Annotated in this window: 60 protein-coding genes and 2 pseudogenes (1 of these 62 cut by a window edge); 30 read left to right on the plus strand and 32 right to left on the minus strand. The window is 60.7% G+C overall.

Annotated features, from left to right (window positions below; all coding sequences use genetic code 11):
* The first annotated feature begins 62 nt into the window (after window positions 1-62).
* The 4 genes from K7B09_RS05325 to K7B09_RS05340 all read left to right on the plus strand — a co-directional run bounded on the left by K7B09_RS05325 (window position 63) and on the right by K7B09_RS05340 (window position 2,887).
* Window positions 63-740, plus strand: a complete 678-nt coding sequence (locus K7B09_RS05325) for a YiaD family glycine zipper/OmpA-like lipoprotein (RefSeq protein WP_223627491.1) — start codon at window positions 63-65, stop codon at window positions 738-740.
* A 49-nt stretch (window positions 741-789) separates the two neighbouring features.
* Window positions 790-1,713 (plus strand): M14 family metallopeptidase, encoded by a 924-nt coding sequence (locus tag K7B09_RS05330; protein ID WP_223627493.1) that lies wholly within the window; start codon window positions 790-792, stop codon window positions 1,711-1,713.
* 216 nt (window positions 1,714-1,929) lie between these two features.
* Window positions 1,930-2,367, plus strand: a complete 438-nt coding sequence (locus tag K7B09_RS05335) for a hypothetical protein (RefSeq protein WP_223627495.1) — start codon at window positions 1,930-1,932, stop codon at window positions 2,365-2,367.
* Between the two features lie 175 nt (window positions 2,368-2,542).
* Window positions 2,543-2,887 (plus strand): RidA family protein, encoded by a 345-nt coding sequence (locus tag K7B09_RS05340; RefSeq protein WP_223627497.1) that lies wholly within the window; start codon window positions 2,543-2,545, stop codon window positions 2,885-2,887.
* Between the two features lie 120 nt (window positions 2,888-3,007).
* Here K7B09_RS05340 and K7B09_RS05345 read toward each other — a convergent pair whose 3' ends face one another.
* On the minus strand, window positions 3,008-4,813 hold the full coding sequence (locus tag K7B09_RS05345; protein WP_223627499.1) for a DUF885 domain-containing protein: 1,806 nt from the start codon (window positions 4,811-4,813) through the stop codon (window positions 3,008-3,010).
* A 139-nt stretch (window positions 4,814-4,952) separates the two neighbouring features.
* Between K7B09_RS05345 and K7B09_RS05350 the strand changes: the two genes are divergently transcribed.
* Together K7B09_RS05350 and K7B09_RS05355 are read left to right on the plus strand one after the other, a co-directional pair.
* Window positions 4,953-7,013, plus strand: a complete 2,061-nt coding sequence (locus K7B09_RS05350; protein ID WP_223627501.1) for a M13 family metallopeptidase — start codon at window positions 4,953-4,955, stop codon at window positions 7,011-7,013.
* Window positions 7,014-7,098: 85 nt separating this feature from the next.
* Window positions 7,099-7,680 carry a DUF6151 family protein gene (locus K7B09_RS05355; RefSeq protein ID WP_223627503.1) on the plus strand — a complete coding sequence of 194 codons (582 nt, stop codon included), beginning with the start codon at window positions 7,099-7,101 and terminating at the stop codon, window positions 7,678-7,680.
* 38 nt (window positions 7,681-7,718) lie between these two features.
* Here the strand turns inward: K7B09_RS05355 and K7B09_RS05360 are convergent, their stop codons facing one another.
* The 5 genes from K7B09_RS05360 to K7B09_RS05375 all read right to left on the minus strand — a co-directional run bounded on the left by K7B09_RS05360 (window position 7,719) and on the right by K7B09_RS05375 (window position 11,300).
* Window positions 7,719-8,267 (minus strand): peroxiredoxin, encoded by a 549-nt coding sequence (locus K7B09_RS05360; RefSeq protein WP_223627505.1) that lies wholly within the window; start codon window positions 8,265-8,267, stop codon window positions 7,719-7,721.
* A 104-nt stretch (window positions 8,268-8,371) separates the two neighbouring features.
* Window positions 8,372-10,288 (minus strand): M56 family metallopeptidase, encoded by a 1,917-nt coding sequence (locus tag K7B09_RS05365; RefSeq protein WP_223627507.1) that lies wholly within the window; start codon window positions 10,286-10,288, stop codon window positions 8,372-8,374.
* Window positions 10,281-10,667 carry a BlaI/MecI/CopY family transcriptional regulator gene (locus K7B09_RS05370; RefSeq protein ID WP_223627509.1) on the minus strand — a complete coding sequence of 129 codons (387 nt, stop codon included), beginning with the start codon at window positions 10,665-10,667 and terminating at the stop codon, window positions 10,281-10,283. Before K7B09_RS05370 ends, K7B09_RS05365 begins: the two co-directional genes overlap by 8 nt.
* A gap of 100 nt (window positions 10,668-10,767) precedes the next feature.
* Window positions 10,768-10,893 carry a hypothetical protein gene (locus K7B09_RS13175; RefSeq protein ID WP_263296630.1) on the minus strand — a complete coding sequence of 42 codons (126 nt, stop codon included), beginning with the start codon at window positions 10,891-10,893 and terminating at the stop codon, window positions 10,768-10,770.
* Between the two features lie 29 nt (window positions 10,894-10,922).
* Complete coding sequence (locus K7B09_RS05375; protein WP_223627755.1) at window positions 10,923-11,300, minus strand: GGDEF domain-containing protein; 378 nt, start codon at window positions 11,298-11,300, stop codon at window positions 10,923-10,925.
* 25 nt (window positions 11,301-11,325) lie between these two features.
* On the opposite strand from K7B09_RS05375, the gene K7B09_RS05380 reads away from it, so the two are divergent.
* Entirely contained in the window at window positions 11,326-11,487 is a 162-nt protein-coding gene (locus K7B09_RS05380; protein ID WP_223627511.1) for a hypothetical protein, read from the plus strand.
* 186 nt (window positions 11,488-11,673) lie between these two features.
* Here K7B09_RS05380 and K7B09_RS13280 read toward each other — a convergent pair.
* Window positions 11,674-11,892: pseudogene (locus tag K7B09_RS13280) on the minus strand (MASE2 domain-containing protein); the annotation flags it as partial.
* A 211-nt stretch (window positions 11,893-12,103) separates the two neighbouring features.
* On the opposite strand from K7B09_RS13280, the gene K7B09_RS05390 reads away from it, so the two are divergent.
* Window positions 12,104-12,370 (plus strand): DksA/TraR family C4-type zinc finger protein, encoded by a 267-nt coding sequence (locus K7B09_RS05390; RefSeq protein WP_223627513.1) that lies wholly within the window; start codon window positions 12,104-12,106, stop codon window positions 12,368-12,370.
* A 51-nt stretch (window positions 12,371-12,421) separates the two neighbouring features.
* Here the strand turns inward: K7B09_RS05390 and K7B09_RS05395 are convergent, their stop codons facing one another.
* On the minus strand, window positions 12,422-12,907 hold the full coding sequence (locus K7B09_RS05395) for a hypothetical protein (RefSeq protein WP_223627515.1): 486 nt from the start codon (window positions 12,905-12,907) through the stop codon (window positions 12,422-12,424).
* Between the two features lie 9 nt (window positions 12,908-12,916).
* Here K7B09_RS05395 and K7B09_RS05400 point away from each other — a divergent pair, with 9 nt between their 5' ends.
* A complete protein-coding gene (locus K7B09_RS05400) occupies window positions 12,917-13,789 on the plus strand; it encodes a hypothetical protein (RefSeq protein ID WP_223627517.1) in 873 nt (290 codons plus the stop codon).
* 233 nt (window positions 13,790-14,022) lie between these two features.
* Window positions 14,023-15,732: a M1 family metallopeptidase gene (locus tag K7B09_RS05405; RefSeq protein ID WP_223627519.1), complete on the plus strand. Its 1,710-nt coding sequence runs from the start codon at window positions 14,023-14,025 to the stop codon at window positions 15,730-15,732.
* Window positions 15,733-15,747: 15 nt separating this feature from the next.
* Here the strand turns inward: K7B09_RS05405 and K7B09_RS05410 are convergent, their stop codons facing one another.
* The 3 genes from K7B09_RS05410 to K7B09_RS05420 all read right to left on the minus strand — a co-directional run bounded on the left by K7B09_RS05410 (window position 15,748) and on the right by K7B09_RS05420 (window position 18,661).
* Window positions 15,748-17,520, minus strand: a complete 1,773-nt coding sequence (locus K7B09_RS05410; RefSeq protein WP_223627521.1) for a DUF885 domain-containing protein — start codon at window positions 17,518-17,520, stop codon at window positions 15,748-15,750.
* Between the two features lie 68 nt (window positions 17,521-17,588).
* Entirely contained in the window at window positions 17,589-17,999 is a 411-nt protein-coding gene (locus K7B09_RS05415) for an HIT domain-containing protein (protein WP_223627523.1), read from the minus strand.
* Window positions 17,996-18,661 (minus strand): dienelactone hydrolase family protein, encoded by a 666-nt coding sequence (locus tag K7B09_RS05420; protein WP_223627525.1) that lies wholly within the window; start codon window positions 18,659-18,661, stop codon window positions 17,996-17,998. The genes K7B09_RS05415 and K7B09_RS05420 overlap by 4 nt, the downstream gene beginning before the upstream one ends.
* A gap of 182 nt (window positions 18,662-18,843) precedes the next feature.
* Between K7B09_RS05420 and rimO the strand changes: the two genes are divergently transcribed.
* Window positions 18,844-20,175, plus strand: coding sequence for a 30S ribosomal protein S12 methylthiotransferase RimO (rimO, locus tag K7B09_RS05425; RefSeq protein WP_223627527.1), 1,332 nt, complete (start codon window positions 18,844-18,846; stop codon window positions 20,173-20,175).
* A gap of 25 nt (window positions 20,176-20,200) precedes the next feature.
* Here rimO and K7B09_RS05430 read toward each other — a convergent pair whose 3' ends face one another.
* From K7B09_RS05430 to K7B09_RS13285, 3 genes are read right to left on the minus strand one after another with little or no spacing between them, the layout of a single operon-like run.
* Window positions 20,201-20,494: a HigA family addiction module antitoxin gene (locus tag K7B09_RS05430; RefSeq protein ID WP_223627529.1), complete on the minus strand. Its 294-nt coding sequence runs from the start codon at window positions 20,492-20,494 to the stop codon at window positions 20,201-20,203.
* Window positions 20,494-20,772: a type II toxin-antitoxin system RelE/ParE family toxin gene (locus tag K7B09_RS05435; RefSeq protein ID WP_223627531.1), complete on the minus strand. Its 279-nt coding sequence runs from the start codon at window positions 20,770-20,772 to the stop codon at window positions 20,494-20,496. Before K7B09_RS05435 ends, K7B09_RS05430 begins: the two co-directional genes overlap by 1 nt.
* Window positions 20,773-20,826: 54 nt before the next feature.
* Window positions 20,827-21,150 (minus strand): PIN domain-containing protein, encoded by a 324-nt coding sequence (locus K7B09_RS13285; RefSeq protein WP_223627533.1) that lies wholly within the window; start codon window positions 21,148-21,150, stop codon window positions 20,827-20,829.
* Between the two features lie 88 nt (window positions 21,151-21,238).
* On the opposite strand from K7B09_RS13285, the gene K7B09_RS05445 reads away from it, so the two are divergent.
* The 4 genes from K7B09_RS05445 (at window position 21,239) to K7B09_RS05460 (ending at window position 23,674) form a co-directional block, all read left to right on the plus strand.
* Window positions 21,239-21,775, plus strand: coding sequence for a GspH/FimT family pseudopilin (locus K7B09_RS05445; protein WP_223627535.1), 537 nt, complete (start codon window positions 21,239-21,241; stop codon window positions 21,773-21,775).
* A 74-nt stretch (window positions 21,776-21,849) separates the two neighbouring features.
* The gene (gene pilV / locus K7B09_RS05450; RefSeq protein WP_263296633.1) at window positions 21,850-22,275 is read left to right on the plus strand and encodes a type IV pilus modification protein PilV; all 426 of its coding nucleotides are present in this window, start codon (window positions 21,850-21,852) and stop codon (window positions 22,273-22,275) included.
* A complete protein-coding gene (locus K7B09_RS05455; protein WP_223627537.1) occupies window positions 22,272-23,144 on the plus strand; it encodes a prepilin-type N-terminal cleavage/methylation domain-containing protein in 873 nt (290 codons plus the stop codon). The genes pilV and K7B09_RS05455 overlap by 4 nt, the downstream gene beginning before the upstream one ends.
* A gap of 35 nt (window positions 23,145-23,179) precedes the next feature.
* Window positions 23,180-23,674 carry a pilus assembly PilX family protein gene (locus tag K7B09_RS05460; protein ID WP_223627539.1) on the plus strand — a complete coding sequence of 165 codons (495 nt, stop codon included), beginning with the start codon at window positions 23,180-23,182 and terminating at the stop codon, window positions 23,672-23,674.
* 142 nt (window positions 23,675-23,816) lie between these two features.
* Here the strand turns inward: K7B09_RS05460 and K7B09_RS05465 are convergent, their stop codons facing one another.
* Entirely contained in the window at window positions 23,817-24,023 is a 207-nt protein-coding gene (locus K7B09_RS05465; protein WP_223627765.1) for a hypothetical protein, read from the minus strand.
* Between K7B09_RS05465 and K7B09_RS13290 the strand changes: the two are divergent.
* The 6 genes and pseudogenes from K7B09_RS13290 to K7B09_RS05500 form a co-directional block, all read left to right on the plus strand.
* Window positions 24,022-24,600 (plus strand): annotated as a pseudogene (locus K7B09_RS13290) (PPC domain-containing protein); the annotation flags it as partial. The gene K7B09_RS05465 and the pseudogene K7B09_RS13290 sit on opposite strands and share 2 nt — an antisense overlap.
* 33 nt (window positions 24,601-24,633) lie before the next feature.
* Window positions 24,634-27,438, plus strand: coding sequence for a pilus assembly protein (locus tag K7B09_RS05475; RefSeq protein WP_223627759.1), 2,805 nt, complete (start codon window positions 24,634-24,636; stop codon window positions 27,436-27,438).
* A gap of 5 nt (window positions 27,439-27,443) precedes the next feature.
* Window positions 27,444-27,878: a type IV pilin protein gene (locus tag K7B09_RS05485; protein ID WP_317851749.1), complete on the plus strand. Its 435-nt coding sequence runs from the start codon at window positions 27,444-27,446 to the stop codon at window positions 27,876-27,878.
* Window positions 27,879-28,108: 230 nt separating this feature from the next.
* Entirely contained in the window at window positions 28,109-30,751 is a 2,643-nt protein-coding gene (locus K7B09_RS05490; protein ID WP_223627541.1) for a TonB-dependent receptor, read from the plus strand.
* 66 nt (window positions 30,752-30,817) lie between these two features.
* Complete coding sequence (locus K7B09_RS05495) at window positions 30,818-31,318, plus strand: CinA family protein (RefSeq protein ID WP_223627543.1); 501 nt, start codon at window positions 30,818-30,820, stop codon at window positions 31,316-31,318.
* Window positions 31,319-31,469: 151 nt separating this feature from the next.
* Complete coding sequence (locus K7B09_RS05500; protein ID WP_223627767.1) at window positions 31,470-31,835, plus strand: hypothetical protein; 366 nt, start codon at window positions 31,470-31,472, stop codon at window positions 31,833-31,835.
* A 68-nt stretch (window positions 31,836-31,903) separates the two neighbouring features.
* Here K7B09_RS05500 and K7B09_RS05505 read toward each other — a convergent pair whose 3' ends face one another.
* From K7B09_RS05505 to ccoN, 12 genes are all read right to left on the minus strand, one after another.
* Entirely contained in the window at window positions 31,904-32,563 is a 660-nt protein-coding gene (locus K7B09_RS05505; RefSeq protein WP_223627545.1) for a response regulator, read from the minus strand.
* Window positions 32,560-33,267 carry a sensor histidine kinase gene (locus tag K7B09_RS05510; RefSeq protein WP_223627547.1) on the minus strand — a complete coding sequence of 236 codons (708 nt, stop codon included), beginning with the start codon at window positions 33,265-33,267 and terminating at the stop codon, window positions 32,560-32,562. Before K7B09_RS05510 ends, K7B09_RS05505 begins: the two co-directional genes overlap by 4 nt.
* Window positions 33,268-33,335: 68 nt before the next feature.
* Complete coding sequence (locus tag K7B09_RS05515) at window positions 33,336-34,058, minus strand: sulfite exporter TauE/SafE family protein (protein WP_223627549.1); 723 nt, start codon at window positions 34,056-34,058, stop codon at window positions 33,336-33,338.
* The gene (gene ccoS / locus K7B09_RS05520; protein WP_223627551.1) at window positions 34,048-34,248 is read right to left on the minus strand and encodes a cbb3-type cytochrome oxidase assembly protein CcoS; all 201 of its coding nucleotides are present in this window, start codon (window positions 34,246-34,248) and stop codon (window positions 34,048-34,050) included. Before ccoS ends, K7B09_RS05515 begins: the two co-directional genes overlap by 11 nt.
* A complete protein-coding gene (locus K7B09_RS05525) occupies window positions 34,245-36,614 on the minus strand; it encodes a heavy metal translocating P-type ATPase (protein ID WP_223627553.1) in 2,370 nt (789 codons plus the stop codon). Before K7B09_RS05525 ends, ccoS begins: the two co-directional genes overlap by 4 nt.
* A 4-nt stretch (window positions 36,615-36,618) precedes the next feature.
* Window positions 36,619-37,149, minus strand: a complete 531-nt coding sequence (locus K7B09_RS05530) for a FixH family protein (RefSeq protein WP_223627556.1) — start codon at window positions 37,147-37,149, stop codon at window positions 36,619-36,621.
* A gap of 64 nt (window positions 37,150-37,213) precedes the next feature.
* Window positions 37,214-38,761 carry a 4Fe-4S dicluster domain-containing protein gene (locus K7B09_RS05535; RefSeq protein WP_223627559.1) on the minus strand — a complete coding sequence of 516 codons (1,548 nt, stop codon included), beginning with the start codon at window positions 38,759-38,761 and terminating at the stop codon, window positions 37,214-37,216.
* A gap of 7 nt (window positions 38,762-38,768) precedes the next feature.
* Entirely contained in the window at window positions 38,769-39,062 is a 294-nt protein-coding gene (locus K7B09_RS05540; protein WP_223627561.1) for a hypothetical protein, read from the minus strand.
* Window positions 39,059-39,994 (minus strand): cytochrome-c oxidase, cbb3-type subunit III, encoded by a 936-nt coding sequence (gene ccoP / locus K7B09_RS05545; RefSeq protein ID WP_223627565.1) that lies wholly within the window; start codon window positions 39,992-39,994, stop codon window positions 39,059-39,061. The genes K7B09_RS05540 and ccoP overlap by 4 nt, the downstream gene beginning before the upstream one ends.
* A complete protein-coding gene (locus K7B09_RS05550; RefSeq protein WP_223627568.1) occupies window positions 39,991-40,149 on the minus strand; it encodes a cbb3-type cytochrome oxidase subunit 3 in 159 nt (52 codons plus the stop codon). Before K7B09_RS05550 ends, ccoP begins: the two co-directional genes overlap by 4 nt.
* A 19-nt stretch (window positions 40,150-40,168) precedes the next feature.
* Window positions 40,169-40,783, minus strand: a complete 615-nt coding sequence (gene ccoO, locus K7B09_RS05555) for a cytochrome-c oxidase, cbb3-type subunit II (protein ID WP_223627570.1) — start codon at window positions 40,781-40,783, stop codon at window positions 40,169-40,171.
* A 10-nt stretch (window positions 40,784-40,793) separates the two neighbouring features.
* Complete coding sequence (ccoN, locus tag K7B09_RS05560) at window positions 40,794-42,233, minus strand: cytochrome-c oxidase, cbb3-type subunit I (RefSeq protein ID WP_223627573.1); 1,440 nt, start codon at window positions 42,231-42,233, stop codon at window positions 40,794-40,796.
* 177 nt (window positions 42,234-42,410) lie between these two features.
* On the opposite strand from ccoN, the gene K7B09_RS05565 reads away from it, so the two are divergent.
* Window positions 42,411-43,178 (plus strand): helix-turn-helix domain-containing protein, encoded by a 768-nt coding sequence (locus tag K7B09_RS05565; RefSeq protein ID WP_223627575.1) that lies wholly within the window; start codon window positions 42,411-42,413, stop codon window positions 43,176-43,178.
* Window positions 43,179-43,184: 6 nt separating this feature from the next.
* Window positions 43,185-44,042 (plus strand): DUF4010 domain-containing protein, encoded by an 858-nt coding sequence (locus K7B09_RS05570; protein WP_223627577.1) that lies wholly within the window; start codon window positions 43,185-43,187, stop codon window positions 44,040-44,042.
* A gap of 7 nt (window positions 44,043-44,049) precedes the next feature.
* Here the strand turns inward: K7B09_RS05570 and K7B09_RS05575 are convergent, their stop codons facing one another.
* From K7B09_RS05575 to nirK, 3 genes are read right to left on the minus strand one after another with little or no spacing between them, the layout of a single operon-like run.
* Window positions 44,050-44,637 carry an SCO family protein gene (locus K7B09_RS05575; RefSeq protein WP_223627579.1) on the minus strand — a complete coding sequence of 196 codons (588 nt, stop codon included), beginning with the start codon at window positions 44,635-44,637 and terminating at the stop codon, window positions 44,050-44,052.
* A complete protein-coding gene (locus tag K7B09_RS05580; protein WP_223627581.1) occupies window positions 44,634-45,416 on the minus strand; it encodes a formylglycine-generating enzyme family protein in 783 nt (260 codons plus the stop codon). The genes K7B09_RS05575 and K7B09_RS05580 overlap by 4 nt, the downstream gene beginning before the upstream one ends.
* 4 nt (window positions 45,417-45,420) lie before the next feature.
* Complete coding sequence (gene nirK, locus K7B09_RS05585) at window positions 45,421-46,947, minus strand: copper-containing nitrite reductase (RefSeq protein WP_223627583.1); 1,527 nt, start codon at window positions 46,945-46,947, stop codon at window positions 45,421-45,423.
* A gap of 227 nt (window positions 46,948-47,174) precedes the next feature.
* Here nirK and K7B09_RS05590 point away from each other — a divergent pair, with 227 nt between their 5' ends.
* From K7B09_RS05590 to K7B09_RS05620, 7 genes are all read left to right on the plus strand, one after another.
* Complete coding sequence (locus tag K7B09_RS05590) at window positions 47,175-48,392, plus strand: alginate export family protein (protein ID WP_223627585.1); 1,218 nt, start codon at window positions 47,175-47,177, stop codon at window positions 48,390-48,392.
* Entirely contained in the window at window positions 48,389-48,607 is a 219-nt protein-coding gene (locus tag K7B09_RS05595) for a DUF2249 domain-containing protein (RefSeq protein WP_223627587.1), read from the plus strand. The genes K7B09_RS05590 and K7B09_RS05595 overlap by 4 nt, the downstream gene beginning before the upstream one ends.
* Before the next feature lie 39 nt (window positions 48,608-48,646).
* Window positions 48,647-49,897, plus strand: coding sequence for a hypothetical protein (locus K7B09_RS05600; RefSeq protein WP_223627589.1), 1,251 nt, complete (start codon window positions 48,647-48,649; stop codon window positions 49,895-49,897).
* Window positions 49,894-50,277, plus strand: coding sequence for a putative zinc-binding protein (locus K7B09_RS05605; RefSeq protein WP_223627591.1), 384 nt, complete (start codon window positions 49,894-49,896; stop codon window positions 50,275-50,277). The genes K7B09_RS05600 and K7B09_RS05605 overlap by 4 nt, the downstream gene beginning before the upstream one ends.
* Window positions 50,270-51,121: a ubiquinone anaerobic biosynthesis accessory factor UbiT gene (ubiT, locus tag K7B09_RS05610; protein WP_223627594.1), complete on the plus strand. Its 852-nt coding sequence runs from the start codon at window positions 50,270-50,272 to the stop codon at window positions 51,119-51,121. The genes K7B09_RS05605 and ubiT overlap by 8 nt, the downstream gene beginning before the upstream one ends.
* A gap of 72 nt (window positions 51,122-51,193) precedes the next feature.
* The gene (gene nadA / locus K7B09_RS05615; protein WP_223627596.1) at window positions 51,194-52,222 is read left to right on the plus strand and encodes a quinolinate synthase NadA; all 1,029 of its coding nucleotides are present in this window, start codon (window positions 51,194-51,196) and stop codon (window positions 52,220-52,222) included.
* The gene (locus tag K7B09_RS05620) at window positions 52,219-53,643 is read left to right on the plus strand and encodes an L-aspartate oxidase (RefSeq protein WP_223627599.1); all 1,425 of its coding nucleotides are present in this window, start codon (window positions 52,219-52,221) and stop codon (window positions 53,641-53,643) included. The genes nadA and K7B09_RS05620 overlap by 4 nt, the downstream gene beginning before the upstream one ends.
* Window positions 53,644-53,712: 69 nt before the next feature.
* Here K7B09_RS05620 and K7B09_RS05625 read toward each other — a convergent pair whose 3' ends face one another.
* Both K7B09_RS05625 and ubiU read right to left on the minus strand, forming a co-directional pair.
* Complete coding sequence (locus tag K7B09_RS05625) at window positions 53,713-54,585, minus strand: U32 family peptidase (protein WP_223627602.1); 873 nt, start codon at window positions 54,583-54,585, stop codon at window positions 53,713-53,715.
* A 9-nt stretch (window positions 54,586-54,594) separates the two neighbouring features.
* Window positions 54,595-55,243: the 3' portion of a ubiquinone anaerobic biosynthesis protein UbiU gene (ubiU, locus tag K7B09_RS05630; protein WP_223627605.1), read on the minus strand. The gene runs 350 nt beyond the window's last position; 649 of the gene's 999 nt are visible here — the last part of the coding sequence; the start codon falls outside the window, past its right edge; the stop codon is at window positions 54,595-54,597.

Below are 55,243 nucleotides of genomic sequence, written 5' to 3' on the forward strand. Positions count from 1 at the left end.
TCACTTTCGGGCCAGATGAATACCACTAGCCTAGCAACGGATATTTCCCTCAGGAGCGTCGCATGTTGCACACCACATCCTTCAAATACGCCGTGTTGGCCAGCTGTTTGATTGCCTTCACCAGTGGTTGCGCCAGCTACGATGGCGGCAATGCCAATGACGATCATGCCCGTGCGAAGAAGGGTGCCCTGATTGGCGCTGCGATTGGTGTGGCGGCCGGCTTGCTCAGTGGCGACAGTGCGGTGGAACGCCGGCAACATGCGATGGTCGGTGCGGGCATCGGCGCACTGGCTGGTGGCGCCATTGGCAATTATCAAGACAAGCAGGAAGCCGAGTTGCGGCGCGAGACCGCAGGCACGGGCATTGATGTCAGCCGTGATGGCGATGTGATCAAGCTCAATCTGCCCGATGGCGTGACGTTTGATTTCAACAAGACCGACATCAAGCCGCAGTTCTATCCCTCACTCAATACCATTGCCGGCACCTTGCGTGAGTACAACCAGACCATCGTTGAGGTCAGCGGGCATACCGACAATATCGGTAGTGATGCGGTCAACCAGCGCATCTCCGAACAGCGTGCCAATTCAGTGGCCAGCTATTTGATGGCGCAAGGGTTGCAGCGCGAACGGTTTGAAATCGTCGGCCTTGGCAAGCGTTTCCCGATTGCCGACAACGCCACCGAGCAAGGGCGTTCACTCAACCGTCGCGTGGAAATCCGCTTGTTGCCGATCCGCTCGTAAGCCACTTCGGCGGTGCTAGAGTGATGGCAACTGTTGCTACGGACTTGCCATGATTGCGCAGACCTTTCAGCCCCTTGGCACCCCCGGTGTGCCTTGGGGCGATGCCGAAAAAAGCCAGTGGCGCGCGCGTCAACGCAAGCAGCGTAGCTATGCCGATGAGGTAGTGAACAGGCTCAACACCATGCTGGAAAGTTTCAAGGTGTTGCAGTACGGCGAGCTGGATTACGGCGATGATGGCCGCTACCCACTGTATGCCTTGCGCGGCAAATATTGGGACGATGCGCTGCCGGTCGCTTTGGTGACGGGCGGTGTGCATGGCTATGAAACCAGTGGCGTGCATGGCGCGCTGTTATTCGCGCAGGACTATGCCGGCGGATTTGAAGGCCGCTTGAACCTGCTGATTGCACCCTGCGTGTCGCCATGGGCGTACGAGCGCATCCACCGCTGGAACCCGCAGGCGCTGGACCCAAATCGCAACTTCGTGGCCAACAGCCCATGCGGGGAATCCAAGGCGCTGTGGGATTTGATCCAACCCTTGCGCGGCAAGTGCATCGTGCATATTGATTTGCACGAAACCACTGACTCCGATGAAGCGGAGTTCCGCCCGGCACTGGCCGCACGCGACGGTAAACCGTATGAACCTGGCACGATTCCGGATGGCTTCTATCTGGTCGATGACAGCGCCAACCCGCAGCCGGCATTTCAAGATGCCATCAACCTGGCGGTGGCCAAGGTGACGCATATTGCGATGTCGGATATGGACGGCACCATCATTGGCTCCCCAGTGGTCGCCGAAGGCGTGATTCGCTACCCGTTGGTGGAATTGGGCCTGTGCGCCGGGATCACCGGCGCACGCTACACCACCACGACCGAGGTCTACCCCGACAGCCCGCGCGCCTCTCCTGCGCAATGCAACCTGGCGCAGGCGGTGGCGGTAAATGCAGCGCTGACGTTTGCGTTGGCAATGGAGTGATGTGGTTTCTGGCGTGCGCCAGATCCGCATTGCAAAGCGTGTTGGGGGGGTTGAAGCAGTTCGAGCAGTGCAGTTTGAGGAACCTGAATAGGCGATTGGCCGGCCTGCGGCTGGGCCCGCGTTGGCCCTGTCACGCACGGCACTTCAGGACGTGTGTGGGGTGTACGGCGTGCCGGCAGGATTACCCGCCGGTTCTGCGAATGGAGACCTATTGCTATGAACATGCTCCGTAATTGGACAGCTGTTGTGCTGTTGCTATGCGCCAGTTGGGCCGGCGCGCAGGAGAGGGCATACAAGGAAGGGACGGTCACCGTGGTGACATCGGTGAAAGTCGTGGATGGCCAGTTCGAGAACTACATGCGTTATTTGGCGGCCAATTGGCGGCCAGTCAACGAAGAGGCTAGGAAGGCGGGTGAAATCGTGGATTACCACGTCTATGGGGCGAACCCGCGCAGCCCGCAAGAACCTGACATGTATCTAGTTGTCACCTATCCCAACATGGCCGCATTCGATGGTATGGATGCGCGGATGGAGCCGATTCTGGCCAAGCTCACCAAGCAAACGATGCAGCAGCGCGAAGATGCTGCCGGCAAACGCGTGGTGATGCGCACGATTCTTGGCTCGGAAATGCTCCGTGAGTTGGTATTCAAATAAGGGATCGGCCGTTGCTGGAAGCAACGCCTGACCGGCATGTCGAGCAGGCAGGTCGTTCCTTGCGGCCTGCCTGACGGTTCTTCTGCTTCACATGCGTCTGGCGTCATAACGTATCGTGCTGGCCGGGCGTGGGTTGCGTACGTAAAGTGCAGGTTTTCCCCAAGAGCCTTTGACCATGATCCAACGCTTAGACCCCGGCCCGCGCATGTCCGAGGCCAGTATCCATCACGGCATCGTGTATCTGGCCGGACAAATCCCGGAAACGCTGGATGCCGATATTGAGGTGCAAACTGCTGAAGTGCTGGCGGCGATCGATGATCTGCTGGCGCGTGCGGGCAGCGATAAATCCAAAATTTTGCGCGCGCAGATTTTTTTGGCCGATATCAATGATTTTGCCGGCATGAACCGTGCATGGGACGCGTGGGTGGTGGCGGGCAATGCGCCGGCCCGCGCCACGGTGGAGGCGAAGTTGGCCAACCCGGCGTGGAAGGTGGAAATTGTGGTAACTGCGGTGGTGTAGAGCACATCACCACGCCTCCATGAATGGCATCCTTCCCGCGCCCGCGATGATGAGTGGGTTTGGACCTTGATTTTCCCTCTCCCGCTTGCGGGAGAGAGTGCCTGCAGGGTGGGAGAGGTGTCAGCGAATCGGCTCGTCCAGCATCAACTCGCGCACATAGCGCACCGGCGGTGCGCCGTAGGACAGCACTTGGTCGTGGTAGGCCTTCAGGTTGAAGGCTGCGCCTTGTTTTTTCTGCATCGCTGCACGCAGGTCAAGGTGTTCTTGTGCGCCCACGAAATAGGTGGGTAGCTGCGCCGAGGTCAATTGCGCGCGTACCCATTTGCCGGCGGCTTCGCTTTCTTGCTGGAAGGCGTCGTGGGTCATCAAGTGCATGGCTTGTTCGCGGCTCCAACCATCCACCTGTACGCCTTGGTCCAGCAGGGCGTTGGCAATGGTGCGCAGGTAGAACTTGAGCTGCACCAGATGAAATAGCGGATCGTTATCCAGATAGCCTTGTTCCTGCATCATGCGCTCGGTATAGACCGCCCAACCTTCGGCAAACAAGCCCGAGCGCAACACGCCGCGCAGGGTGGAAGGGAATTTGCCCGAATGCCAGCCTTCCAGATAATGGCCGGGAATGCCCTCGTGGATCGACAGCAGGTGGATCATCTTGCCGTTGTATTCGCGCAGGAACGAATCCGACTGCGCCTTGCTCCACTCATCCGGGATCGGCGAAATGGCGTAGAAGGTCTTGAGGTTCTTGTCCAGCGGGCCGGGCGAGTCGCAATAGGCCACCGCCACGCCGCGTTGGAACTCCGGCATGAGGATCACATCCACCGCCGAATCAGGCAGTGTGACGAGATCTTTTGCGCGCACGAAATCGGTGGCGGATTGCAGTGAAGCTTTCGCGTCTTCCACCACCTTGTCGCGTGCCGGGTGGTCGGCGTAGGCCAGCTCCAGTGCGGCTTCGATGGCGGTCTGCTGTTGCGCATCGGTGGGCTTGTCGGGTAGGGCAGGCGCACCCGGCTTGTCTTTGAGCACGCTCAGCGCGATGCCGTACATCACTTCGCGCACGCGCCTCATTTCACTTTCGGCGCGTTGTTTGATGTCGGCACGTGACAGCGAAGAGGACAGTGCGAACTTCAATTTCTGGTCGTATTTTTCCGCACCAATGCGGAAGTCGCCCTTGGCATTGGGTACCAGGGTTTTATCCAGCCAGGTTTGTTGCTGGGCAACGGCTTTTTTCAGACCTTCAATCGCGGCGCGGGTGCGGTCAGCCTGGGCTTTTGGCAATTCACCCAGATGCGGGGTGATGAAGGTGTCGACAATGGAAAGGATGCCGGCGTTTTGTTTGGCCACGGTCTGCGCATGGATGAGGGGCACCCGTGCCAGGTCCAGATTGTCCCGCGCCTGCGCAAAGAGCGCAGGCAGTTTTTCCATGCGTTCTGTGGCTGCAGCAATGCGCTCGGGTAGGGGTGCAAATTCGCGGGACATCAAGCCATAGATGGCGCTACCTGCCAGCCCGCCATACACCTGCGGGTCCCACGCCCAGCTTTGCAGCACATCGATGTCCCAGATATCCGATTGCAATTGGTTGCGCAAGATCGCGGCATCGACCTGGTGTTCACGCGAGAGTTTGCTGGCATCGATGGCTTCCAGCTCGGCCAGCAATTTTTTGCTGGTGGCCACGCGCTTGAGCCGGCCGGCGGCACTGAGATCATCCAGCTGGCCATCAAAACGGTGATCCCCGATTTGGGTGGCACTCACCGGCGACAGCGCCATCCATTCGGCCAGTGTGCGCTTGGACAGATCCGCAAATTTTGCGTCCATCGGCGCATCGCTTGCCGCGGCGGTGGCCGGTGTTGCCGCAGTGGGCGGTGATTGCTGGCCGGTGCACGCTGCCAGCACGGTGGTGATGGACAGGGCAAGCAGGGTGGTGCGCATGGGGCGGGCTCCGCAAAATGGGTAATGGCACACAATACGGTCTGCCAATCGCTTGGCAACAGTGCCGGAAGGACGAACGGCACAGGCACGGCATGGTGAAGATCAGTAGGCTGTCGGCTTCCACACACGGGTAGGTGTCATGAAGCGTTCACTGTTGAGTTTCGGCATTGCCGCCACGTTGTCCATCACCAGCATGGCCGCTCTGGCCACAGGGCCGGCGACCACGCCGCAGCTGGGCAGTTTCGGGGTGGATTTGACTTCGCGTGACACTTCGGTGAAACCGGGCGATGACTTCAATCGCTATGCCAGCGGGCATTGGATCGATACCTATCAGTTGAAGGATTACGAGTCTTCGTACGGCGCGTTCAACGAACTGCGCGACCGTTCGGAAGATCAGGTGCATGCCTTGATCGACGGGTTATTGGCGCGCAAGGATTTGCTGCCGGGCAGCAATGGCCAGAAGCTGCGCGACTACTACACCAGCTACATGAATCGCACTGCGCGTGATGCCGCCGGGATCAAACCATTGCAGCCGGTGCTGACCCGCATCGCCGCGATTGATTCGAAAGCCGCGTTGATTGCAGCGTTTGCCAATGCCGCCATCGACGGCAGTGACGCGCCGCTGGGACTGTATGTTGGCACCGACCGCAAAGACCCCGACAGTTATCTGGTGGGTTTGGGTGTGGGTGGGTTGGGCCTGCCGGATCGCGATTACTACCTTAATCCGGATGCCCGTTTCGTCAAGATTCGCGAAGCCTATGTGGCGCATATCCAGCGCATGCTGGGTTTTGCGGGTGTCAGCGAAGCAGACGCCAAGCCGCGTGCCGAGGCGATTCTGGCGCTGGAAACGGCGCTGGCCAAACCGCAGTGGGACCGCGTCAAGCTGCGCGACCGCGACAAGACCTACAACGTGGTGACGTTTGCACAGTTGCAGCAGCAGTACCCCGGCTATGACTGGGCGGCACAATTGCGTGCGCAGCAGATGCCGCAGCCGGTGCGCCTGAACATCAGTACGCCGGATGTCATTGGGCCGGTGATCGATGTCATCAATGCCACGCCGCTGGCGGCATGGCGTGATTACCTGACCTTCCACGCCATCGACGGCAATGCCAGTCTGTTGAGCACGCAGATCGATGAGGCATCGTTTGCCTTCAACGGCAAAGTGTTGAATGGCCAAAAAGCGCAGCGCGAAGACTGGAAGCGTGCAGTGGCCTTGGTTGGCTCCGGCAATGGGTTGGGCGAAGCACTGGGTGAGCTGTACGTGGCGCGCTATTTCAAGCCGCAAGCCAAGGCGGCCATGGATACTCTGGTTGAAAACCTGCGCGCCGCATTGCGGCAGAACATCGAACACATTGATTGGATGAGCGATGCCACCAAGGTCGAGGCGTATCGCAAGCTGTCCACGTTCCGCCCGAAGATCGGCTACCCGTCGAAGTGGAAAGACTATTCCAGCGTCACCATCCAGCCCGATGATTTGTTGGGCAATGCCATTGCACTGCGCCAGTACAACCGTGCGGATCAGAACCGTCGCATCGGCCAGAAAACCGACCGCGAAGAGTGGGGCATGACCCCGCAGACGGTGAATGCGTATTACAACTCGACCTTCAACGAAATCGTGTTCCCGGCCGCCATTCTGCAGCCCCCGTTCTTCGATGTGAATGCCGACCCTGCGGTGAACTACGGTGGCATCGGTGCAGTCATCGGTCACGAAATGGGCCATGGTTTCGATGACCAAGGTAGCAAATCCGATGCCGATGGCATCCAGCGTAATTGGTGGACAGACGCAGACCGCGCCCGTTTCGACGCACGCACCAAGGCACTGGGTGCACAGTACAACAGCTATTGCCCGCTACCCGGCCAGTGCGTCAACGGCGGCCTGACCATGGGTGAAAATCTGGGCGATTTGGGTGGCTTGTCGATGGCCTACACTGCCTATCAACTGAGTTTGAAGGGCAAGCCCGCGCCGGTGATCGACGGCCTCACTGGCGACCAACGCTTCTACTTGTCATGGGCGCAGGTGTGGCGCGGCAAGTACCGCGATGAGGCCCTGCTCAACCTGATCAAAACCAACCCGCACTCGCCGTCGATGTATCGTGCCAATGGCCCGCTGCGCAATATCGATGCGTGGTACAAGGCCTTCAACGTCAAGCCGGGCGATGCCATGTACCTGCCACCCGAGCAGCGTGTGCGGATTTGGTGAGTCTTGATGTGATGCGGGCGCGACTTTTTTGTCCGCCCGCATCGAGTATCGTGGGTCAACACCACTGGCGATACCGGAGTGCCAAATGAAACTGTCATGCCGTTGCGGACAGGTGCAGGGTGAATTCAATCCTGCCCGCAGCTACACCCGCGCCACTTGCTATTGCGCCGATTGCCGGGCGTTTGCGCGCTGGTTGGGTGGGGATGGGTTGTTGGATGCCGCGGGCGGCAGTGACATCGTGGCGATGGCGCCGGATGGCCTGCGCTTCACCCAGGGGCTGGATCAATTGGCCTGCATGTCGCTGGGCCCGCGTGGCTTGCTGCGTTGGTATGCGCGCTGCTGCCGCACACCGCTGGGTAATGTGCCGCGCAACCCCAAGCTGTATTACCTCGGCCTGCCGGTCGCCGCCATCGCCGAATCCGAGGCTGCCGTGACGGCCTGTTGCGGCGCACAGGGCCACACCACCATCAGCCCCGAATCGGCCACCGCTGCAGTCAATCCCACTCGCGGGGCACTGTTGGCCGGCACCTTGCGCATCGTCAGCAGGCTCGCAAGCGCACGTCTGCGCGGCCGACGCAATGCCCTGTTGTTTGCTGCCGATGGCCAGCCTATCCGTGCGCCACAGGTGTTGTCGCTGGAGCAACGTCGGGCCCTGGCTGACGGGTGAGCTGCGCAGGGCTTCGGCAAAGGCTCGCTTGAATAGCGCTATTTTTTCTGCGCCGGCTTTCCTTGCAGCGCCGCCACCGCCTCCAGCATTTGCTTGACGTGCTGGTTGGGGTTCATCGAATCAAACTCTGCGGCGATGCGGCTATTCTTGCCGATCAAGTAGGACGTGCGGCTGGCGAGATCCGGCTTCAGCAGCATGGTGGCATCGAAGGTCTTGGCGATTTTCGCACCGGGGTCGGCGGCAACGGGGAATTTGCCGGCGCATTTTTCGGTGTCTTTCGAAAATTCAGCCAAGCGTTCCACATTGCCGGCGGTGACCCCAATCACGCTGACACCCCGTGCCTTGAATTTGTCGATGGCCTGCGAGAACGCGGCGGCCTCGGCGTTGCAGCCGGGGGTGAACGCGGCAGGAAAGAAGTACACCACCACCGGGCCCTGTTTCAGCGTGGCGGCAAGATCGAAGGTAAACGGCTGGCCAGCCAAAAACGCCGGTGCAGTGAATGTAGGGGCGGGGGTGCCGGGCTTCAGTGCGGCAAGGGCGGGCGTGGCAAGGGCAAGCGCGATGGCGAACGTGGCAATGCGGCGCATGGGGGGCTCCGAGAGAAAGATGGGCTTGGCCACTGTATCGCTGTTGCGTCGGGTTTGGGTGAGCAACGCGTCCCTGCAGGGCAGGGGCGCGTGCATGCACACGCTCAGACCACCGGCTGTGCCAGCCTGCGTGCGAATGCATGTTCGATCAACTGCCGGGTCTTGCTGTCGGCTGTGTGGGCGGCGTGTTCGATTTGCGTTCCAACGGCTTGCATCTCCTTGCCGATGGCTTGCATCGGTTGACTGGCCGCTTGCATGCGGTTGCCGACGGCTTGCATGCGCTGGCTTTGCTGCTGCACGGCACTGGATCGGGATTCGATGATGGCGCTTTGCGCTTGCATCTGTACAGCGATGGCGTCGATTTGTGCCGAGAGGTGATCCATTTGCCGTGCCAGACCGTCACGTTCGGCTTCACTGGCTTTGCGTGCGCGCTGGGCGAGTGCGGCTTGTTGTGTCGCCAGTGCGCCCTGGCGCGAGGCCAACGCATCCAACTGGGCGCTGGCTTGGTTCACTTCAGGGGTGGGCAGAGAGGCGGCCTGACGATCCATGTCCGCTTGCAGTTCGTGCATGTGCTGTTGGTGGGGCTGCATGCTTGCCTGCAGGGCTTCCATCTTGCTGTTCAATGGATCCAGCGGTGCCCATACGGTTTCGATTTGTGCCAGCAGGGCAGCATCACGCAGTACGAAATGTTGCTTGCCCCTGCGCACCAACAGGAAGTCGCCATCGATGGTGCTGCGTAATTTTTTCACCATGCGCATATCGTCCTGATCGCCGGCGAGGAGATAGTGGGTCTCGCCCTTGCGCACCATGGCATAGCCGTCATCACCGCGCTGGAAGCCAATATTCACGGCATTTTTCAGCGGAGGTGGTGCGGGTGGCGCAGGGGGTGCAGGTGGTGCGGGCGGTGCAGGTGGCTCCGGTGGCGCGGGCGGTGGCGGCGGCATCGGGTGTGTGCTGTGCGATGGGTGTGCTGCGGGCGCGGCGTGTGGGCTGTTGGCGTGTGCGTACAAGCCGGCACCGGCGAGTGCCAATCCAATCACGGGCAGGCCAAGCAGGGGCAGCAGGCGACTGCTGATATCAGCGGTTGTACGCGGGCGGAGCAGGTGCTGGATGCGGGACATGAGCTGGCCTCCTTGGGCGGCGGGTGCAAAGCAGGGGGGGGGCGTGGGGGTATCGAAGCTGCGGTCGAGTTCTGCCAAAGCGAGTGCCAAACGGCGGCCGTCACCCAGCGCGTTGGCGGCCAGTGCATCGGCAATCAGCTCGCGTTCGTTGCGGATGCGGCGGGACAGCCACCACACCACCGGGTGATAGAACAGCAAGGTTTCGGCTACGCCTTGCAGCAGGTTGACCAGATAATCGTGGCGGCGGATATGTGCCAATTCGTGCGCAATCAGGGCTTCCAGCAAAGGCGCAGGCATGTGCAGTACCAGCGATACGGGCAACAGCACCATCGGCTGCCACCAGCCCACTGCCAGCGGCGTGGCGGTGTCATTGCTCAATCGCACTGGCACTGCGCTACGCAAGCCCAAGCGCACGGCCATCCGGTGGGCACTGGCTTGCCAGACGCCAGTTGATTCGGCCCATGCGCGTTGGCGCAGGCGCGCCACCCAATACAGACCCGCGAACATGCGCAGCGCTAGGGCCCCCGCACCAGTCGCCCAGCAGGCAACCAGCCACGGTAGGGTGTCGGCAATTCGCGCAGGGGTGCTTGCGGCCAGTGACAGCCACGCTGCCGGCTGCTGCGCCGGTGCGATGGCCGATGTCGTGGTGCCCAATGCGAGTCCCAACACTGGTGCGCTGGCGGTTGCCGGCAGCAGGATCTGCCATGCCAAGGTGAGGATGGGCAGCAGCAGTGCGACCAGCAACGCCACACACGTCACGGCGTAGCGTGTGTGCGGGCGGGCATTGTCCAGCCGCGCCAATGCCAGCGCGGCCAACAGGCCCAGCAAGCTGCCTTGCCAAACAAAGTGCAGCAGCGCTGCGCCCAGTGCCGGCACAAGCTGGATAAGCGCGTCATGCATCGTGGTTCTCCCGCAGGAATCGCTGGATTTCGGCGCGCTCGTCTGCACTGACCTGGCCACCACGCAATGCGGCCATCACCAATGCCTTGCCAGAGCCGGCGAAGGCTTTATGGATGAAGTCATCCAGCAATTTGTTCTGCAATGAGCCTTGCGCTTGGGTGGGTGCATAGATGTGCGCACGTTGGCGTTCGTCACGCTTGAGCAGGCCCTTGCCGTGCATGATCTGCAGCAGCCGCAACACGTTGGCGTAGGGCAGCTCGGGGCGTTCACGCTGCTGTGCCTCATGTACCTGTTTGGCCGTACACGGGCCCAGTTGCCAGAGCGTGCGCAGCAATTCGAGTTCAGCGGGGGTAGGTTTGGGCAAACGGGGCGTGGGCATGCGATGGCCGAGGCTGTGCAGTGGTGGATGAGATGCAGCGCTGGGGCGGGGGGTGAATCTAGAAGATCATGTCTAGAAAAGCACGGCTAGAAAAAAATGTCTAGAAAATAATTTCTATTTCCGATGAACGGTTGGCGCTGTGCAAATGGGCTTCAAGCCAAGCCATCCGGTCATCGCAAAAACCCAATGCCATCCGGCTGCGCAGCACATTGCCCTTGGCGGGCATGGCATCACCACCAACTGCCGCAGAGGCGATCAGATAGCGCTTTCAGCGACCTGCGTGCGGTTGCGGCCATCGGCTTTGGCTTGGTACAGAGCACGATCTGCCAGCTCCATCCATGCCCGCAAGTTGTGGCAGCCCTGCGTCGGTGCCGCCAGGCCAATGCTGACCGACCCGCTCAGCTTGGGATCAGCAGGAAAATGCAGTGCCGCAATGCCGGCGCGGATGCGTTCGGCAATATCCTGGGCTGCGCTGACGGGCAGCGGCAGGGTCACTGCGAACTCGTCGCCCCCCAGTCGCCCGGCATGGCTGCCGGGCGGCAGAGTATCCAGTATGACCTGTGCGATGCCACGCAGGAGATCGTCGCCACCAATATGACCAAAGGTGTCGTTGATGTGCTTGAAGCTGTCCACATCGATCAATAACTAAGGTGGACGCGTGGCCAGCCACATGCCGCTGCAATTGCTGGTCAGCCATCTCCTGCCAGTGGCTGCGGCTTTGCAGCCCGGTCAGGCTGTCGCGGCGGCGGAGTTCGTCCAGCGCCTGATTGTTTTTTTGCACTTTTCGAACCAGCTGGTAGCTGCTGGCACTGACCACTAAGGTGTGGATCATCGTCAAGGGCAAGCAGGCCAGCAGTACGGGGGTGCTGGTGTGAATGTCGAAATGCAGGCCGGAAATGCCAATCGCAATGACCAGGGCAGCAAGTGCCCCGAGCAATGACCGCCACCATAGGCCGCGAATGCCGGTATTGAGCTTGTCGGCGGTGGTGACCGTCAGCAGCAACGCGGACGGCAGCAGGTTGAAGTGCATGATCGGTAGCAAGGTGGCTGCCAAGGCCGAGTCGATAACGAAATTGTGCAGCTCCGATGTGCTTGGGTCAGGGCTGTGGTGCGATTTCAGGAATGCCAAGTGCGGCCACAGCAGGCCACACACCGCAATCCACGCCCATGATGGCCAGCTGGCATGTAGTTCATGCAAGACCAGTGCCGCTGGAAGGATCCCCAGCCCATGCCCAGTGTGCGCAAGCGATAGGTGCGCAAGTACAGGCGTTGCATGCGCTGCGACGGTGGCAGTTGCTCTTGCATCGCGGGTGCGCGTTCCGTCATTGCCTGATCTGAGTCATCAACGATGGCCAAGTGTGCGCAAAGCGTGCCCGCAATGCCAGCGGGTGCGAACTGATAGCCTTGGCAAACGGCGGTGCAATTGCGAGGGCGTCATGGCGACCGGTTGGGCAGGTGATGGGGCGGTACAAGATCAGATCGATGCAACCGTCAAAGACGGCATCGCGCGGGCTCGCAGCCGCCTGCCCAGTGGGCCAAGCCTTGCGCATTGCGAAAATTGCGATGCCTCCATTCCGGAGGCGCGTCGCAAAGCCATTGCCGGCGTACGCCTGTGCGTGGCCTGCCAGGAGCTGCAGGATCGGGATGCCGCAGCGAATGGCGGCTACAACCGGCGCGGCAGCAAGGATAGCCAACTGCGCTGACAAAAAACGCCCGGCTTGCGGCCGGGCGTTGCAGGGTAAGCAGGGGATGTCTCAGTGGATGCTGAAGGCCAGGATCATGCCGAGGATGGCGGGCAGGATCATTGACTCGCCATTGCGATAGCTGCCGTATTGGTAGCGTCCGTAATAACCATCCCGATAGCCGCGTTCAAAGCCTTGGCGAAAGTAGTAGCGGTAGTCGTTGTAGCTCACGTACTGACCATAGTAGCCATAGCTGCCATCGATATAGCTGTAGTTGTTGCTGTAGTCGAAGCGCCAGCGGTCGGCACGGTCGGCTTGCCCTGCGTACCAGCCTTCCCGGTAGCCATCGCGAATGGCTTGCTCCAACATCTGCGCGCCATAACTATTGGTGCTATACCAGCTGCCGCCGTAGCTGTAGCGATAGTTGTACGGCGTGTAATAGAACGGGTCGTTGTAATAGTTGTAGCGGCGTGCGTTCCAGCGTGCTTGCTCGGCTTGCCAACGGCGCCAGTAGTCTTGCTGGTAGCGGTATTGGGCATTGCGGCGGCTGCGTTCCAATTCGCGATTATGGCGGTCGTAGTCACTGCGTCGACGATATTCGTCGCGCTGCCATTGCGCTTGCTGGCGGCGTTGTTCTTCAATCCGGCGTTGCTGCTCGTTGTCGGGGATGCGGTCGTGGCGGTTGTCGCGATCATTGCGATCATTACGATCATTGCCGCGATTGCCCTGCCAATCGGGGCGATTATCCTGCCCATTGCCGGGGCGATTGCCGGGGCGATTGCCGGGGCGGCGATTTTCCTGGTCTTCGCGATTCATCGCCTGCTGCATTACCCACGCCGGGTTGCTGCGGGGCTCGTTTGCGTGTTGCTCGGCAGTGCGGCGCTGCTGGTCTTGAATACGCCGGTCTTGGTCTCGTTGCGCTTGCTCCCGCTGATCTTGTTGAACGCGTTGCTCCTGGGCACGCTGATCGGCAAACCGCTGCTGGGCGTCCATGCGGCGCTGTTCCACGCGCTGCTGGTCTTGTGCACGTGCTTCATCGCGCTGTTGCTGCTGTTGCGCTTGCCATTGCTGGCGTTGTTGCTGGGCATCGCGTTGAGTTTCACGCTGGCGCTCCTGTTGCTGGCGCGCCTGCTCACCCCAGTTCTCACGGCGCTCGCTGTCGCTGCTGCGCGGAAGGTTATTGCGCGGCATTTCGACATTGCTGTCGCGGCGCGAGATCGCCGGCGGGTCGCGGCGCGCTTCATTGTCGTTGTTGCGTGCCGGTGTGGGGGCTTCGCGGCGAACTTCGTTGCGCACCTCCTCGCGCGCTGCGCGGCGTTGCTCGCGAAGTTCTCTACGGTTGTCCTGCGATTGTTCTTGATCTTGCGGATGGGCGAATGCTGGAGTCAATACAGTAAAGCCAAGCATCGCCATGAGTATGGCGGCAGACACTTTGGATAAGGCGGGTTGGCGGTTCATGGTCTCGTCCCCCAGGCGCGAACCATTCGCGCCGTTGCGTGCAGTAAGCGGTTTTCCGGATGAATCGTTGCTGATATTTTGCCTGCATGCAAAGACCCGCAAGCGGCCATTCATTTTTTGTGAAGCGGGGCTTCAGCCTGCGTGCATGACCTAAGGCAGTGATGAGTTGCTGCCCGTTCGTGCCAAGGTAACGGCCTTTCCATTGGAACGCCCTCATGTCCCAGTTTCCATCTGTTGCAGTGCTTGCCATTGTCATGGCCGCGCTTCCTGCCGCGCATGCCCAGCAATCCGAGCTGGCCGCGATCACGCGGGCCACCGGCTTGCCGCGCGCACCGGAGCAGCTGGCCACCACGATTGCTTTGGCTGATCTTTCGTTCAAGGTGGATCCGGCACGCCAATGGCTGGATGCCGATGCCCGTTTGCAGTTGCAACTGACCGGCAGTGTCAATGCGTTGGTGTTGGATCTGGATCGCAATTACAGCGTGGATGTGGTGGACGTGGACGGCAAGCCCGCACGCTGGAGCAACCCGGAAGGGCGGATGACGATTGCACTGGCCAAGCCCTTGGCTGCTGGCGCGAAAGTGAGTGTCCGTATTCGTTATGCCGGTCACCCGCACGCGGCCAGCAAGGCGCCGTGGGATGGCGGCATCGTTTGGGCCAAGGCTCCCACCGGTGAGCCGTGGGTGGGTACGGCGGTACAGGGCGAGGGCTGCGATTTGTTGTGGCCGTGCATTGACCACCCGATGGGCAAGCCGCAAGTCGTGGTGCAGCACATCAGCGTACCTGCTCCCTTGGTGGCGGCCAGCAATGGCGTGGCCGAGGGGATGCAGGAAAAGAACGGCTGGCGCACCTATCAATGGCGCGCCAAGCTGCCGGATACCTACGCCATCGCCTTGAATATCGGCCCGTACGAGTTATTGCAGGCGGACTACACATCGCGCTTTGGCAATACCATCCCGCTGCGTTTCTGGTATCTGAAAGGCAACAAGAGCAAGGCTGAGGGCTTGTTTGCGGAATTTGCGCCGATGCTGGATTTCTTCGAGGAAACCATCGGCCCATATCCGTTTGCCGATGAAAAAATGGGCGTGGTGGAAACCCCCTATCTGGGCATGGAACACCAAACCATCAACGCGTATGGCAATGACTACAAAAAGTCGGAAACCGGCTACGACTGGCTGCTGCAACACGAATTCGCACACGAGTGGTTTGGCAATCAATTGACCAATGTGGATTGGGATGATTTCTGGTTGCACGAAGGCTTTGGCACCTACATGCAGCCGTTGTATTTGCAATGGCTGCGCGGTGACATGGAATACATGGCCGCATTGATGAAGATGCGGCAAGTACTCATGTTGCGCCATCCGGTGGTGGCCGGACACACGATGACGGAAAAAGATGTCTCCGACGCCAGCCGTGGGCCCGGCAATGATGTGTATTACAAAGGCGCATTGATGTTGCACACCTTGCGCGGATTGATTGGCGATGCCGATTTTTTGCGTGCCACGCGTGAACTGGTGTATGGCACCGACACCCCGCGCCCGGGTAATTTCAAGCCTCGGTATGCCGCAACCCGAGACTTTGTAGCCATCGTCAATCGCATTACTGGCAAGGACTATGGCTGGTTTTTCGATGTCTATCTGCGCTCGGTGAAATTGCCGGCGCTACAGGCCAGCCGCAGCGGCAACACGTTGCAATTGCGCTGGGTGACCGAAGGCGACAAGCCTTTCCCCATGCCGGTGCAAGTGCGCGTGGGGCAACGTGTGCTGGAGGTGCCGATGACGGGCGGGCAGGGGCAAGTGGCGATGACTGGCGATGAAAGCTACACGCTGGATCCGCACTCCAAAGTGCTGCGTGATCTGCCGTATATGGCGGACTATCAAAAAGACATGGCTGAGCGCGCCAAAGTGATGGCGCGCAAACCTTGATGCCCTGCGGCCGAATTAATTCGGCACAGCCGGCATGGCGGCTGACCACAGCTTGGCTTCGGCTTTGCCGCCCAGCATCTGCGCGCGCACCAGCGGAATCGGTGGGCCGCCAAAGCCCAGGAATGCGTCGTGGAATTGCTTCCATGCGGTGCGTCCACCTTTGTCGCGTGTCCAGTCGTCGCGCAGTTGCATGATCATCAGCTTGCCCAGTGTGTAATTGAGGTACGCCGGATCATAGGTGCCACGTGCCGCCTGTTGGCGGGCGTTGCCGGGGTCTTGCAGGCCTTTCTCGCGGAACATGGTTTCAGATTCGGCCATGCTCATGCCGCCGGTGTGCAGGCCAATCGCAGAGACAAAGCGCACATCGCGCAGCAGCGCCTCGCTGAGTTGGCCGATATGTGCTTCCGGGCTGGCATCCCCCAAGCCGGCATCGAACATCATCTCCTCGGTGTAGTGCGCCCAGCCTTCGGCGAAGGCATAGCCCACAAACAGTTGGCCAAACCTCCAGTCCGAACGGTTGGAATGCAGGAATTGCAGGAAGTGGCCGGGCCAGACTTCATGCGATGAGGTAAACAGCAATACATCCTTGCCGGGTACATAGGCGTCCTGTTCGGCCTTCGTCCATTTGGGATCGGGCGGTGCGATGTAATACACCGACGGCAAATTCTTTTCATACGGGCCGGGAATTTCGATATAGGCAAAATTCCAGCGATTGAACGGTGGTGCTTCTTCCACCTTGGCCTGCTCCGGGCCGGGGATGGTCACCAGATCCTTGTCGAGGATAAATTGCCGCAGCGTGGCCAGTTGTGCGCGTGCACCTTCCACTGCGCCGCCGCTGGGTTTGTCGGCGGCTTCTTTTGCCACGCATTGCTGCAAGGTCTTGCCTGCGGCGTACTGCTCGCAGGCGCTCTTCAGCGCCGCAAGATTACGTGCCAGATCGGCTTCGGCTGCGGCTTTGAGCTGATCCAGCGGGATGTCCACACGCTCGGTGGCATACAGCATTTTCGCGAATTTTTCGGCACCCAGTGCAAAGTTTTGCGTGGCTTGCGGGCGCTGCGCCTTCAGCCAGTCGGCCATGGCTTGGGTGGCTTTGATTGCAGCCGCGTTGCTGGCTGTCAGTCGCGTCTGCAAGGTGCTGTCTTTCACTTCGGCAAAGATCGATGGCACATCGCTGGCGAAGAAGCTGGCATAGCCGGCAAACGCATCCACACCCAGATCAATGTACGAGGCGGGCAGTGGCAATTTGAAATTGGCTTTGATCTGCTCGATCGCCTTGGGCAGCGCTTCCTGATAGCGGATGAAAGCGTCCATGCGCTGCGCCAGCGGCGCGTAGGGGCGCGTCAGATACATGCTCGGCGACAGGTCGCCGGTGTAGAACGAGGGGTTGTTGTACGCAAAGCCAGAGTCCTCCAGCCAGAACAGCGCGCCGTCGATCACCGCCAGTGCGTAGTCGCGATGAAAGCGGCCCTGCGCGTCCAATTGCGCATCGGTGAACGCGGCGAAGGCAGCGCGCTGCGCGTGCAGCCAATCGGCATTGGCCTTGAGCCCGGCGGGGCTGTAGTCGGGCAGCTTGCCGTCGTATTCGTGCTTGCCGGCGTTGGCGGCAAATACAGGGTTGCGCTGGAAGTAGCCATCAATGAAGGCATTGACCGCCGTTTCCAGCGCGGTGTTCTGCCGGGCACCGGTTGCGGTTGTGGCGGTTGCGTCGGGTGCGGCGGCATGCGGCTGGCAAGCGGCCAAAGCGGCAGTGATGCAGGCAGTCAGGGTCAAGGCGTGCAGCGTTTGCATCACAAGCTCCGAAAGGTTGGAAGGGCGGTAATTCTGGCAGTACACACGGCAGTACTTGCGGGCAGAACTCAACGCGCCAGTTGCGTACGCAACTGGCGCACGCGATCTACCAGTTGTTCGGGCGCATACGGGCAGGCGTTGGCGGCCCCCCACACCGGACGCGGCCAGGCGATATCGGTGTGGTAGCGCGCAATCACATGCACATGCAGCTGCGGCACCAAGTTGCCCAGGGCAGCCACGTTGAGTTTGTCGGGTTTGAAGAGGGCTTTGAGTGCGCGTGCAGCGGTGTCGATTTCAGCCGTCAGCTGGGTGCGCTGCGCAGGGCTGAGGTCGATGATTTCCACCGCATCGGCCACTTTGGGAATCAAGATCAACCATGGGTGGTTGGCGTCGTCCATCAAGCGCACTTCGCACAATGCCAATTCGATGACGGGTGTGCTGTCATCAGCCAGTTGCGGATGCAGATGCCAAGCGTTCATCGCAGATGCTCCGTGAAGAAGGCCAGTGTACGCCTCCACGCCAGTGCCGCCGCGTCAGGTTGATAGGGAGGATCAGGGTCGCGGTTGAAGGCGTGGTCGGCATCCGCATAGACAAAGACCTGGGCCTGTGGCTGCTTCTGCCGGTGCAGGTCGATGGTGGCCGGCGGGATCGGCACATCCAGCGCACCAAAGTGAAACTGCAACGGCGCGGCTGCTGGCTCATCCAGAAACGGCGGATTGCGCGTGGCGTAATAGCTCACCGCCGGCAGGCCCAGCCGGGTGGCGGCCAGCAGCGCCACGGTGCCGCCCCAGGAAAAGCCCAGCACGCCGACCTTGTGTCCTTCGCGCGCCAGCAGCTGCGCGGCGGTGTCGGTGGCGTCCAGCCCGCAGTCCAGGCCAAGCTGGTTGACGATGCTTCGCCCGCGGTCAGCGCCGGCCTGATCGGTTGGCAGCACCAGGCCGGGTTCGATCAGGTCGAAATACGCCGGTGCCAGCGCAACAAACCCGGCTTGTGCCAGCCGCTCACACACATGTTGGTAGTGCGGCAACAGGCCGAAAATCTCGTGCGCCACCACCACCGCCCCACGCGGTGCGTCATCGGGCTTGGCCAGCCATGCCTGCACGGCACCGCAGGGGGTATAGAGGGTTTGCCAATCGCCCATGCGGTTCTCCAGTCATACGGATGGTGGCGAGACCGTCGGGTGAATCGCGTAGCGGCATTTGAGCCGCGGAGCGATCACCCGGCGGTAGGCGCCGCCGCGCAATAAAGTTGGGGGCCTCACGCCTTCGCCAGAGCATTCAGCCGCACCGCGTATAATTTCGCACCTTTTCCAGTAGTCGCGCCATGTCCTTGCAGCAGCCCAAAGTCGGTTTCGTCAGCCTCGGCTGCCCCAAAGCCTTGGTGGATTCCGAGCGCATCCTCACCCAGCTCAAGGTGGAAGGCTACGACTTGGTGCAAACCTATGACGATGCCGACGTGGTGGTGGTCAACACTTGCGGCTTCATCGACAGCGCGGTGGCCGAATCGCTGGACACCATCGGCGAGGCGCTGGCCGAAAACGGCAAGGTCATCGTCACCGGCTGCCTGGGCAAGCGTGCCGACCTCATCCGACAGGCGCATCCTGGCGTGCTCTCCATCAGTGGCCCGCAGGATTATCAAAGTGTGATGGAAGCGGTGCACACCGCGCTGCCACCCAAGCACGACCCGTTCCTGGACTTGCTGCCCGACTACGGATTGAAGCTGACCCCGCATCACTTTGCCTATCTGAAGATCTCCGAAGGCTGCAACCACCGTTGCACGTTCTGCATCATTCCATCGATGCGCGGCGATCTGGTGTCGCGACCGGTCGACGAGGTGTTGCGCGAGGCGGAAAAGCTGGTGCGCGGCGGGGTCAAGGAATTGCTGGTGGTCTCGCAAGACACCAGCGCCTATGGCGTGGATGTGAAATACGCCCCCAAGCTGTGGCGCACGGGCATGTACGAAACCCGGATGAAGGCGCTGTGCGAAGGCTTGTCGGAGCTGGGCGTGTGGACGCGCCTGCATTACGTCTATCCGTACCCGCACGTGGACGACGTGATTCCGCTGATGGCCGATGGCAAACTCCTGCCGTATCTGGATATCCCGTTCCAGCACGCCAGCCCGCGCATTCTCAAACTCATGAAACGCCCCGGTGCGGTGGATAAAACGCTGGAGCGCATCCACAACTGGCGCAACATTTGCCCGGAGCTGACCCTCCGCAGCACTTTTATCGTCGGTTTTCCCGGCGAAACCGAGCAGGAATTCGAAGACCTGCTGGACTTCCTCGATGAAGCCCAACTCGACCGCGTCGGTGCGTTCGCCTATTCGCCGGTCACCGGCGCCAAAGCCAACGACCTGCCCAACCCCGTGCCCGAGGGCGTGAAGCAGGAGCGCCTTGCCCGCTTCATGCAACGGCAGGCTGACATTTCCGCCACCAAACTCGAAGCCAAAGTCGGCAGCGTGCAGACTTGCATCGTGGATGCCATCGATGGCGAACTGGCCATCGCCCGCAGCAAAGCCGACGCCCCGGAAATCGACGGCCTGGTGCAAATTCAAGATGGCCGCGAAGCCGGCCTGCGCCCCGGCGAATTTGTGCAAGTGCGGATCATGGGCAGCGACGAACACGACCTGTATGGCGAGGTGGAGTACAACGCTTGAGCGCGGGTTTGGCTTGAACGAATTGTTAGGCTGCCGCGAGCTTGAGCTTGCCTACACCGTGCAGGTCAACGGACTGACGTGCAAGCCAAAGATCATGTGCGTCCTGCATGGCGAGCCAACTCTCGGGGGAGCGGCCGATCGCCTTGGCGAGGCGTAGTGCCATTTCAGGCGAAATACGGCCTGTGCCGTTTAGAACACGGCTAAGCGTTGATGCAGCAACACCGAGCTTCTCGGCCAGCACACGACCGCTAATCCCGTTAGGTTCAAGGTAGATGCCAGCGATGAACTCACCGGGGTGAGGGGGATTGTGCATAGTCATTAGTGGCATTCCTCATAATCCAGCACGTAAGCGTTGCCGTCTTGGAACTCAAAGGTGATGCGCCAGTTGCCGTTGACGGTAATTGACCAGCGACCTCGCATTTCGCCTTTCAAGGGGTGAAGTCGAAATCCTGGGATATCCATGTCTTCAATGGCCTGAGCGGTGTCGAGAGCGGTCAACTGCAACCTGAGTCGTTTGGCATGATTAGCTTGAACGCCTGATGTGATTCCAGTCTCATACAGACGCCGCAAGCCTTTATGCCGAAAGGTCTTGATCATGTAGCCAACGTATCACGTTGCGCACCATGCAACAAGCGGCTCATCTATGACATGTCAGGCTGCCAGCCTTAAAGGCACGAAACGGGCAGCATGTATGAAGTCGTTGTCAGCTGTGAGCAGTGAAAGATCATGTTCGATGCAGAGCTGTGCAATGACTGCGTCAATCGTGCCGATCTGCACGCCGTTGCGTCTGCATGTGTTGCGGAGCATCGCAGCTTGGATATATGTGTCGCGGCTTGGGTTTAGGAGGGGGAGCACTTGCAGGCGTTCAATGAGGCGCGTCTGATCTTTGCAGCCATTGCAACCGGAATGAGCAACTGGCAACCGGGCGCAGGAGTTAAGCCGTGCCGCGAAGCTGCACCCCCCAAAACCGCCCACCCCCGCCCTGCGGCCGCCCGTCGGTCATTGCTGGCATCCCGGTTGTCCCCCCGTTAAGGTTGACTCGCCAAAAAGCGAGGACGCCCCGTTGTTACAGCAATCCTTCCCAAGCAGAGCCAGGCAATCCCAAGGATTTACCTTGGTCGAGCTGATGGCGGTCATGGTCGTCATTGGAGTTCTGGCGACGTTTGCCGTACCCGGGATCACCGGCATGGTCAACAACAGTCGGTTAAGTGGCCAGGCCAGCGAACTGGCGGCTACCTTGCAGCTGGCGCGGTCGGAAGCCGTGCGTCGCAATGTTCCGGTCGAGGTGTGCGTGTCCAGCAATGGCACCAGTTGCGGTAGCGGCACCAGTTGGGCGGGCTGGATCGTGCATGGCCCGGATCCGGGCAATGGCGGCGCTGATGAAGTGATTCGCGCAGACACCGCCAATGGCAGTGTGCAAGTGACAAGCACGGTGGCCAAACTGGTGTTCAAGCCTTCCGGGCAGTTGGATGCACAACAGACCCTGACTGTTTGCATACCCACCACCCAGCCGAATATCAATCAGCGCGTGCTGACGGTAATGATCAGTGGTGCAGTGGTATCCAAGAGCAACGATGGCGGTGGAGCTTGCCCAACATGATTGGTTCTATTTCAAATAAAGCGGTGCTTCATCGGCCGGCTGCCACCCGGATCGGCGGGAGGGGCGCACAAGGGATGAGCATGATCGAAGTGCTGGTGTCGGTCATGGTGTTGGGTGTCGGCCTGCTGGGGATTGCGGCCATGCAATCCATTGCGCTGCGGGGCGGGCAAGGCTCGCTGGAGAGCAGCCAGGCAGTGATGGCAACCAATTCCATCATCGAGGCGATGCGCGCCAATCGCGCCAATGCTGCGGCCTATGTGTATGACGGCACCACGTCCTGCGGCAGCACGCCGGCGGCAGGCAGCACGTTGGCGTCCAGTGATTTGAATTATTGGGTCAGCAGCCTGAAAACCACGATTGGGTCTGCCACCAGCACCTGCGGCAAGATTGTCTCACTGGGTGGCAATAACTACCGCGTGACGGTGCAATGGGATGATTCCCGTGCCGACAGTGCATCGGGGAACGACAAGAAGTCAATCGTGACGGATGCCAGCATATGAGTCAGGAGTCGATACCCATGCAGGGCAGGGCGCAGGGCTTTACGCTCATCGAATTGATGATCGCGATGGTACTTGGCTTGTTGGTACTGGGCGCAGCGTTGGCTGTGTTCCAATCCAATCAAAAGACATTCAGCGCCAATGAAGGCCAGAACCGGGTGCAGGAAAATGCCCGCATTGCCTATGAAATGTTGGGCAAGGATGTGCGTTCAGTGGGTAGTTCGGCGTGTTCCAGTGAGGCCATGGTATTGGGCAGTGACAGCAATAGTGCCGCGTTCCGTGCGCCGCTGGTGAACTCGGTCTCGGGCTTGACCACCATTTCGGCGGATGATCTTTCGTACCGGGTCAGCAATGCAACTGCCAACCAGGTGACGCTTGTGGAAACCACCCCGAATGCCTCTGACATCTTCAAGGCCAACGATGTGGTGATGGTGTGCAATGCGGCAATGACCGGGTTTGCCACGGTGGGCTCGGTGGCAGGGCAAACGGTCAATTTTTCTGCAGCCCTGCCATTTGACCCTTCCGATACCGCCAATGCCGCGCCCGGCAGCATCTCCATTGCGCGTTTCCGCAGCAACCGTTGGTATGTGGGCGCAAACAGCCGTGATACAGGAAATTCCTTGTGGGTTTCACGCTTGGGTGGCGCAGGTCAAGAGGTTGCCGACGGGGTGCAGAGCATGACATTGGCGTTTCACCGTACCGCGGGCGGCACTGCAACCACCTATGAAGCGGCACCGTCTGATTACCAATATGTCAATGCGGTGCGGGTCAGCATGCCGGTGCGCGGTGTTTCACAAAGCAAGTCCAGTGAAAACCGCAATATCAACCGCGCCATGGCCGCTACAGTCAGTATCAGGAATCGTTCGCTATGAACAGACAGTATCCTAGCCATAAGCAACAGCAGGGCATGTCGTTACTGGTTGTGCTGATTTTGCTGGTGGTGATGTCCATTCTTGGCGTCGCGGTCATGCGCAGTTCATCCATGCAAGAGCGCATGGCAGCCAATCTGCGTGACCGCAGTCTGGCCACGCAGGCAGCAGAGGCTGCACTGGCTGCGGCACAGAATTATCTGAATACAACGACCAAGTGGCGTACCACGGTGCCGGATGCCACTACCTGCACCAACGAAGGCGTGTGCCCAACGTTTACCAAAAAAACCGCCGCAACCTGGATTGCGGGGCCGCAGGTAGGGGGTGCCAATGGTGTGCCCCTAACCACAACCGACTATTGGATTGAATACTTGGGTGAAAACCAGACGGCAATGGAAACAGGTGGTGTCATTCCCTCGTCCGAAACGGTCACCCTGGGGCCGCTGTTCCGCATTACTGCGCGTAGCCAGTCTGTTGGCCGCGCTGCCGTGACCCTGCAAACCGATGTCATCTACCGCTTCCAGCGGCTGTGAGTCTGATCATGAAGACCTCCTTTTCTGAAGTTCGCCGCAACCGGTTGTCTGCTGCTGCGCAGTGGTGGGCAGCACCTGCCGCTTTTCTTTGCACTTTGCTGGCCCTGCCGGTGAATGCGGGGACCTATGTGCCAATCCCCAATCAGCCGTTGGACACCGGCGTGCGCGTGGCACCGAATATCCTGTTTATTCTGGATAACTCCGGGTCGATGGCCTGGAAGAATATGAATAACCAGGATATCAAGAAGATGACCGGCTCCGGCAGTTTCAGCAGTACGCCGGATGCGGATGGCATTGGTACTGGTACTTCGGTGACCACCGAGTCCACTGGTACGTCAAAAATATACATGCAAAATTACGTGACCAATACGCTTTATTACAATCCTGCTGTGGACTACCTGCCATGGGTGGATGCGACAGGAAACCGGCTCACGGGTGGCACCAGCTTCACCGCAGCGTATAGTAGTGATCACTATGTGAATTATACCGGTGTGGACAAAAACACCAGTAGCGGAACTCGCAATCTCTCCAGCAATACGCAAACATTTTATATTCCAAAGAACCCAGCGAGTACCGATAACACGTATCTGTCGGTTGTGGACAACTACAATCGCTACCAGATCCCCAGTGGCAAAACGGATGTGATTCGATCCGAATATGGGAAAGTGGTCGCCAGCAGTAACACCCTTTCCGGGTATCCAGTAACTGGCGTGTCGATAGCGAAGAATAGTTGGTACTCTGTCAATTTCACGCTGCCGGCGGGAACCACTTCGTTCACCGTGACCACCAGTGGCGGGACTGGTAACGCTAATTTGTATGTGCGCAAGGGGGCAGCTCCAACCACCGGCTCGTATGATTGCAGGTCTAATGGCGCTAATAACAATGAAACCTGTACCATCAATTCGCCAGGCAGTTCAACATATTACGCAGGAGCATATGCGTATTCTGCGGTTGCCGGGATGACGTTAACAGTCACCTATACCACGACCAATAGCTGTGACGGCGACAGTGTTGGCAGTTATGGTTGGGTCAATTGCACATCAGCGACTCCAACCGGGCGTGGCGTCTCGGATGAATTGACGAATTTTGCAACCTGGTACTCGTATTTCCGGACCCGGATCAAGGCGGCCAAGGGCGGTGCCGCCGAGGCCTTCAAGGCGCAAGGCAACAAGGTACGAGTAGGTTACCGCAGCCTGCACCCTACTAATAACAGTTCCATTGCGCCGGATTTCGACATCCCTGTGGGTGATGGGAATGACGGGCGTTTTGTCAATGGCAATGTTGCCAATGGTGATGCGGCCGCAACCACCACACGATCCATTTGGTACAACCGCTTGTTTGCGGCATACGCCAGTAACGGAACCCCTTTGCAAGCCGAGTTGAAACAAGCGGGTGACTATTTCAGCCAGTCCAGCGCGTCTGGCCCATATGGACCGGAGTCCGGCGCTAACCAGTATTCATGCCGGCAGAATTTCGCCATTCTGACCACGGACGGTTACTGGAATGGTGGCACTGCAGGCACCGGCGATGTGGATAGCAGTGCCCAGCCGACCATTACTGGTGCACCCAAACAGAAGGGTGACCCCAACCAGAGCTACACCTATTCGCCCACTAAACCCTACAGTGACGGTACAACCACCTGGTCCAGCACCCTTGCCGACGTGGCCATGAAATATTGGGTGACAGATTTGCGTACCGATATTGCCGCCATGGGGACAACCGCCAGTCCTGCAGGAAACAACGTCCCGACCACGGAGGATGATCCAGCGTTCTGGCAGCACATGGTGACCTTCGGTATTTCAATCGGCATGAAAACAACCCAGGGCATGGCCAGTGTGGAAGATGCGTTTGCCGCCAAACCCAATTGGCCACAGCCTGGCAATGACCTGGCTGCCAACGTGGATGATTTGCTGCATGCGGCTGTCAATGGGCATGGCCAATTCGTGGCGGCCACCAGCCCTGCGCTATTTGCAGAAGGTTTGACCAAGGCACTGGCAACGATTGCACGGCGCACCAGTTCTTCTTCCAACATCGCCACCAATGCCGCGACCATCAAGACCGGTGGCAAGGTATTCAACGCCAGCTACGTCTCCGGCATTTGGACCGGTGCGGTGAATGCGTGGACGCTGGACGCCTACAACAACCCGTCTGCCCTGGCCTGGACGGCCTCGATTCCTGCATTCAGCACCCGCAAAACCAAGGTGTTTACTTACAACGGTACCACGGGGGATACCTTCCCCACGGCGACGCAAACCACAAGTCTGGATCGTAGTACCGTGGGCCCGGTGGACTACCCGGTGACGGGTGCCAAGAATGCCGATTACATCATGGGTGACCAGAGTGGGGAAGGCACTGCGGTGGGTAAATTGCGGGTTCGTGATGCCTTGTTGGGGGACATCGTGGATTCTTCCCCGGCCTATGTTAGTGACACCAATACACTGTATGTCGGTGCCAACGACGGCATGCTGCATGCGTTTGATGCAGGCACAGGGGTAGAGCAATTTGCCTACGTGCCTAACCTGATCAACTTTGGCAAGTTGGCGCAAATCAGCCGTGGCGACTATGACCACCAATGGTCGGTGGATGGCCCCGTTGCAGTGACCAGCCGCAAACTGACCCCTAGCCAGAACTTGCTGGTGGGCTCGCTGGGTCGTGGCGGCAAGGGCATGTACGGGTTGGATGTGTCCACGCCTGCTTCATTTGGAACGGCTAACGTCAGCTGGGAACTTGCGGACACCGCCAATGGCAATATGGGGTTGGTCACAGGGCGCCCGGTTTTGGCCAAGGTCAAGACCGGTGATGTCGCTGCGGTGGTAGGTAATGGCGTGAACAGCAGCAACGACAAGGCGGTGTTGATTGTTGTGAATGTCAAAACCGGTGCGGTGATTCGTGAGATCGATACCGGCGCCGGGTCTGCCAGTACCCCCAATGGCCTGGCTGCACCTACCGGGATTCTTGGGCCCGACGGTAAAACCATTGCGTATGCCTATGCAGGGGACCGCTTAGGGAATGTATGGAAATTCGATTTGACCGATGCCTCTGCCAGCAACTGGACGGCAACCAGATTGTTCACGGCAAAGTCCAACGATGGTACCGGTGCGGTACAGCCGATCACCGGTGGTGTCACGGTGGCCACGGATCCCAAGACCTACAAGCGTTGGGTGATGTTTGGCACCGGCAGCTTCATGACCACAACGGAAGCTGCAGACAAGACCGCGTCAACGCAAGGGATGTATGGGTTTGTGGATGATGGTGCTGCGGTGGCCTATGCCGATCTTGTGAAGCGTGGCGTCAACAATACGGGTGCCATTCAAGACGGTTATCCGGTAAGGACGTTTGATAGCAAGTCCGATTTGCCCACCGGCAAGAAGGGCTGGTACTTGACCCTGCCAGGCGCGGGCGAGCGGATTGTGCAGGATGCGCAGCTGGTATCCAATATTTTGGTGACTGCCAGCATGATTCCGGAAGGTAATGGCTGCGAAGCTGGCGGTACCGGGTATATCAATGCGTTGGATGCCTTTACCGGAACCAGCGCAGGCAGCTCGCTGTTTGATTTGAATAATGATGGCTCGACCACGGACAGCGTGGTGGGTGGCGTGCCGGTGGGGTCGGTCAACTTTGGCGTCGGCATGCCCACGTTGCCCATCTTCCTGGACGGCAAACTGGTCGTGGGCGGCACCAATGCCGGCAACAAGCCTGGCTCTGGTGGTATTTCTGGCAAGTCCTGGAGCCGCGTCTCCTGGCGTGAAATTCGGAGTGATTGAGCAACATGAACGATAACAAGGACTATGCGATGCCTGTCTATCGCGCATCTCGCACTTCCGGCTTCAGCTTGATCGAGGTGATGGTGGTGGTTGCCATCATTGCCATCCTCGCTTCGATTGCGTTGCCGTCGTATAACGATCATCAACGCAAGACGCGCCGGGCGGCAGGCACCGCCTGCCTGACGACGGTCGCGCAACGCATGGAGCGGGTCTACACCACCGACATGTCGTATTCATCGGCACCCGCCATTGGCAGCCTGACGGGTGCCTGTGAGCCGGATACCTTGACATTTTATACGTTCTCGTTCTCTTCTGGCCCTGCCGCCAAGAGTTATGAACTGAGTGCTGCCCCTGCGGGTAAGCAGGCAGGGGATTCCTGTGGCACGTTGAAGCTGGATCAAACGGGTAAAAAGACGCCATCAACGGCCGGTTGTTGGTAGCGGTTGCAGTGGTTGGCCGCACCCCACAAAACCCGCCGCAAGGCGGGTTTTTCCTTGGCAATGAATTTCTGTTGAAACTACACCTTCAGCATTGTGAAGATGTGTTAACGTCCATACGTGCGCGTATCCCCCCACATGCACGCACGTGTATCCGACGCAATCGGCCATCTGGTCGTTTGTTTGCCGTGTCCAATGACTACACAAGATTGACCACACAAAGGGGAGCCGCCATGCAGCGCACGCAACCACAACGCCGCCCACTCACCATCGCCGTGCTGGTGGGATTGATGGGTTTCACCAGCCTGCCGGTATTGGCGCAAGATGCCGCCACGGCGGCGGACAAGAAAGTTGAGCCGAAGACGCTGGACACCATGGTAGTGACTGCGCAGAAGCGCGAAGAAGTCATGCAGAACGTGCCGATTGCAGTGACCGCGCTGTCGCAGCAGACCCTGCAAGACACGGGCGTGCGTGACATCAAGGATCTGCAAATTCTGGTGCCGGGGTTGACCGTGACCAGCACCCAGAGCGAGGCGATCACCACGGCGCGCCTGCGTGGCATTGGCACGGTGGGCGACAACATCGGGCTGGAATCTTCGGTGGGGGTGGTGATTGATGGCGTGTTCCGCTCGCGCAACTCGGTGGGGTTCGGGGATCTGGGCGAGTTGGAACGCATCGAGGTGTTGAAGGGGCCGCAGGGCACCTTGTTCGGCAAAAACACATCGGCGGGTGTGATCAATGTGGTCACACGCAAGCCCGATGACGTGTTTTCAGCCGATGGTGAAGTGACATTTGGCAATTACGGTGCGCTGGGCCTGGCGGGTGGCGTCAATGCGCCACTGGGTGACTACGCGGCGCTGCGCGTGTATGTGGCGCATCGTGACCGTGACGGTTGGATGAACGTGGTCACCGGCGCAGGCCCGCGCACCAATGATCGTGATTACGACCAGGATTTCGACACCTTCCGCGCCAAATTGCTGCTGCAACCCACCGACAAGGTGGAGATTGTGTTGTCGGCCGATTCCACCCGCCGCAATGAGAATTGCTGCACGGCGGTGCAACTGGTCAGCGGTGAGAGTTCGGTGCTGATCAACAAATTGGGCGGTGGCAATGCCATTGCCCCCACTGGGCATGCCGACCCTTGGGCACGGGTGGCGTACAGCAACCGCGATACCACCCAGAAAATCAATGATCGAGGCGCACAGGCGGAGGTCAATATTGACCTGGATATGCTGGCTGGGGCCCGCTTGACCTCGATAACCGCAGGCCGTGACTGGGATGCCATCAACGGCCGGGATTTTGATTTTTCCACTGCGGATTTGATCTACATGAACCCGCAACAGGATGAGTCGTATGCGCGGGTGAAAAGCTTCAGTCAGGAAATTCACCTGAGTGGCAGTACCGCCAAGCTGGATTGGTTGGTGGGTGGTTTCTACAGCAATGAAACCATTGATCGTAACGAGAGTTACCGCATTGGCGCGGCGTATGAGCCGTATTTGTCGATTGGGCTGTTGTCGATGATCAACCCGGCGCTGGCCGGCCTGCCCAATGCGGCGACCTTCATGGCCGATGCCACCGGCAGGCCGTTTGGCACGGTGTTTGCCGGCTTGGGCGCGTTGGACCGTTATCAGCAAGAAGCCAAGAGTACGGCGCTGTTCACCAACAATACGTGGCATGCCACCGAGGCATTGGATGTCACGATGGGCTTGCGTTATACCCGTGAAACCAAGGATCTGTTATCGGTGTACAGCAACCCGAATGGCGGTTTGGGGTGTGCATCCTATTTTGGTGCGAGCGGTGTCAGCCCGGCTGCAATCGGCCGCATCGCCGCCGCGTTGACTGCGCGTGGCGTTCCGTTTGCGTCGTTGCCCGCCGCCAACCAGCAGGCCTTGATCAGCAATATCGTGGGGTACAGCTGCTTGCCGTGGGCCAATGTGCAGCACAACGGGCGCCACACCGACCAGTCCCGCAGCGAAAACGAATGGTCGGGCACGCTGAAGGCCGCTTACCGCTGGAACGAGCATGCGATGACCTATCTGTCGTATGCACGCGGCTACAAGGCAGGTGGCTTCAACTTCGACCGCGTGCAATCGTCCAATGGGCTGTCCAGCGGTGGCTCGGGGATCATCCCGGTCAACGACACCTCGTTCCCGGGTGAATTCGTGGATAGCTGGGAATTGGGTGCCAAGACCACCTGGGCGGGTGGCAACCTGTTGTTCAATGCTGCGCTATTCCACCAGAAGTACAGCAACTTCCAGTTGAACAGCTTCCTGGGGACCAGCTTTGTGGTGCGCTCGATTCCGGAAGTGGTGTCGAAAGGCTTGGATGCAGAGCTGCTATGGCAGCCCAAAGCCGTGCCCGGCCTGATGTTGCAAACCGGCTTGATGTATGCCGATACCAAGTATGGCAATAGCATCCCCGGTTGTGATTTTGTGGGGCCGGGTGCACTGACCCCGCAGTGCCCGGCGATTGGCGCGCTGTACAAGCTGCCGGGTGCGCAAATGAGTTTTGCACCGAAACTGTCCGGTTCGGCATCGCTGACTTATGAGTGGGATATCGGGTCGTCGCTGGAGGGCCGCTTCAATATCGGTGGCAAGTACATGTCCAGTTACAACACCGGTTCGGATCTGGATGCCGAAAAGCATCAGAGTGCCTACACAGTGGCCAATCTGCGGGTGGGGATTGGCTCGCGTGATCGCAAATGGCAGGTGGAGTTGTGGGGCACCAATGTGTTCAACACCAAGTATGTGCAAGTGGGCTTCGACGGCCCCTTGCAGGCATTGGGCACGCCGGAGCCGGGCAACCCGAAGAACACATATGACGCGTTCCTGGGCGCACCGCGCATGTACGGAGCGACGTTGCGGGTACGTTTCTGAGGTCTGGATGTTTCGTTTTGGACGTGCATGCGCTACAACGCATGCACGTTCTGCGAGTGTTGACCGATGAGTGTGCCTACCGATGCCGACCTTGATGCGCTAGCTGCCACGACTGGGCAACAGCTGCTGGTTGCACGCCATATGTTGGTGACGGCGGAAAGTTGCACCGGTGGCTGGATTGCCAAGTGCATGACCGATATCGCCGGTTCATCGGCGTGGTTTGATTGCGGTATGGCCGCCTATAGCTACGAAGCCAAACAAGCCTTGTTGGGCGTGCGCCCGCAAACCCTGGAAACCCATGGCGCGGTCAGCCGCGAATGCGTGGTGGAAATGGTGTCGGGCGCACTGGTGCATTCCGGTGCCAGCATTGCCGTGGCAGTCACCGGCATCGCCGGCCCGGGCGGCGGCAGCGACGACAAGCCGGTGGGTACGGTGTGGGTGGGCTGGAAAAAACGAGGTGGCTATGCGCGCGCCGAGGTCTTTCATTTCGAAGGCGACCGCGATGCCGTGCGCAGGCAGACGGTAGCCACAGCTTTGCGTGGGGTTGCGCAGTTGTTGGTCGCTTGAGCCGGCCGGTGGGGGCCGCCCTGCGCGCGATCCATTGGATTCGGATTAACGATTCGTCATGCTGCGGAGAGCTTGGGGTGAGCAGTCCGGTCGCAGGATACATCGGAGACATCGCTACACACTTCACCACCACCACGATGGGAGTTCGGCAATGAAACAGATGATTCAAGCAATGACTCTGGCCGCGTTCATGTTTGCTGCCGGGCAGTCATATGCCGCGGCACAAGCTGCAACACCGGCAACTGCCAAGCCTGCGGCTGCCGCCAAGGCCGCCCCAGCCGCAAAAGCAGCCCCGGCTGCCAAGGCTGTCTCCTCCGCAGCACCGACCAGCGCCGCCAAGCCGGCAACCGCAATGAGCACCGCCCCGGCCGCCGCCCCCGCCGCGCCGATGGACGCCAAAAAAGAACGCTGCCACGATGCGAAAGGCAAGTTCACCAAGTGTGACGGCCCGGCAGCCGCCAAGAAGAAGGAACCCTGCCGCGATGCCAAGGGCAAGTTCATCAAGTGCAAGAGCTGATCGTTTGAGGGTTTGACGGTCATCCCCGTGCAGACGTGCGGGGATGGCTGTTTGCAATTGGCTCTGAATCAGAGCTGCACCAACCCCAGGCGTGCGGCTTCCAGCGTGGCTTCGGCGCGGCTGTTGATATTGAGTTTGCGGTAGATGCTTTTCAGGTGATCTGACACCGTGTGCTTGCTGATTTGCAGGCGTTCCACCAATTCGGGCAGTCGGCAACCTTTGCTGACCAGGACCAGCACGTCGCGTTCGCGTGGGGTCAGGACTTCAACCCCCGGTGCACTGTCACCGCCAGCTATCGGCTGGAAGGCCCGCAGCAGGCGTTGTGCAATCGCCGGTGATAGGGCAGGCTCACCGCGCAAAATGCCGTCGAGTGCGGCGGCCAGGCGTTCTTCGGGCTGGTCCTTGAGTAAGTAGCCTTGTGCCCCGGCACGCAGAGCGGGGAACACATGGGCATCGTCACCAAATAATGTGGTCACCACAATCGTGCAGTCTGGCCATTGCTGCGCCAATGGGCGAATCAGCGTGGTGCCATCACCATCGGGCAATCCCAAATCCACCAGCGCCAATTGCGCTGGCGCTGCGCTTTGCAGGAGGCGTTTGCCTTCTGCCAGCGTAGGTGCATGGGTCACCTGGATACCTGGAAAGCGCGCTTGCAGCAATTTGCTCAGCCAAGCAGTGACGTCCGGCAAATCTTCCAGCAACAGCGCGTGGGCAGGGATGGTGGTCATCGAGACATGCTGCGCCAAGGCTGGGGACTGGGGCATCCCGCGGCTGCGGGGGGCAAGGGGAAGCTCAGGCGCACTTTGGTGCCACCCAAGGTGCCTTGCTGCCAATCGATATTCCCATGCAGCTCATCGGCGCGATTGCGCATGCTGCGGGTGCCACGGCCATCGCCAATGCGAGTGGGGTCAAACTGCCCGTCATCGGTGACTTCAAAAACCAATGCGTTGCCGGATACCCCAACCACGATCCGCAAATGCTCGGCATCGGCATGCCGCAGTGCATTGGTGACCGACTCGCGGCCAATGCGAAACAAGTGCATGGTTTGCGCGCGATCCAGTGCGGGGTCAGGCAGGCCCTCTTTTTGCTGCCATGTCAATTCGATGGCGCGGGTTTGCAGGCGCTGTTCGGTTTCGTCGCGCAATTGCGCCAGCACTTCCAGCAAGCTGCCTTCGATGCTGCGCTCACGGCTGAGAATGGCGCGCAAATCCTGCAGAATTTCGCGCACCAGCGGTTGCTCGGAGGCGGGCACGCGGTGCAGCAAGGTCAACAGGCGGCTGCCGACGTCATCGTGCAAGTCGTCGTAGATACGTTGACGTTCGGCATCCAACGCCTGTGCCAATGCGAGCTGCTGCTGCAATGCGGACAGGTCAGGGCTGGGCGTGGATGCCTGCGGTGTATCGCGTTTCCACCAATCCCGTAGCGCCATCATGTATGACTCTCCAGCGGTTGCGTGTTGTCTTTGTGCAGGTAATTACAATTGTAGAGTATCCATGCGGTTCAGCCGGGCAAGCTGCGGCAGCCCAGCGCCATCAGGATGCCGTGCATGGCGGGCAGGTGCATCAGCCATGGCGCGATCACGGTCAACAGACCCGCGGCGATCACCAGCAGCCCGGCAGCGCTGCGCAGCGGCCCGCGTTGCAAGCGTTGGCCGATGCGTTGCCCGGCCCACGTCAGGGACACCATCACCGGCAAGGTGCCCAGCCCGAAGGCGGCCATGGTCAGTGCGCCGTGCACCGCGCTGGCTGATAGCCACGCGGCGGCCAGCAGCGTGGTGGACAGGCCGCACGGCATCCAACCCCACAGCATGCCCAGTGCCAAGCGCTTGCCGGCGGTATTGGCCGGCAGCAGGCGACGTTGCAGTGGCCGCAACGCCAGCCACAGCCGGTTGCCGGGGCCACCAAAAAAGCGCGGGATGCGGCCGCGCTGATCGAACATGCGCAGGCCGGCCAGGATCAGCACCAGACCCACCGCAGCGCGCATGGCGATGGGCAGCCAAGGGATGCGCGCCAGACCCAGCAGGCCGCCCCCCAGCCCCCCCACGAGGGCGCCGGCCAGCATATAGCCCAGTACCCGCCCCAGATTGGGTTGTGCTGCTACCCACCAGCCACGGGATTGTGTGGAAAATCCGGTCGCAATGCCGCCGCACATGGCCACGCAATGCGCGCCGCCGAGCAGGCCGGTGAGCAGGGCAGCACCGAGTACGAGTGTGTCAACCGGCATCACTATCTTCGGGTGGGGCCGCCGGTGGCGTGGCGGGCTTGGACAGTGGCGGTGGATCCTCGCGCAGGATGTCCAGCGCGGGGGTGTCCAAATCTTCGAACTGGCCGTGTTTGACCGCCCACGAGAAGAGCAGTGCAGCGACCCCGATCATCACCAAGCTGATAGGAATCAGGAACAGCAAAATATTCATGGGCGAACCACGCGGGTCAGGCGCAAGGCATTGGCGGTTACCGCCAGTGAAGACAAGGCCATGCCCAGTGCCGCCAACCAAGGGGTGACGTTGCCGGTCGCGGCCAACGGAATGGCAAGCAAGTTATAACCCAAGGCCCAGGCCAGGTTTTGGCGAATGATACGGCGCGTGCGGCGCGCAATACCCAGTGTGGCCGGCACAGTGCCAAGCGCGCTGCCGGCCAGCACGAGATCGGCCGCACGCTGTGCCAATGCAGCACCATCGCCGATCGCCAGCGATACATCGGCACCGGCCAACACCGGCGCATCATTCAGGCCATCACCCACCATCGCCACCACGCGCCCCTGCTGTTGCAGGCTGCGCACCAGCGCCAGTTTGGCCTCGGGCGTTTGCCGCGCATGGGCATTGGCAAGGTCCATGGCGTGGGCGAAGCGCTGCACCGACGCCGGTGCATCACCGCTGGCCAGGTGCAGGGTCACCCCTTGTGTGCGCAGCGCTTGCAATGCCGCCATCGCATCCTGGCGTTGCTGTTCGACGAAGGCAAAGCGTACGTGTGCGCCGCTGCTATTGGCCAGCCACACCGCGCCATCATCCTCGCCAGCACCTGCAAACGGGGCGGTGCCGATACGCCAGTGCTGGCCGTCGATCCAGCCCTCCACGCCTTGCCCGGCAATGGCGCGCACGCCGGTGGCGGTAGGGATGTTCTCAACCCGTGCAAATGCGGATGCCAAGGGGTGACTGCTGTCGCGTTCCAACGCGGCAGCGATGCGCAGGGCGGTTTGCGCATCCATCCCCGTGCAGTGATCGATCGTTTGCAGCACGGGCTTGCCATCGCTGAGGGTGCCGGTTTTATCGAATACCACATCGGTCACACGCGCCAGCCGGTCCAGCCCGTCCGGGCGTACCGACAGCACGCCGATCTTGGCCAGTGCACCATGCGCGGTGGCCAGTGCCGCCGGCACCGCCAGCGACAGTGCGCAGGGGCAGCTGATCACCAGCAGTGATAGCACTACTTCAAATGCCCGCGCGGGTTCATGCACGCGCCACCACGCATACACCGCAATCGCAGCCAGCAGCAGGCCTGCGACAAACCAGCCGGCGATGCGTTCGGCACCACGTGCCAACGCCGGACGGTGTGCCTGCGCGGTTTCCACCAGCCGCACCAGTTCGGCCAAGCGGGTCGCTGCGCCCACTTGGGTAATGCGGATGCGTGCGGCGTGCTCACGGCAGGCGGTACCGGCATACACGGCAGCCCCGGCGTGTTTGGTTATCGGCGCAGCTTCGCCGGTGAGCAGGGACTCTTCGAAATGCGCATCGGCATCCAGCAGCACGCCATCGGCGGGGACGGGTTCACCCACCGCCACGCGCACCACGTCTTCCACCGCGAGCGCGTCGATGGGCACCGATTCGCGGCTGCCGTCGGCCAGTTCGCGGGTGGCAAACGCCGGCCGCGCCCGCGCCAATGCGTCCACCTGTGCCGACGCAATACTGCGTGCGCGTTGTTCCAATTGACGGGCGACCAACAGCAGGAAAATAAACATCACCGCCGCGTCATACCAGACATGCGTGCCGCCTTGCACGGTCTCCCACGTGCTGGCGGCCCACGCCAGCAGGGTGGAACCGGCAATCAGGACGTCCATGCCCAGCCGCTTGCCGCGCAACTCGTGCCATGCACCCAGCAGGAATGGCCAGCCGGCCCAAAACACTACCGGGGTGGACACCATGAAGGTGATCCAGCGGAAAAAATCGCGGGTAGGCAGCGGCATTTGCCCGCGGGTGTCCAGATACAGCGCTTCGGCAAACATCATCGCCTGCATCGCGCCGATGCCGGCCAAGCCAATGCGCAGCAGGTCGCGATTGCGCTCGCGCCGGCGTGCGGCTTCACGTGCTTCACCGGTGGCGAGGTAGGGCCGATAACCTAGCGCAGCCAGCCGCGCCAATGGTTTGGATAGCGATGTTTGCGCTGGGTCCCAGGCGATGCGGATGCGCCCGGTAATCGCGTTTGCACTGGTGTCCAGCACACCGGCTTCACGGGTCAAGGCGCGATCAATCAGCCACGCGCAGGCGGCACAGCGCATACCGTCAGTGAGTAGGGTGATTTCGCGGCCACCGGCCACGTTGCGGGCATGGCTGGCGAGTAATTCTTCGCGGTCCCACACCGCAAGCGAGGGCGCATCGGCATCTACCCGTCCGGCCGGCGCGCTGCGCAGGCGGTAGTAGTCGCCCAGATGCGCGTCGCTGATCCAATGCGCCGCCGCAGCGCAGCCGTCGCAGCAAAAAGCCCGTGCACTGCCATCGAACTCGGCCTGCACCGGGTGCTGCGGCAAGGGTTCGCCGCAGTGGTGGCAGACGCTGAGCGCAGTCACGGTCTTAGGGTTGCGGGCTATCGGGGGGGGCGGTGTCTTCCACCGCCGGCCGCAACTGGGCGGCCAGTTGGCCCTTGGGCATGCGGCCGCGCAAACGCCACTGTTCGCCTGTTGCCGGTTGCAATTGCAGCAGCCAATCGTGATCAAGAGCAGGTTTGGCGTCGATGCGCCAGCCGGCTTCGTGCGGGGCAAGTTGCAACACCAGGTCATCGGCTTCGCGGGTGGGATGGTGCAACTTCAATTGCAGTGCTGCGCTGTGGTCAAAATCGCCACTGACCGGCAACACTTCGATAAACCCATGTTCCTCGTCATAGCGCGCAATCGCACCCAGCTTGCGTTGTGCGGCACGCGTATCCGGGCTCAAGTCGGCCTGCTGTGCTTGGCCGGTGCGCTGCACCTTGTCCGGCACCACATCCATCGGGCCGTCGGCATTGGCGACCACATACATCACCACACTACCGATCACGACAGCACCGACCAGGAGCACCATCAACCAGACGATGGGTTGCCGCCACGGGGAGGTTTTCTGTTCCATTGAAATGTCCTTTGTGTGCCCGGCGTGCCGGACACGGCTTTAGAGGATTGACCGGTGGATGGGTTCAAACAGGACCGAAGAAGGCGCTGTCCACTCGCTTCTTGGCACTGCCATCGCTGGCTTCGATCACAAAGGTGACGTCATGCCGGCCCTTGATGGGGCTGTCACTGCCAATCTCGACATCTTGCGCAATCACCTGACCGGCCGGGACTTTGACAGCCAGCGGGCTGCCTTTGAGTGCCAGCGGCGACTTGTCGGCCACTTCAATCTGCACGCGGTATACATGATCGGTGTCGGTTTTGTTGACCAGCTTCAAGGTGTAGCCATTGGCGATGTGGCTGCCTTGCTGTTGATACAGGGCATTGCGGTCACGCAGCACGTCGGCAATCAATGGGCTGCGATGCACAACGCCCCACACCCAGCCACTCACCAGCGCGGTCAGCAGCAGGCTGTACACAAGAATACGCGGGCGCACCACATGCACGCTTTGACCATCCAGCGCGTGCTGGGTGGTGTAGCGGATCAGACCGTGCGGCATCCCCATTTTGTCCATCACGTCGTCGCAGGCATCGATGCAAGCGCCACAGGCGATGCACTCGTATTGCAGGCCATTGCGGATATCAATACCGACCGGGCACACCTGCACGCACATCGTGCAGTCGATGCAATCGCCCAATTCATCGGTTTCAAACTTGGGCAGAGGCGCGGCCTCGGCATTGGTTTCGAAGGTGATGGTGCCCGCCGCCTGGATCCGAGCTTGCGCGGCGCTGGGGTGTTGACTGGCGCGGAAGACGTAATCGTAGGCAGTCTTCACATTGAGCAGGCCACGCGCACGCTCCAGTACGCTGACCAAGCCTTTCTTGCGCGGCCCGCGGGGTTCGCCGCGCATCGGGTCATAGGCGATGATGAGGGTATCGCGGTCGAACATCGCGCTTTGGAAGCGCGCATACGGGCACATGTATTTGCACACCTGCTCGCGCAGGATGCCGGCATTGCCCCATGTGGCCAGTGAGTAGAACAGCACCCAGAAGGTTTCCCAGCCGTTCCAGTCCAGCGCAAACATGCGCTGGCCGAGGCTGGCGATCGGGGTGAAAAAGCCTACAAAGGTGAACCCCGTCCACAGCGCAAACACCAGCCACAGCAGGTGCTTGCTGCCCTTGCGCAGGACTTTCTCGCGGTTCCATGGGCCCGCATCCAGCTTCATGCGCTTGGCGCGGTCGCCTTCGGTCCAGCGCTCCATCCACAAGAAACATTCGGTCCACACCGTTTGCGGGCAGGCATAGCCGCACCACAAGCGGCCAGCCAACGCGGTGGTGAAGAACAGGGTGAATGCCAGAATCATCAACAACATCGCCAGCAGGCTGAAATCCTGCGGCCAGAAGGTCAGCCCCCATACATGGAATTTGCGCGCGGGCAAATCGAACAAGACCGCTTGGCGGCCATGCCATGTCAGCCACGGGAACACGTAATACATGCCCAGCAGCCAGAACACGGCCAGCTTGCGCAAACGGTCAAAGCGCCCGGTGACATCACGCGGATAGACCTTGCGCTCGCTCACATAGACGGAATCGCCGCCGGTATCCAGCAGATCGATGTCAATGCGTTTACTCACGGTGCTGCTACCTGGTTTTGGGTCCATTGAAGCGGCTGGCGGGCCGCAGCAGGATCCAAGTGAAAAGGCTGGACGACGCCGTCGCCAGCCAGAAAGTGAAAAACCCGATGGTATAGCCCAAGCCGCGGGTGATATTGAGCTGCGGGAAGGTGATATCCCGCAGCAACAAAGGGTCGATGAAGGCGAAGAACACCATTGTCGCTACCCCTGCAGCGAAAAAACTGGGCCAGAGGATGGCCCCGATCCGCTGCGCCATTGGGCGCGGCGGGTGATCGAAGGTTGGGGTAGTGAAGTCGGTCATTGTGCGCTTTGGGTACCGGGTTTGGGCGAATGCGACAGCGACCAGACATAAGCGGCCACCAGACGCGAACGTGTATCGCCCAATACTGTACCCCAAGCCGGCATCACGCCGTGACGGCCATTGCTGATGGTTTCACGCAAGGCCTCGCGGCTATCGCCATACATCCAATAGCTGTCGGTCAAGTCAGGGGCACCGACCTTCTGGTCGCCCTTGCCGTCCTTGCCATGGCAGGCCACGCAGATGCCTTCGTACAGGGTTTTGCCACGCGCGGCGGCGTAGTCACTGCGGGCACTGGCGTCCTTGTCACCCAGTTGATGCACATAGGCGATGACATAGTCCACTGCATCCGGGCCGCCCATGCCTTGCAGGGTCTTGCCCCATGCCGGCATCACGCCTTCACGTCCATTCAATACGGTGTGCAGGATTTGCTCCGGGCTGCCGCCCCAATGCCAGATCTGGTCGGTCAGGTTGGGGTAGCCCACTGCCCCCTTGGCCGACGAGCCATGGCAGGTGGAGCAGGTGTTGGCGAAGATCGACTTGCCCAGCTTCAGCGCTTGTGGATTCTGCGCCAACACGTCAATCGCTTGACCTTTGTATGGCGCGAAGGTTTTTTCCAGCTGCGCATTGGCAATCGCGGCTTCTTGGTCGTGCTCACCTTTCGAGCTCCAATGGCCAAAGCCCTGGTAGGTGCCAAAACCGCCGTACCAGAATAGATAACCGAAGGCGAACACGATGGCGATGTAAAACCCATTGATCCACCAGCGTGGCATCGGCTTGTTGTACTCGGTGATGTCGCCATCCCAGTAGTGGCTGGTTTCATCCGGCTTGGGGTCGCCAGGGCGACGCTTGGAGGTCCACCACAGCAACCAGGTGATGCCCAGCAGGTTGAACAAGATCAGGACGATGACGTACCAATTCCATGCGGTGGTCATGCGTTGGTCCTCGACGGAGTACTGGCGATCGCTTCGCCCTCAGGCATCTGGTCATCCACGGCCAGACGGGCGGTGGCTTCAAAACCGGCGCGCAGCCGAGGCTGCCACGCCCAAATCCAGACGGCGATAAACAACACCATCAATACGATGGTCACGATTCCGGACATCATCTGCTCAGCTCCCTCGCGGTGCGTGCTTACCCAGGCCTTGCAGGTAAGCAACCATCGCGTCCAGTTCGGTCTTGCCGGCCACAGCGGCCGGAGCGGCCTTGATTTCGGCATCGGTGTAGGGATCGCCCAAGCGCTGCAATGCGCGCATATGCGATTGGATGGTGGGGCCATCCACGGTGTTTTTGGCCAGCCACGGGAACGATGGCATGTTGGATTCCGGCACCACGTCGCGCGGGTTGTTCAAATGCACGCGATGCCAGTCATCGGAATAGCGGCCACCGACTCGCGCCAGATCCGGCCCGGTACGCTTGGAGCCCCATTGGAACGGGCGGTCGTACACCGATTCGCCGGCCAGCGAGTAGTGGCCGTAGCGCTCGGTTTCAAACCGCAGGGTGCGCACCATCTGCGAATGACAGTTGTAGCAACCTTCGCGGATATAGACGTCACGACCGGCCAACTCCAGCGCGGGGTAGGGCTTGACCCCCGGCAGTGGCTGGATGGTTTCGGCCTGGAACATCAACGGAACGATTTCTGCCAAGCCACCCAAGGACACGGCAATGGCGGCCAAGATCGCCAACAAGCCAACATTCTTTTCGATTTTTTCGTGTGCTAGTGCCATTGTCTTGTCCTCAGGCGCGCGCTTCGCCGGCGTCGGGGGCCAGGATCGGATGGGTGGCGACACCTTCCGACTGCTGCCAGGTTTTCCACATGTTCCAGGCCATCAGGCACATGCCGCACAGGATCAGTGTGCCACCCAGCAGGCGTCCCAAATAGTACGGGTAGGTGGCGACCAAACCCTCCACGAAACTGTAGGTCAGGGTGCCATCGGGGTTGGTGGCGCGCCACATCAGGCCCTGGGTGATACCGGCAATCCACATCGACACGATGTAGAACACCACGCCGATCGTGTGCATCCAGAAGTGGGTGTCGATCCACTTGGTCGAATACATGCCACCAAGACCCAGCAAGCGCGGGTACAGCGCATACAACGAACCAATCGAAATCATCGCCACCCAGCCCAAGGTGCCGGCGTGCACGTGGCCAATGGTCCAATCGGTGTAATGCGACAGCGAGTTGACCGTCTTGATCGACAGCAGCGGGCCTTCGAAGGTGGCAATCATGTAGAAGCTGATCGCCACGATCAGGAATTTCAGAATCGGGTCGGTGCGCAATTTGTGCCACACCCCGGACAGGGTGAGGATGCCGTTCATCGCGCCGCCCCAACTGGGTGCCAGCAGGATCACTGAGAACACCATGCCCACCGACTGTGCCCAGTCAGGCAGGGCGGTGTAATGCAGGTGGTGCGGGCCGGCCCACATGTAAATGGAGATCAGCGCCCAGAAGTGGACGATGGACAGGCGGTAAGAATAGATCGGGCGTTGCGCTTGCTTGGGCACGAAGTAGTACATCATCGCCAGATAGCCGACGGTGAGCAGGAACGCCACGCCGTTGTGGCCGTACCACCATTGCGCCATCGCATCGACCGCGCCGCTATAGACCGAGTACGATTTCCACAAACCGGCCGGCATCACGATGTTGTTGACGATGTGCAGCAGTGCCACCGCGATCACGTAGGCACCGTAGAACCAGTTGGCCACGTAGATGTGCTTGGTGCGGCGCTTGACCAAGGTGCCGAAGAACAGCCAGCCATAGGCCACCCAGACGATGGCAATCCACAAGTCGATCGGCCATTCCAACTCGGCGTATTCCTTGCTCTGGGTAATGCCCAGCGGCAGGGTGATGACAGCACTGACCATCGCGGCTTGCCAACCCCAGAACACGAAGCTGGCGAGCTTGTCGGAGATCAGCCGCACGTGGCTGGTCCGCTGCACCACATACAACGAGGTGGCAAACAGTACCGAGCCACCAAAGGCGAAAATCATGCCGTTGGTGTGCAATGGCCGCAGCCGGCTGTAGGTCAGGTAGGGGATGTCGAAATTGAGCGCCGGCCAGTACAGCTGGGCGGCACACAGCACGCCAACCGCCATGCCGACGATGCCCCAGATCACGGTGGCAACCGCGAACTGATGCACGACTTTATCGTTGTATGTGCCGGGGATGGCTTGCATACGGTTCTCCGAGGTAAACACTAAAAGGCTACGCCAAGCACCTTGATCGGTGCTTGATCTGGATCAATTTTGAAAAATCCGCAATCGGTTGCACGGACAAAATGGGCAGCAAGGCTAGGGAAACTTTTGCCGGAATCGCCCATAATTGTAACTGCCACCTCCCAAAATGTGCAGACCATGACCGAACCTATTCCGCTGGATCTGGCGCGCTTGCGTCGCACATGTGCGGAATGCTCGTTGCAGATGCTGTGTTTGCCAGCGGGGATGGATGCAGAGGATATCTCGCGGCTGGAGGCGGTAGTGCAGCGCCGCAAGCCGCTGACAAAAGGCGACAGCCTGTTTCGTGCCGGGGATCCATTGCGTGCGGTGTATGTGGCCAGCGAAGGCGTGTTCAAGACGGTGATGTTGAGCGAGTCTGGCGAAGAGCATGTGCTGGGGTTCCACCTGCCCGGTGAGTTGTTCGGGCTGGATGCCATCGGTAGCGGCAAACATCGTTGCGAGGCTGTAGCCTTGGGCGATGCGCGGGTGTGTGAGCTGCCGTACGCACATTTGGCATCGATCGCAACCCAAGTGCCCAGCTTGCAGCACCAGTTGTTGCGGGTCATCGGGCAGAGTGCGGATCGCGATCAGGATCATGTCGATGTGTTGTCGCGACGCCAAGCCAGCGAGCGCATTGCGATGTTCCTGCATGGCTTGAGTGACCGCTATCGCCGTATCGGGCGCGCAGCGGATGATTTTGTGCTGCCAATGAGTCGCGATGAAATTGCACGCTATCTGGGTTTGGTACTGGAAACCGTGAGCCGCGGATTTAGCCGGCTGCATGAGGACGGCATCATCGAGGTACGCGGGCGGCGCGTACGCATTCTGGATGTCGCGGCGCTGGGTGCGCTGACCCATGGCTGCGAGGGTGGCCAGCCGCCGCAACGCAGGCGCAGCGGTGGTTGAGTGCACATGCGGCGCTTGCTGACCGGCTGGACATCGCGCGATACCTTGATCTTGTTGACAGCGTTGACGATGTTGCCCTTGCTCCCCAATCAACCTGTGGACCCGTGGCAGGTCCTCAACCCACGCAAGCTGTGGTTGCTTGGTTTCCTGGTGATGCTGATCGGTGCCGCCGGGCAAATGGCCCAAAACTGGCTTGGTGCACGCACGGGGTTGTTATTGGCTGGGTTTGCCGGTGGGTTTGCGTCCAGTTCAGCGACCATTGCCGGGCTTGGTTTGCGGGCCCGGCAACAGCCTGCCCTGGCCTCGGTTTGTGCAGGGGGCGCGGTGTTATCCAATGTCAGTACCATCCTGCAAATGGGCGTGGTGGTGGGGGTGCTGTCCACGCCCTTGCTGCTGGCCTTGTGGCCGGCGTTACTGCTGGCCGGGTGCGTCATCGCGTTGTTCGCGGTCGTGGCAGCCCGCGCATCTCAGGTGCAAGCCGCGGCGCCAGAGGCGAGCAATGCTGCGGGCCGCATGTTGGAGCCGCAGCGGGCACTGCTCTTTATGCTGATTGTCGCTGCTGTGTTGCTGGTCTCGGCGTGGGTGCAGGCGTGGCTGGGGGATGCTGCACTGGATGTGGCTTTGGCGGTGTCTGGGCTGGCCGATGTACACGCCGCCGCGGCCTCCGCCGCGCAATTGGTGGCCACTGGCCGCATCACTGCCGAAGTGGCATTGCCCGGTATCGCGTTGGCACTGGCTTCCAATTCATTGGTGAAACTGGGGCTGGCGTGGGCCAGTGGCGGGCGTGGTTACGCCCTGCATTTGTTGCCCGGGATTGCTGCGTTGGTGGTGGCGTTCTGGTTGGCGCTGCTGTGGGTACGCTGAGGGGCGTTTAGTCCCCGGTGGCCTTTTTTACGGCGTACACGAAGTCTGGATCCGGCTGGCTGCCCACTTTTTCCGTGCGTGCCAAGATGCGGCCTTCGCTATCGACCAGGATCAACATGCTGCTGTGATTGAAGCCGCCATCGGCCAATTGCCGGTAGCGCACGCCCAGTACGCCAGCCACTGCACGCACATCGTCGGGCTTGGGGGCTGCCAATGTCCAGCGCGCAGGGTCCAGCTTGCGCTGATCCATCACTTTCTTCAGCGCTGCCGGGTTGTCGCGGGCGGGATCCATGCTGATCAGGACCACCCCCAAACGTTTTTGCTGCGCCGGGGTGAGCTGGCGCTCCACCGCCTTGCCCGATTCCACGATCAGCGGGCAGATGTATTGGCAGTTGGTGTAAAACATCGACATCAGCCGTGTCTTGCCGCGCAAGGCACGCCAATCGCGGGTCACGCCGGCGCTGTCGGTCAGAGGCACAGGCAGTTGATAGACCGAATCCCCCGGCAATGCGGCGGGTGTCGGTTGCGCAGCCCCGGCGAGGCTGCAGATGCCGAGCAAGAGCACGGCGGCAAAATTGCGAAATCGCGTGTTCATGGCGCACTCCTAGCGCAACGGAAACCTAGGTTGGCAGTGGCGTCGTGGCCTTCCAGTGAAGACAACATGGCCACGCGCATCATCACTGCATAATTTTCGCGATCATCCATCGAAAGCGCACCGGCGCCACAGAATTTGCCCTTATCGGGATCGCCCTGATTGCGGTTGTCGCCATCCACCATCAATGACGAGGCATCTTCAGTCCATTCCCAAATCAATCCATGCAAATCCTGCACGCCATACACATTGGGGGTTTGCAGGCCTACCCGCGGCAGCGCGTCTTTCGATGAACGTGCATACCAGCCGAGGATGCGTTCCCGCCATGCGGGGTCGCTGCGGGCATCGCGGCGGGTCTCATCGGCGGCGGCAGCGTATTCCCATTCGTTCCACGTGGGAAGCCGCGCATCCAGCGATTTGCAATACGCTTCTGCGGCAAACCAGCTCACCCACACCACCGGTCGGTCCGGCTGTGCATTGGGGCCGAGCGTGTCTGGCCCGGCCCAATGCGAAAGGTAGCGGGATTCGGCAAACACGCGCGAGACACGGTCACGCCGCCATTGCGGCTGGCGTTTGAGGAACGCCAGGAATTGCGCATTGGTGACCGGCTTGCGCATCAAGGCAAAGGGCTTGATGCGCACGCCGCTTTTGGCATCTTCATAACGCAGTACCGACTTGAATACGCCGCCTGGCAGCCCGGCATAGCGGCCCGAGACCACTGCGCCGGCGGCAAGGCCGACAAGTGGCAGAGCAAGTAGCAGGGCGGCAAGCAAGCGGCGCATGGTCTTAGTGCCCTGCCGATGCGTTGGCGGGTTTGGCGGCGCGGGCGGCGGCGGCTTCTGCCTTGCTGACCTGACCGCCCGGGTTACCCCAGCTGTTGAGCACATAGGTGGCGATGTTGGCCACTTCGTCATCGGTCAGCTGGCTCATCGGCGGCATGTTGGAGTTGTAGTCCTTGCCATTGACTGTCACTGGGCCGACCAAGCCATGGGTGATGATTTCCGGAACTCGCTTAGGGTTGGCCTTGATGAAACTGGAAGCGGCCAGCGGCGGGAATACACCCTCCATGCCCTTGCCATCCGGTTGGTGGCAGGTGGAGCAGGTGCCCGCAAACAATACCTTGCCGGCCGCGATCTGCTCGTCCTTGGTCAGCGTGCCAGCAGCGTGCGCGGCGGCAGCGGCGGCCACTGGTGCACGGTTGGTGCCAGCGGCCTGGTCACCCAGATACATCGCATCGACTTCCTTGCCGGAGTAGATCGATTTGTTTTCCTTGCCTTCGGCTTTGAGGATGGCCAGTGCGCCCTTGTTGAAGGCGCGGAAGATGCTGTGGTCCACCAGTACATAGCTGCCCGGCACTTCCATGTGGAATTCCATCATCGCCGCGCCACCGGAGGGGATCAGCGTGGTTTGTACGTTTTCCTGGAAGCGGGTGCCGCCTTCGTACCAGACCTTGTCGAAGATTTCGCCGATCACATGGAAACTGGAGACCAGGTTGGGGCCGCCATTACCCACGTACAGGCGCACTTTTTCACCGGTTTTGGCAGTCAGTGCCTTGTCGCCGGTCAGCGCGCCTTCCATGCCGTTGAACAGGACATAGGTCGGGTGTTCGTCGATGGCTTTTTCCATATCGAAATTCTGGTGGCCTTTTTCACGGTATTTGCCGGAGGTGTAGAAGTCACCCTGCATCACGTAGAACTCGCGATCCACTTTCGGCATTCCTTCCGGTGGCTCCACCAGAATCAAGCCATACATGCCGTTGGCGATATGCATGCCGACCGGCGCGGTGGCGCAGTGGTAGACGAACAAGCCGGCGTTGAGCGCCTTGAAGCTGAAGCGGCTGACGTGGCCCGGTGCGGTAAAGCTGGAGGCTGCGCCGCCACCGGGGCCTGTCACACCGTGCAAGTCGATGTTATGCGGCATCTTGCTGTCGGGCATGTTGCGCAGGTGGAACTCCACGGTGTCACCTTGGCGCACGCGGATGAAGCTGCCCGGAACGGTGCCGCCGAAGGTCCAGAAGGTATAGGTGACGCCTTCGGAGATCGGCATTTCTTTTTCGATCACATCCAGGGTGACGATGACCTTGGCAGGATGGCTGCGCCCGGTTGGTGGTGGCACGTGCGGGGGGGAGGTCAGGATCGCTTCCACCGGTTCGCCAACAGGCGGGCCGAAATCACCCTTGGCCGAGCCACCGGTTTCTGTTTGCTGTACAGCACCGTTGGGTGCCGGAGTAGGTTGTTCGATACGGCAGGCCGACATCACCAGTGTGGCGGTGATGGCCATGGCGAAAGCGGCGTAGCGGAGGACGGGTTTCATCGTGAAGTTCCCTGTTGATGTGCAAACCTGAATTGGCCGCAAGCTTGAGTGGCTGATGGGGTGTGGAGCGTTGACACAAATCAAAAACAGGCGGGGCTGCGGTGGGTAAACGGGAGTACTTGACCTGCGTCAATCGCGGTGTTGCGTGATCTCCAAACTTGATTTGCATCAACGAACAAAACCAGGCAGGACCTAGGCTAGCGGCAACTTTCCCCAAGGACCTTCCGATGTCCACTTCCGTAGGTTTGTATTCTGTAATTGCCATTGGCCTGCTGGCATCGCCAGCACTGTATGCAGCAGATGCAGCAAAATCCAGTTTTGAATGGGATTTGCGTGTGCGCCACGAGTCTGTTGATGATGCAGGCTTTGCACGCAATGCGGAAGCCACCACCGCACGTTTGCGTGCGGGTTTGCGGCTGGCACCCGCCCCCGGGTGGACGGTGTTGCTGGAAGGCGAGGGGGTTGCCGGTGCAGGCAATTACAACAGCGGTGCCAATGGCAAGACGCAATATCCGGTGGTGATGGATCCCACGGGTGCCGAACTCAACCAGGCATGGGTGGGCTGGAAAAATGCACAGGGCGGTATCACCGTCGGTCGGCAGCGCATCGCACTGGATAACCAGCGTTGGGTGGGCAATGTGGGGTGGCGGCAGAACGAACAGACGTTCGATGCCATCGGTGCGCAGTGGAAGCCGGTGGCGGGGCTGACCCTCAATTACTTTTGGTTGGACAAGGTGCACCGTGCCGCCGGCGGCAACGCATTGAATACATTGGCCCGTGCGCGTGATTTGGATACGCATCTGCTGAATTTGGCATTCAAGCGCGGCAACCAGCAGTGGGTGGGCTATGGCTACCTGCACGAGGACAAGGATGTGGCCAGCGCCTCCACCGCAACCTGGGGTCTGCGCTGGACTGGCGCGTTGGACAAGAGTGGGCAAGGCTTTGGCTGGGCCGCAGAGCTGGCGCGGCAAACCGACTATGCGCAAAATCCCGCGCATTTCTCGCACAATTACTGGCTGCTTGAACCCAGCTGGGCGCAAGGGAAAACCACCCTGCGTGCGGGTTGGGAACATCTGGGCGGCGATGGAGTGACGGCGCTGCAAACACCCCTGGCTACCTTGCACGCATTCAATGGTTGGGATGACCAGTTTGGGGTGACGCCGGTCAAAGGTTTGGAAGACCGCTACCTGAGTGCTGGTGGCAAGTTCGGCCGTGGCAAATACGACAGCAAGCTGGCGTGGGCAGTGGCATGGCACGACTACCGTTCCGATATGGGCAGCGTCCGCTATGGCCGTGAATGGAATGCATCGTTGGGCTTCCCGTTGCCGGGTGGCTTGAATGGCCTGGTCAAACTGGCGGACTATCGCGCCAATGCTTTCTCGCGGGACAACACCAAACTATGGCTGCAAGTGGAATGGCGTGGGACACGGGCACTGGCGCAGTGAAGACGCTGGACCTGCGGGCTCTGCCGGCCCCCGAGCCCCTGGTGCGGGCGCTGGCTGCAGCGGATGCATTGCAGCCAGGGCAGGCGCTGGAAGTCTTGACGCCGCTGCTGCCTACGCCGCTGCTGGACGCATTGGATGCGCGTGGGCTGCGTTGGCGAAGCGAGCCCTGTGCCGATGGTGGCACATGGGTGACCATCTTGCGGCCCGCGCAATGATGGTCTGCACAATGACAGTGCGGGCATGACCCGGTTGGCATGACCAAGCTGGTTGTCCAGCAGGCCCCGGAGCCCGCCATTCCGCAGCGTTTCCTGCTGACGGCATCCATTTGGGGGGTGTTGGCAGGTGGCTTGTTGGTGTGCGGTGGCGACATGGTACTGGCGTCGCGCTGGGCCGGTGCCAGTGTGGCGGTGGTGCATGCCTTTACGCTGGGGTTCCTGGGCAATGCGATGGTGGGCAGCTTGCTGCAATTCTTGCCGGTGGCGGTGCAGGCACGGGTGCGTGGCGGGCGCAGGGCCGCCGCATGGTTGTATGGCTTGTTGAACGCAGGCGCGCTGCTGTTGGTGCTGGCGCTGCATGGAGCGCTGTGGTTGTCACCGATGCTGGGCGGCGGCGTACTGTTGGTAGCGTTCATGCTGTTGCTGGTGATGGTGTTGCCGGGCTTATGGCAAGCCGCCACCCAGCGCTTGTTGCGCTGGGGCATCGGTAGCGCCCTGTTGGCGGCGCTGGTGACGGCCTTGCTGGGGTTTGCCTTGGCTGTCGGCCTGTCTGGCAAGGCCACCCTGGCGCTGCCCGCACTGACCGATCTGCACGCCAGTTGGGGCGTACTGGGTTGGGTGTTGGGTTTGCTGGCGGCGGTGTCGCGGGTGGTGGCGCCGATGTTCCAAGGCGCGCTGTCGGCACCTGCGCGCCTGCAGGGCGTTTGGCAAGCGCTGCTGTATGGCGTGCTGCTGCTCGCCCTGTTGTTGGGGCTGGCGGGCGGTGCGTTGCCGGGGGGGCGTATGGTAGTTGCAGGGCTTGGGTTGGCATTTGCGTTGGGTGGCTTGCTGTTGCAATCGCGCGCAGCCAAATTGCGCAACGTGCCATTGACCTGGTTCTGGCGCTGCGGTTTGTTGGCACTGGTTGCCTCCGCTGGTGTGCTGGTTGCCGATGCTGATCAGGTTGTACTGGTCGGCGCTCTGGCGCTGGTGCTGGGTTTGCCGTGGCTGGTGACGGGCATGCAGTTGGAGATCACCGGCTTTCTGGCGTGGATTGACTTGCAACGCCGCTGCGGACGCGGCGTGCGTGTCCCCGGCGTGCAATCGCTGGTGCCCGAGCGTGATAAATACATGGTGCTCAGCTTGCAGCTGCTGGCTGGATTGACCTTGATCATGGCGATCTTCCGGCAAATCCCGGTCAATAGTGCTGGGCTGGCACTGCTGCTGGCGCATGCCGCAGGTGTGGCGACGCAATGTGCCGCGCGGTGGCGGGTACGTCGGTTTGCAGCCGAATTCGAGGCGGGCAAGTGAGTAAAACAAAGCCACTGGTGTATTCGTGTTCGGGCTGCTCCAGTGCAGCGCAGATGGCCAACCATCTGGCCCTCAAGCTGGATCGTGACGAAGTGGCTGAGATGTCTTGCATTGCTGGCGTCGGCGGTGGCGTGGCCGGTCTGGTACGTACCGCGCAAAGCAAGCGTCCGATCCTGGCGTTGGACGGCTGCGTGCTGCATTGTGTTACGGCCTGCCTTGCGCAAGCCGGCGTGATTGCAGATACGCACATCGTGTTATCCGATCACGGCGTGAAAAAGCGCAAGCACGCCGACTTTGATGCGGCGCAAGCCGAAGCGGTGTATAGCGGACAGGTGTTGCCTGCTGCGCGCGCCCTTGATTCTGGAGGCTCACATGGTTGAACGAACCCCCGGTCTAAGCCCCGTGCGGCTGGCCATTGATGGCGTGGATGATGGCTTGGTGGTGTTGTTGGCGGCGCGCGCACGTTTGGCGCAGTTGGCCGGCAGGCTCAAAGCACAGGCCGGGATTTCCGGGCGCGATAGCCGGCGCGAACAGCGCGTGCGTCAGCGTGCGGAACTCCTGGGGGGGGCGCTTGGCTTGTCGCCGGGGGTTGCCAGCGGCGTGCTGGGCGTGGCCATCGGCGAGGCGTGTCGTGCGCAGGGACTGGAAACTGATTTGGATCAAGGTGGGCAGGCCACCACAGGCGGCATGATCGTGCCCACCATGCAGACTCATACCTCTTCCGTGCCGTCCGCGGCGCAATCCCTGCTGCGGCTGGTGCCGCCGCCCAAGCGACTTGCACCATTGCTGAAAGCCGTGCCGCCGGCATTGCAGGGGCGCTTGCTGGAACGGGCGATGGCCAAGGTTTTGGCGGGGCCGCTGGCGGGTGATGCGCTGGAATTCATGGCCGGCCGCCGGCTGGGGATCGAAGTCAGTGATCTTGGACTGCGCTGGGTGGTGGAACTGCAGGGCGAGCGCCTGTTGGTGGTGGATGCTCCGGCCGAAGCCACCGTGCGCGGCACCGCTACCGATCTGTTGCTGTTGGCTGGGCGTTTGGAAGATGCGGATACTCTGTTCTTCCAGCGGCGTCTGGTGCTGACGGGTGATGTGGAATTGGGCCTGACCGCACGCAATCTGCTGGATCGTCTGCCGTGGGAAAAAGTACCGCTGGGGCTGCGTATTGCGCTCAATCGGGGTGCCCGTTTTGCCCAGGCTGCACGTAGCGCGTATCACAGCCAAGGCTGAAAGCACTAAAATCGAATCCCCGCGCCGCTAATTGCTGCGCGGGTTTTGCTTATTGCCGACGCGAGTTTTGAAATGAACGCACCTGCTGTACCGTCTTGGGACCCCGCACTGGAAGCGCGTCATGCGCCGTTGATTGCAACCCTGGAACGCCTGATTCCGTGCATGGAAGTCCCGCTGCATTTGCCGTGGATTGACGCCATCGCATCGCTTAAAAAAGAACGCGGCGCGGTAATCATGGCGCACAGCTACCAGTCGCCGGAAATCTTCCATGGTGTTGCCGACATCACTGGTGATTCGCTGGCATTGGCACAGGCGGCAGCCAAGTGTGACAGCGATCTGATCGTACTGTGCGGTGTCCACTTCATGGCCGAAAGCGCCAAGATTCTGGCCCCCGATAAAACCGTGCTGATTCCGGATATGCAGGCCGGCTGCTCGCTGGCATCATCGATCACGGCCGAAGATGTGCGTGCGCTGCGTGCGCAACACCCGGGCGTGCCGGTGGTCAGCTATGTCAATACCAGCGCCGCGGTGAAGGCCGAATCCGATGCCTGCTGCACGTCGGCCAACGCCGTGCACATGGTCAATGCGGTGGCTGCCGAGTTCGGCGTCAACCAGGTCATTTTCCTGCCCGACCGCTATCTGGGTGCGTGGGTGGCCACCCAAACTCCGGTCGAATTGGTGCTCTGGCACGGCCAGTGCGAGGTGCATGAAAAATTCACCGCGATGGAGGCGCGCCACACCCGTGAGCGTTTCGACGCCAAGATCGTGGCGCACCCCGAGTGCTCGCCTGAAGTATTGGCCGAAGCCGATTTTGTGGGATCCACCAGCGCCATGGGCAAATGGCTGGAAAAAGAAAAGCCTGTACGCGTGGCGATGATCACCGAGTGCTCGATGGCCGATAACCTGCGCAACCAGTTTCCGCAGGTGGAGTTCATCAAGCCGTGCAATCTATGCCCGCATATGAAGCGGATCACCTTGCCCAATATTCATGCATGTCTGCGCGACATGCGCAATGAAATCCATGTGCCGGAGGATGTGATCGTCAGGGCACGCAAAGCGCTGGATCGGATGTTGGCCGTCGGTCGCGGCGAAAAGGTGTGAACGCGCCCGATCCTGTCCTCATCGTCGGTGGCGGTATTGCCGGACTATCGGCGGCGCTGGGCGTAGCACCCACGCCGGTGTTGGTATTGAGCCGTGCGCAAGGCGTCAAAGGTGCGGCCAGCGCGATGGCACAAGGTGGAATCGCCGCCGCGATAGGTGAGGGTGACCATCCCGCTGACCATGCGCGCGATACCTGCGTGGCTGGCAGCCATCATAACGACTTGGCGATGGTGGACATCCTCACGCAAAGTGCCGTCGATGCGGTGCACTGGCTGGAACAGCAAGGCGTGGTGTTTGATCGTGATGCCGAAGGTCGGCTGCAATTGGGCCGCGAAGGCGGTCACGACCGTTCGCGCATCGTGCATGCCGGTGGCGATGCGACCGGCGCGAAGGTGATGCAGGCCTTGGTAGCGGCGGCGCGCAGTGCGCCGCACATTCAACGCCGCGCCGATGTCGATGTGGATGGCCTGGTGCTGCGCGATGGTCGTGTGTGTGGCGTGTGCCTGCTCGAAGCCGATGGCACGCGCAGCGTTGTGCATGGGCGGGCCGTGATTTTGGCGACCGGTGGCATTGGTGGGTTGTTTGCGCAGACCAGCAATCCGGCCGATGCCGATGGCAGCGGGCTGGCGTTGGCGATCCAGGCAGGCGCTGCCGCAAGGGATCTGGAATTTGTGCAATTCCATCCTACGGCGCTGGCCATTCCCGGCGTGCACAGCCTGCCACTGGTGACCGAAGCCTTGCGTGGTGCGGGCGCACGTCTGCTGGATGAAGTCGGCAATTCACTGATGGATGGCGTGCATCCGCTGGCGGACTTGGCTCCGCGTGACGTGGTGGCACGCCGCGTATGGCGGGCCTGCCGCGAGGGCGGCGCATGGCTGGATGCGCACATGCTGGGCGCATCCTTCCCCAAGCAGTTTCCCACCGTGTTCCAGGCGTGCATGGCGCGTGGCATCGATCCGCGGGTGCAGCCCATTCCGGTGACACCTGCCGCGCATTTCCATATGGGCGGCGTGGCCACCGATGCCGAAGGACGCACTTCATTGCCGGGACTGTATGCGGTGGGCGAAGTGGCCTGCAATGGCGTGCATGGGGCCAACCGGTTGGCCAGTAATTCCTTGCTGGAAGGGGTGGTGTGCGGGCGCAGGCTGGGGCAGTTGTTGCGCGATATGCCGCCAGCAGAAGCAGCCGAGAGCCACTATCAAGTGCTGCGCCGCAAGCCGTCACTGGATGCCGCCAGTTTGCTGCATCTGCGCGACTTGATGATGCAGACGATGGGTCCGGTGCGCAGTGGCGCAGCGATGCACGCAGCGCTTGCCGACTGCGCAGCCATGGATGGCTGGCAAGGCACGCTGGCACAAATGATGTTGCAGGCTGCAATTGCGCGCCAGCAAAGTTTGGGCGCACATTACCGGGTGGATTAACCTTTTCTTCTCCCTCCAGGGGAAGGAAGCAAGATCATTCCATCATTACCTGTGCCAGCAGCTTGCCGATCAAGTCGTCATTCGCATGCCGGCTTCGCCATGCCAATAGCCGTTGCGTTCACCGATGTGGGGCGGTGGGGTGTCACTGTGGCGTGCGGCATCGAAGTGTTGCACGATGGTCTCCATCCCTTCAGCTTGCGGGTACAGGCGCAAAATATCGACACCCAAGCTGCGCAGCTCGGGCAATTCCGGGCCAAGGTCGGTGATTTCTTCGCCCTGCACGCTGATGCCATTGATGCGCAGGAACGGGCGACCTTCGCGGGTGGCCAGCGGCATGCCATCGGGATAATCAATACAGCGGAAGCCGCATTGGTCTTTGGGTACATCCAGTGCGCGTGCGGTAAAACAGCGGGCCGAATACGACAATGGCAGCCGGCCCCAGCCAATCACTTCCAGTTCCGGCATGGTGCGGCCATCACCGAGCACGCCGTCCTTCAATTCGCCAATCAGGTTGCGGCCTTGTTCAACGCCCGGCACCCAGCGGCGCAGGCCATCGTCCATCAGCATGGCCAAGGTGCGGTGGTTGTACACATTGAGCGATGGCCCGGCGACGAATGCGCGGCCTTTTTCCTTGCAGAGCTGTACTGCGGAGAGGTCATTGGCTTCGATCCAGAAGCCGCCATGCGCAATCTGCCGATCCAGCACGCTGAGCTCGGCTTCGGCTTCGATCAGCGCCAGCGTGGACAGCACGATTTGCTTGCCCGATGCCGCCAATTCCTCGGCCAATGCCAGCCATTCCACGGTGCGCAGTTCGCGCCGCTTGCTGCACACGGTTTCGCCTAGATAAATGATGTCCACCGGCCATTGCGCGGCTTGCCGATAAAACGCCAGCGTGGTTTCACGCGGCCAAAAATACTGCAACGGGCCAAGGCTGAGTTTCATCAAAAATCCTTAATGCCAAGCGCGGTGATAGGGGCCCAGCGTGGTCTGGTGGCCTTCGGCATGGCGCGCAATTTCGGCCTGCCATTCGGGCTTGACGTGCCAGTGTTCCGGGTTGGTCTTGAGCTGATCGATGGCGCTGCGCCAGGTGCGCGTGACCGAGCTGACATAGGCCACGCCACGTTGCCTGCCTTCGATCTTCAGCGCCACCACGCCGATCTGTTGCAAGCGCGGCAACAACGCCATGGTGTTGAGACTGGTGGGTTCTTCCAGTGCGTGGAAAATTTCATTGCCCACAGCAAAACGGCCCTTGCACACCGTGGGGTAGCCGGCGGGCTCATTGGGCTTGAACTCATCGATCAACACATCGTTCAAGCGCACGCTGCGGCTACCGTCGGTGTGTTCGTCCCAGCGCACAAACTTGGCAGGCGAGCACACGCCGTGGCGATTGGGTGATGCGCCCGTCACATAACTGGACAGTTGGCAGCGGCCTTCCACCATGATGCACAGGCTGCCGAAGGCGAAGACTTCCAGCGGCACGGGTGATCGCTCGCACAGACGTTCCACTTGTTGCAGTGACAGCACCCGTGGCAGCACCGCACGGCTGATGCCAAAGCGGTCATAGGCATATTGCAGGGCCGGCGCGGTGGTGGCGCTGCCT

Source organism: Thermomonas beijingensis (genome assembly GCF_020034655.1).
Classification (GTDB): domain Bacteria; phylum Pseudomonadota; class Gammaproteobacteria; order Xanthomonadales; family Xanthomonadaceae; genus Thermomonas; species Thermomonas beijingensis.

Bases quoted from the DNA above. Each gene is read 5' to 3' on its own strand.
- K7B09_RS05330 (WP_223627493.1), top strand. From the start codon at position 790: ATGATTGCGCAGACCTTTCAGCCCCTTGGCACCCCCGGTGTGCCTTGG.
- K7B09_RS05510 (WP_223627547.1), bottom strand. From the start codon at position 33,267: ATGATGGCGCTACGGGATTGGTGGAAACGCGATACACCGCAGGCATCC.
- ccoO (WP_223627570.1), bottom strand. From the start codon at position 40,783: ATGGCACTAGCACACGAAAAAATCGAAAAGAATGTTGGCTTGTTGGCG.
- K7B09_RS05530 (WP_223627556.1), bottom strand. From the start codon at position 37,149: ATGGAACAGAAAACCTCCCCGTGGCGGCAACCCATCGTCTGGTTGATG.
- K7B09_RS05365 (WP_223627507.1), bottom strand. From the start codon at position 10,288: ATGCATGACGCGCTTATCCAGCTTGTGCCGGCACTGGGCGCAGCGCTG.
- K7B09_RS05355 (WP_223627503.1), top strand. From the start codon at position 7,099: ATGAAACTGTCATGCCGTTGCGGACAGGTGCAGGGTGAATTCAATCCT.
- K7B09_RS05430 (WP_223627529.1), bottom strand. From the start codon at position 20,494: ATGACTATGCACAATCCCCCTCACCCCGGTGAGTTCATCGCTGGCATC.
- K7B09_RS05475 (WP_223627759.1), top strand. From the start codon at position 24,634: ATGACGTTAACAGTCACCTATACCACGACCAATAGCTGTGACGGCGAC.
- K7B09_RS05335 (WP_223627495.1), top strand. From the start codon at position 1,930: ATGAACATGCTCCGTAATTGGACAGCTGTTGTGCTGTTGCTATGCGCC.
- ccoP (WP_223627565.1), bottom strand. From the start codon at position 39,994: ATGACCACCGCATGGAATTGGTACGTCATCGTCCTGATCTTGTTCAAC.
- ccoS (WP_223627551.1), bottom strand. From the start codon at position 34,248: ATGAATATTTTGCTGTTCCTGATTCCTATCAGCTTGGTGATGATCGGG.
- K7B09_RS05345 (WP_223627499.1), bottom strand. From the start codon at position 4,813: ATGCGCACCACCCTGCTTGCCCTGTCCATCACCACCGTGCTGGCAGCG.
- K7B09_RS05325 (WP_223627491.1), top strand. From the start codon at position 63: ATGTTGCACACCACATCCTTCAAATACGCCGTGTTGGCCAGCTGTTTG.
- pilV (WP_263296633.1), top strand. From the start codon at position 21,850: ATGAGCATGATCGAAGTGCTGGTGTCGGTCATGGTGTTGGGTGTCGGC.
- K7B09_RS05370 (WP_223627509.1), bottom strand. From the start codon at position 10,667: ATGCCCACGCCCCGTTTGCCCAAACCTACCCCCGCTGAACTCGAATTG.
- rimO (WP_223627527.1), top strand. From the start codon at position 18,844: ATGTCCTTGCAGCAGCCCAAAGTCGGTTTCGTCAGCCTCGGCTGCCCC.
- K7B09_RS05410 (WP_223627521.1), bottom strand. From the start codon at position 17,520: ATGCAAACGCTGCACGCCTTGACCCTGACTGCCTGCATCACTGCCGCT.
- K7B09_RS05435 (WP_223627531.1), bottom strand. From the start codon at position 20,772: ATGATCAAGACCTTTCGGCATAAAGGCTTGCGGCGTCTGTATGAGACT.
- K7B09_RS05360 (WP_223627505.1), bottom strand. From the start codon at position 8,267: ATGCGCCGCATTGCCACGTTCGCCATCGCGCTTGCCCTTGCCACGCCC.
- K7B09_RS05540 (WP_223627561.1), bottom strand. From the start codon at position 39,062: ATGACCGACTTCACTACCCCAACCTTCGATCACCCGCCGCGCCCAATG.
- K7B09_RS05590 (WP_223627585.1), top strand. From the start codon at position 47,175: ATGTCCACTTCCGTAGGTTTGTATTCTGTAATTGCCATTGGCCTGCTG.
- K7B09_RS05400 (WP_223627517.1), top strand. From the start codon at position 12,917: ATGGCGGTCGTAGTCACTGCGTCGACGATATTCGTCGCGCTGCCATTG.
- nirK (WP_223627583.1), bottom strand. From the start codon at position 46,947: ATGAAACCCGTCCTCCGCTACGCCGCTTTCGCCATGGCCATCACCGCC.
- K7B09_RS05390 (WP_223627513.1), top strand. From the start codon at position 12,104: ATGGCGACCGGTTGGGCAGGTGATGGGGCGGTACAAGATCAGATCGAT.
- K7B09_RS05570 (WP_223627577.1), top strand. From the start codon at position 43,185: ATGCGGCGCTTGCTGACCGGCTGGACATCGCGCGATACCTTGATCTTG.
- K7B09_RS05465 (WP_223627765.1), bottom strand. From the start codon at position 24,023: ATGTATATTTTTGACGTACCAGTGGACTCGGTGGTCACCGAAGTACCA.
- K7B09_RS05405 (WP_223627519.1), top strand. From the start codon at position 14,023: ATGTCCCAGTTTCCATCTGTTGCAGTGCTTGCCATTGTCATGGCCGCG.
- ubiT (WP_223627594.1), top strand. From the start codon at position 50,270: ATGGTTGAACGAACCCCCGGTCTAAGCCCCGTGCGGCTGGCCATTGAT.
- K7B09_RS05340 (WP_223627497.1), top strand. From the start codon at position 2,543: ATGATCCAACGCTTAGACCCCGGCCCGCGCATGTCCGAGGCCAGTATC.
- K7B09_RS13175 (WP_263296630.1), bottom strand. From the start codon at position 10,893: ATGCCCGCCAAGGGCAATGTGCTGCGCAGCCGGATGGCATTGGGTTTT.
- K7B09_RS05350 (WP_223627501.1), top strand. From the start codon at position 4,953: ATGAAGCGTTCACTGTTGAGTTTCGGCATTGCCGCCACGTTGTCCATC.
- K7B09_RS05580 (WP_223627581.1), bottom strand. From the start codon at position 45,416: ATGCGCCGCTTGCTTGCCGCCCTGCTACTTGCTCTGCCACTTGTCGGC.
- K7B09_RS05420 (WP_223627525.1), bottom strand. From the start codon at position 18,661: ATGGGCGATTGGCAAACCCTCTATACCCCCTGCGGTGCCGTGCAGGCA.
- K7B09_RS05495 (WP_223627543.1), top strand. From the start codon at position 30,818: ATGAGTGTGCCTACCGATGCCGACCTTGATGCGCTAGCTGCCACGACT.
- K7B09_RS05415 (WP_223627523.1), bottom strand. From the start codon at position 17,999: ATGAACGCTTGGCATCTGCATCCGCAACTGGCTGATGACAGCACACCC.
- K7B09_RS05565 (WP_223627575.1), top strand. From the start codon at position 42,411: ATGACCGAACCTATTCCGCTGGATCTGGCGCGCTTGCGTCGCACATGT.
- K7B09_RS05515 (WP_223627549.1), bottom strand. From the start codon at position 34,058: ATGCCGGTTGACACACTCGTACTCGGTGCTGCCCTGCTCACCGGCCTG.
- nadA (WP_223627596.1), top strand. From the start codon at position 51,194: ATGAACGCACCTGCTGTACCGTCTTGGGACCCCGCACTGGAAGCGCGT.
- K7B09_RS05575 (WP_223627579.1), bottom strand. From the start codon at position 44,637: ATGAACACGCGATTTCGCAATTTTGCCGCCGTGCTCTTGCTCGGCATC.
- K7B09_RS05460 (WP_223627539.1), top strand. From the start codon at position 23,180: ATGTCGTTACTGGTTGTGCTGATTTTGCTGGTGGTGATGTCCATTCTT.
- K7B09_RS05455 (WP_223627537.1), top strand. From the start codon at position 22,272: ATGAGTCAGGAGTCGATACCCATGCAGGGCAGGGCGCAGGGCTTTACG.
- ccoN (WP_223627573.1), bottom strand. From the start codon at position 42,233: ATGCAAGCCATCCCCGGCACATACAACGATAAAGTCGTGCATCAGTTC.
- K7B09_RS05485 (WP_317851749.1), top strand. From the start codon at position 27,444: ATGAACGATAACAAGGACTATGCGATGCCTGTCTATCGCGCATCTCGC.
- K7B09_RS05500 (WP_223627767.1), top strand. From the start codon at position 31,470: ATGAAACAGATGATTCAAGCAATGACTCTGGCCGCGTTCATGTTTGCT.
- K7B09_RS05505 (WP_223627545.1), bottom strand. From the start codon at position 32,563: ATGACCACCATCCCTGCCCACGCGCTGTTGCTGGAAGATTTGCCGGAC.
- K7B09_RS05625 (WP_223627602.1), bottom strand. From the start codon at position 54,585: ATGAAACTCAGCCTTGGCCCGTTGCAGTATTTTTGGCCGCGTGAAACC.
- K7B09_RS05600 (WP_223627589.1), top strand. From the start codon at position 48,647: ATGACCAAGCTGGTTGTCCAGCAGGCCCCGGAGCCCGCCATTCCGCAG.
- K7B09_RS05490 (WP_223627541.1), top strand. From the start codon at position 28,109: ATGCAGCGCACGCAACCACAACGCCGCCCACTCACCATCGCCGTGCTG.